Genomic DNA, 57,671 nt, shown 5'->3' with positions numbered 1-57,671 from the left:
ATCTGGAAAACCTCCATATCCGCCCCGCGCGGCATCTGCAGCACGCTGACCACCGCCGACAGCGCTACCGCAGGCACGCGGAAGATGGGCCGGGTGGCCCACGCGGCCAGCGGCACGATCGCCCACAGCAGATACCACGGCTGCACCACCGGGAACAGCAGCACGATCGCACCCATCGAGACCCCGAGCGCGCCGACCGGATGCAGCCGGCCGGTGCCGGTCGCCACCAGCATGCGCACGGTGACGAATCCGGCGGCCACCGCGGCGATCGGGCGGGTGATGCTCAGCAGGGCGGTGGTGTGGTCGCCGAGCCCGAGCAGCACTCCGCCGAACCCGGTGATGATGCCGAGCGCGGTGGGCAGCGACATCCAGCTGCGCACCGCGTTGGCCACGCTCAAGGTCTGCGTCCAGCCGAATCCGAGCCCGCTGGCGAGGCTGACGAACAGTGTGGTCGCCAGGGCTATCACGCCGAGAAGCGCGGCGGCGGTGACCAGCTGCCTGAACCCGCCGCCCCACCGTCTGGCCAGCGCCATCCCGACGAACCCGAGCGCTATCAGGGAGGTGATCTTCACCGACGACGACAGCGAAATGACCACGGCGCCGGCGATGAGCAGGGCATAGGCCCGCCGGTCGAACGGATGGGTGTCCTCGATGGCGCGCAGGGTCAGTTCGACGCCGGCCAGCATCAACCCGAGCATCAGCGCATCGTTGTGCACACCGCCGACCAGATGGAACAGCACCAGCGGGTTCGCGGCGCCCAGCCACAGCGCGCTCACCGGCGCCACACCGCAGCGCACCGACAGCCGCGGCAGCGCCCATACGATCAACGCGACACCGGCCAGCGCGAGCAGGCGATGCACCCAGACTCCGGCGATGATGTTGTCGCCGGTGACGGTGGCGATACCGCGGCCCATCCACAGGAACAGCGGACCGTACGGGGCGGGGGTGTCGCGCCAGATCGTCGGCACATTGTTGGTGAGGACGTTATCGATGCCGAGGCCGGCGACCGGTCCTTCCTTATAGGGATCGATACCGCGGGCGGCGATCTCGCTCTGCGCGAGATAGGAGTAGACGTCGTTGCTGAACAGGGGAGGCGCGACGCTGAGCGGGATGATCCACAGCAGCAGGGTGCGATCCATCTGCGAGCGGGTGAGCCGGTGGATGGGCGCGCCGCCGATGCCGCCGACGGCGAAGCGGCCGAGCAGCAGCCAGGCCAGTACCACGACGACGGTGCCGACCATGCACATGGCCAGCGAGCCGGTATGCGCGCGGGCGAAGATCCCGAGCACCCGAACTCCGGAGGTGGGATTCTGGTGCACCGGCTGGGCGCCGATGCCGAGCGCGCTGATGGCCATGAGGACGGTGCCGGTGGCGCCGAGCAGCCGGATCCGGTTCAGCTGCACCGTTTCCTTGCGGTCGAGACCGGGCACCTCGGATTCGTCACGGTGCAGCACCGCGATGGTGTGATCCGCCGCCGGTGCGTCCAGCCCCAGTGCCCGGCGCACCAGCGTCGATGTCTTGCGCCGCGCGCCTTCCAGTACCGCCACGAGAGGCAAGCGTAATGGGGCGAGCGTGGTTGTCTCCCGGCGACAGCCTGGGCGCATGGGCGAAGTGAACGCCACGGTGGCGGGGTGCTCCGGGACGCCGGTAGTGGCCGGGCCGCGGTGGCAAACCACCAGCATCCGGCGTTGTCCGGTGGGCGACCTCGGTGGCCGCGGTAGGTCCCGGCGATCTGCGCGGGGACCGAGCCACGTGCTCGTTGGCCGCCCAGAGGCAAGTGGCACCGGCCGGACCAGCGTTGCCGGGTGGTGATGATGTGCCGTTCCCCGGAACACGGGGGAGTGATTTGCTTCACCTTTCGGCGTCGGCCAGTGCGGCATGACCTGCGGGTTCGCCGCGAAACCGGAGGTGAGGCGGCTGTGGCCGGCGGTCCTGGCCGAATGCCGACGTCCGAGGTCAGGGGACCCTTATTAGATTTCGGGAACGAATTCCGCCACACTGATGTTGTGAAAACCGTGGGTTTGCCGAACGCCGATGAAAGGGCTGGTCACCGGGCCGGTACCGCATCGAGTGCTGCGCCCGCGACGTCCGGTGAAGGTCATACCCGCGCGGCCATCGTCCAGCTGCTGCTGGAAGAGGGCCCGATCACCGCGACCGCGATCAGCGCCAGGCTCGGGCTCACTCCCGCCGGCGTGCGCCGCCACCTCGACGCGCTCATCGACTCGGGTCAGGCCCGTGCGAGCCGGTCGGCGCCGTGGCAGCAGAAGGGCCGCGGCCGTCCCGCCAAGCAGTACCAGCTCACCGCCGCCGGGCGCGGCCGTCTCGGCCACGCCTACGACGATCTGGCCGGCGCCGCGATCCGCCAGCTCGGCGAGATCGGCGGCGAGAAGGCCATCACCGAGTTCGCCCGCAAACGGGCCAGGACTATCGTGTCGGGGATCGATCCGGTGCGCGAGCACACTCAGGCCGATACCGAGGCCAAGGCCGAGGAGATCGCCGAGGCGTTCACCGACGCGGGCTTCGCCGCGACCACCCGCAAGGTGGGCACGGGCGTGCAGATCTGCCAGCATCACTGCCCGGTCTCGCACGTGGCCGAGGAGTTCCCGCAGCTGTGCCAGGCCGAGCTCGAGGCGTTCCGGGAACTGCTCGGTACGCACGTGCAGCGGTTGGCCACCATCGCCAACGGCGATTGCGCCTGCACGACGCACGTGCCGCTGCTGGTGCTCACCCCCGGCCAGGCGGACCACGAACCGGCCACCGAACCGAATACAGCCTCTCCATCAGCCGTTGCACAGCCCGCAACGGAAGCAACGATCGACTCCGGAAGGAGTGCCGAATGACGACGACCACCGACCAGGTGCAACCGCTCACCCAGGAAGAGACCATCGCTTCGCTGGGCAAATACGGTTACGGCTGGGCCGATTCGGATGTGGCCGGTGCCAGCGCGCAACGAGGCCTGTCCGAGGCTGTCGTCCGCGACATCTCGGCCAAGAAGAACGAGCAGCCCTGGATGCTCGAGCAGCGGCTCAAGGCGCTGCGCATCTTCGATCGCAAGCCCATGCCGAACTGGGGTTCCAACCTCGACGGCATCGACTTCGACAACATCAAGTACTTCGTGCGCTCCTCGGAGAAGCAGGCCGAGACCTGGGAAGACCTGCCCGAGGACATCAAGAACACCTACGACAAGCTCGGCATCCCGGAAGCGGAGAAGCAGCGCCTGGTCGCCGGTGTCGCCGCGCAGTACGAGTCCGAGGTCGTCTACCACTCCATCCGTGAGGATCTGGAGAAGCAGGGCGTCATCTTCCTCGACACCGACACCGGCCTGCGCGAGCACCCGGAGATCTTCGAGCAGTACTTCGGCTCGGTGATCCCCGCCGGTGACAACAAGTTCTCCGCGCTGAACACCGCGGTGTGGTCGGGTGGCTCGTTCATCTACGTGCCGCCGGGCGTGCACGTCGACATTCCGCTGCAGGCCTACTTCCGGATCAACACCGAGAACATGGGCCAGTTCGAGCGGACCCTGATCATCGTCGACGAGGGCGCCTACGTGCACTACGTCGAGGGCTGCACCGCGCCGATCTACAAGTCCGACTCGCTGCACTCGGCGGTCGTGGAGATCATCGTGAAGAAGGGCGGCCGCTGCCGCTACACCACCATCCAGAACTGGTCCAACAACGTCTACAACCTGGTCACCAAGCGGGCCAAGGCCGAGGCGGGCGCGACCATGGAATGGATCGACGGCAATATCGGCTCCAAGGTCACCATGAAGTACCCGGCGGTCTGGATGACCGGCGAGCACGCCAAGGGTGAGGTGCTCTCGGTCGCCTTCGCCGGCGAGGGCCAGCACCAGGACACCGGCGCGAAGATGCTGCACCTGGCGCCGCACACCTCCTCGACCATCGTGTCGAAGTCGGTGGCGCGCGGTGGCGGCCGGGCCTCCTACCGCGGCCTGGTCCAGGTCAACAAGGGCGCGCACGGCTCCAAGTCGACGGTGAAGTGCGATGCGCTGCTGGTCGACACGATCAGCCGTTCCGACACCTACCCCTACGTCGACATCCGCGAGGACGACGTGACCATGGGCCACGAGGCCACGGTCTCCAAGGTCTCCGAGGATCAGCTGTTCTACCTGATGAGCCGCGGTCTGGCCGAGGACGAGGCGATGGCCATGGTGGTGCGTGGGTTCGTCGAGCCCATCGCCAAGGAACTGCCGATGGAATACGCGTTGGAACTGAACCGGCTCATCGAGCTGCAGATGGAAGGAGCCGTCGGCTGATGGCAACTGGTGTGGTGGGTGCGGTCGAGGGCGAGAACCCCAAGACCGTGCCGATTCAGAACCCGGGAGCTACGGCCGCGGTCAACAAGGGCGAGGTCTTCACCTCCTACGACGTCAACGCCTTCGAGATCCCCTCGGGCCGCGACGAGGAGTGGCGATTCACGCCGCTGCGCCGGCTGCGCGGACTGCACGACGGCACCGCGGTGCGTGACGGCGCCGCCACGATCGAGGTCGGCTCGGTCGAGGGCGTGCGCGTGGAAACCGTCGGACGCGACGATGCGCGCCTCGGGCAGGCCGGTGTGCCCGCCGATCGGGTCGCGGCGCAGGCCTACTCGGGGTTCGACGAGGCGACCGTGGTGTCGGTCGGCGCGGAGACCGAGGTCGCCGAACCCGTCGTCGTCACCGTGACCGGCCCGGGGGAGGGCAAGACCGCCTACGGGCATCTGCAGATCCGGCTGGATCCCTTCGCCGTCGCCACGGTGGTCATCGACCAGCGCGGCAGCGGAACCTATGCCGAGAACGTGGAATTCGTGCTCGCCGACAGCGCCAAGCTGACCGTCGTCGCGGTGCAGGACTGGGCCGACGACGCCGTCAACGCGACCGCGCACCACGCCGAGCTGGGTCGCGACGCGACGCTGCGGCACATCGCGGTCACCCTCGGCGGCGATCTCGTCCGGCTCACCGGCACCGTGAAATACGACGGACCCGGCGGTGACGCCGAACTGCTCGGCCTCTACTTCGCCGACGCCGGCCAGCACTTCGAACAGCGGCTGCTGGTGGATCACTCGCAGCCCAACTGCAAATCGAACGTGCTGTACAAGGGCGCGCTGCAGGGCGACCCGGATTCGCCCAAGGGCGATGCCAGGACGGTCTGGGTCGGCGATGTGCTGATCCGCGCGGCCGCCGAAGGCACCGACACCTTCGAAGTCAACCGCAACCTGGTGCTCACCGACGGCGCCCGCGCCGACTCGGTGCCCAACCTGGAGATCGAGACCGGCGAGATCGCCGGCGCCGGCCACGCCAGCGCCACCGGCCGTTTCGACGACGAGCAGCTGTTCTACCTGCGCGCTCGCGGCATCCCCGAGGATGTCGCCCGCCGTCTGGTGGTGCGCGGCTTCTTCCACGAGATCATCCAGAAGATCGCGGTCCCCGAGGTCCGGGAGCGGCTCGAGGCGGCCATCGAGGCCGAACTCGCCGCGATCGGCGCCTGATACCAGCCCCCGAACTTTCGTAAAGGAACTCCATGACCACCCTGGAAATCAAGGACCTGCACGCCGAGGTCGCCAACCCCGACGAGACCGGCGAGCCCATCAAAATCCTCAAGGGCGTGAACCTCACCGTGCGCTCCGGTGAGACCCACGCCATCATGGGGCCCAACGGTTCCGGCAAGTCCACGCTGTCCTACGCGATCGCCGGCCATCCCAAGTACACGGTGACCTCCGGCTCGATCACCCTCGACGGTGAAGACGTGCTGGAGATGTCGGTCGACGAGCGCGCGCGGGCGGGCCTGTTCCTGGCCATGCAGTATCCCGTCGAGGTGCCGGGCGTCTCGATGTCGAACTTCCTGCGCACCGCCGCCACCGCTGTGCGCGGTGAGGCCCCGAAGCTGCGGCACTGGGTCAAGGAGGTGAAGGAGTCGATGAGCGAGCTCGAGATCGACGCCGCCTTCGCCGACCGCAGCGTCAACGAGGGCTTCTCCGGCGGTGAGAAGAAGCGCCACGAGATCTTGCAGCTGGGCCTGCTCAAGCCGAAGATCGCGATCCTGGACGAGACCGACTCCGGCCTCGACGTCGACGCGCTGCGCATCGTGTCCGAGGGCGTGAATCGCTACAAGGAGCGCGAGAACGGCGGCGTGCTGCTGATCACGCACTACACCCGCATCCTGCGCTACATCCAGCCGGAGTTCGTGCACGTGTTCGTCGGCGGTCGCATCGTCGCCGAGGGCGGCGCCGAACTGGCCGAGGAACTCGACGCCAACGGCTACGTCCGCTTCACTCAGTCCGCCACCGCTGGAGCCTGATATGACCGCTACGGTCCGCACCCTCGACGTGGCCCGGGTCCGGGCCGACTTCCCGATCCTGAACCGCACGGTCCGGGACGGGAAACCGTTGGTGTACCTGGACTCCGGCGCCACCTCGCAGCGCCCGCTCGCGGTGCTCGACGCCGAACGCGCCTACATCATGGAGAGCAATTCCGCGGTGCATCGCGGCGCGCATCAGCTCTCCGAAGAGGCCACCGACGCCTATGAGGCCGCGCGGGCCGATATCGCGCGGTTCGTCGGCGTCGACGCGGGCGAGATCGTGTTCACCAAGAACGCGACCGAATCGCTGAACCTGGTGACCAACGCCTTCGGCGACGACCGCTTCCCGTACCACGTGGGCCCTGGCGACGAGATCGTCATCACCGAGCTCGAACACCACGCGAATCTGGTGCCGTGGCAGGAGCTGTCGCGCCGGACCGGGGCGACGCTGAAGTGGTACGGCGTCACCGAGGACGGGCGCATCGATCTCGATTCGCTGGAACTGACCCCGGCGACCAAGGTCGTGGCCTTCACCCATCAGTCCAACGTGACCGGTGCGATCGCGCCCGTCGCCGAACTGGTGCGCCGCGCGCGTGCCGTCGGCGCCCTCGTCGTGCTCGACGCCTGCCAGTCGGTGCCGCATATGCCGGTCGACTTCCGGGAGCTCGACGTCGATTTCGCCGCGTTCTCCGGGCACAAGATGCTCGGCCCGTCCGGCGTCGGTGTGCTGTTCGGCAAGCGGGCCCTGCTCGAGGAGACCCCGCCCTTCCTCACCGGCGGTTCGATGATCGAGACCGTCACCATGGAGCGCAGCACCTACGCGCCGCCGCCGCAGCGGTTCGAGGCCGGTGTGCCGATGACCTCGCAGGTGATCGGCCTGGCCGCGGCCGTGCGGTACCTGGACGCCATCGGCATGGAAGCCGTCGCCGCGCATGAGCACACCCTCGTCGACGCCGCGCTCGCCGGGCTGGGCGAGATCGACGGCGTGCGGATCATCGGCCCCACCGAGAACGTCGACCGCGGTGGCGCGGTGGCGTTCCTGGTCGACGGTGTGCACGCCCACGATGTCGGCCAGATCCTCGACGATCAGGGTGTGGCGATCCGGGTGGGCCACCACTGCGCGTGGCCGCTGCACCGCCGGTTCGGCATCGCGGCCACCGCGCGGGCCTCGTTCGCGGTCTACAACACCGTCGACGAGGTCGAGCAACTGGTCGCCGCCGTGCGGAAGGCGCAGAGCTTCTTCGGGGTTGGATAAGTCATGCGCATGGAGCAGATGTACCAGGAAGTGATCCTGGATCACTACAAACACCCGCACCACCGCGGGCTGCGGGAGCCGTTCGGTGCCGAGGTGCACCACGTCAACCCGACCTGCGGCGACGAGGTGACCCTGCGCGTCCAGCTGGACGACAACGGCGACGTCGCCGATGTGTCCTACGAGGGGCAGGGCTGTTCGATCAGCCAGGCCGCCACCTCGATCCTCACCGATCAGGTGATCGGGCTGCCGGTGCAGCAGGCGCTGAAGGTGGTCGACTCCTACAACGAGATGATCTCCAGCCGCGGCACCGTCGAGGGCGATGAGGACATGATCGGCGACGGCATCGCCTTGGCGGGCGTCGCCAAGTACCCGGCGCGGGTCAAATGCGCGCTGCTCGGCTGGATGGCGTTCAAGGACGCGGTGGTCCGCATCACCTCCGCCGAGGATGCCAAGCGGACAATGGGCAGTGATCCGTCCACGAATGGGGAAACGTCATGAGTGAAACAGAGACCACCGAAGCCGCCGCCCCGGCCGAGCTGTCGGCCGAGGAGATCAAGCACCTCGAGGACATCGAGGAGGCGATGCGTGACGTCGTCGACCCCGAACTCGGCATCAATGTCGTCGACCTCGGGCTGGTCTACGGCATGCAGGTGGATCAGGACAATGTCGCCACCCTCGACATGACCCTCACCTCCGCCGCCTGCCCGCTGACCGACGTCATCGAGGATCAGTCCCGCAATGCGCTGGTGCGCAGCGGCCTGGTCGAGGACCTGAAGATCAACTGGGTCTGGATGCCGCCGTGGGGTCCGGACAAGATCACCGACGACGGCCGCGAGCAGTTGCGCGCGCTCGGGTTCACCGTCTAGCCGCACCCCGATACGTTCTCCCGTGACCACCGTGCTCGAGCACGGTGGTCACGGTCGTCTCAGGACTCGGTGGGCCCCCACGCGGTGGCGGCTTCGCACGGGCGTGGTCGCCGGAGCGGGTGACCCGCTGCCCGGCCCGGCGCGATCGGCCGGTCGACGCCGCCGCGAGTAGCCGGATGGCCGGGACGCCGGCGGCGTGATCAGCCCGTGCGCAACCAGCGCACCAGGGAGTCGTTCAACGCCGGGTGATCGAAGTAGCCGAAATGGTCGACCGCCGCGCTGGCGTCGACGGCGAGATGGTCGGCGACCGGCAGGGGATGGGTGCCGTCGAGGGCGAGCGCGCCTGCCGTCGGCACCACCAGATCGTTGTCGGCGCGGCCGAAGACCAGGTCTACCCCGCCGTCGCCTGCGATGCGCAGCAGTGACGAGCCCGCGGGTGGTTCATAATTCGCGCCCGCGGTGAAATAGCGCGCGGTGGTGGGATGGCGGCCGGTGAGCTGTTCGGTCAGGAACTGTGCGCTCGGATTCATCGCCATGAGTCCGTCGAGACCTTCCGCGACACCCGCCGCGATCTGCTTCACCAGCGCCAGCACGATATCGAGGGCATCGGTGACGCCGTTGTCTGGCGCCAGCTGCAACAGCGAAGTGAACCGGTTGAGCAGCTGTTCGTGCTTGCCGACGTCGGCCAGTGCGGTGCCCGCGTTCGGGGTGCCGACCAGCACCGCCCGGCCCACCGTCAGGGTGTCGGCTACCTCGGCCAGATCCGGCCGCTCGGTCAGCACCCGCCCCACCAGCCCGCCGCGCGAATGGCAGACGATATCGACGTCCAATCGGGTGCCGCGCTGTCGCAGATACTCGGCGAGCCAGCGGATGTTGTCGACCGGCGTGCGCGAGACCGTCGGATGATCGAAGGCGAGGACCCGGCCTTCGTAGGCGGCGTGCAGTTCCCGCATCGTCGCCACCGGTAGTTCGCCGAAGGCGCCGTGCGTCGAACTGAAGGTGCCGTGCAGCAACAACAACGCCCGGCCGGTACCCATCTGCGCCAGCGCCTCGGCGCTCAGCTCGGGGGCGGGCGCGCGGTAATCGTCCGGGCCTGCCGCCCGCAGCCGGTGCGGATGCCGCCTGTTCTCGACGAATTCGGCGAACCGCGCACCCACCCAGCCCGCGCCCTCGCGCACCAACGGGAAGACCAGCACCTTCAAGATCTTGGTGCCGATCGCGCCGGTCAACCCGCGATGCGCACCGGGCGCTGCCGTCGGCCCCACCACCGGGCGTGGGATCCGGTAGGTCAGCACGCCCGGCGCCGCCTGCGGGAAATGCCAGGTGATGGCGCCGTCCTCGGAGGCGTACAGCACCACCTGCCGCCACCCCGGCCCTGGATCGTCGACTTCCATGACGATATCGTCCGGTCCGCCCGCCGCCCGGGTACCCACCGCGTCGGTGCGTTCCCGCGGATCGAGGATCTCGACGGTGAGATCCTCCTCGATCTCGTTGAGCGCCAACGCCGTCACCAGCGCGTCCGTGGTCTGCTCGGCCCCGCGCGTCCCGGAACCGGCCGCCTCGTGCACGGTGGCCCGCCCCGTCAGGCCGGGCGTGCGCAAGGTGACCCGCCGGTGCACCTGGACCGCGCGGCCGTCCTCATCGAGCAGGAACTCTTCGGGCATGCGCCGTTACCTTTCCGGTGATCTGTTCCGCCGCAGTGTAAGTCGTGGATGACCGAAGGCCAGGTAGCCCAGATGAGTCGGGGTGATCCGGTGGGGATCGGCCGCCACCCGGTCGCGGGTGTATTCGGCGCGGGCGCGCCGCAGCAGCTCGGCCACCGGAACGGGCGGATCGGCGAAGGCGCCGTCGTAGAAGCGGGCCGCCAGCTCGGCGGCGACGGTGTCGTCGATGGTCCACAGAGGTGCGACGACACCGATCGCGCCGGTGCGCAACAGTGCGGTCGCGAATCCGGCGTAGCTGCCGAGAATCGACTGGCCCGCGCCGACCGAACAGGCGTTGAGGTAGATGAATGGGGTGGTGCTGGTATTGCGCAGCCCGCGCACGGCGAGGGCGGTGAGGAAGGACGCGGTGAACCCGTCGCCGCGTGGCTCCAGCAGCACCAGACCGTCTTCTTGGACGGCAACGTCGAACGTGCCGTGCAATGCGACATGCAGCAGATCGACGGGCACCCGGCCTTCGAGGCAGTCGATCACCTGCTCACGCATCGGCGGCAGCGCCGTGACCGGCCCGTACTTCTCGCGGAACCGCACGGCCTCGGCGACCGCGGCGGGCAGCGGAGGGAAGTTCCTGACGCCGTCGTAGTCGGCGGTGAGCACGGCTTGGGCGAATACCGGATGCTCCCGGCACGGGCTCGGCGCCGGCCCTTCCGGCGAAAACGGCCAGCGCGACATGGCCAGATGTGCGCCGAGAAACGGGGCGAGCCCCGCGTACGCGGTGTGCAGTGGAGGGTCGAGCACTGCCAGCTCCCAGGGCACGAACGACTCCTCGGTCAGCCACAGCACCGCAGGCGCTCCGGTCCGGTCGCGTACCAGTTCGCGCAGCGCCGAGCGGATACCGCTGGGCAGCGCCGAGGCCACCAGATCGCCGTAACCCTTCAGGTTGTCGAAGATCGCGACTCCGCGAAACGCCTCGGCCTTGACCAGTCGGCGCGTGTAGGTCGCGAAATCCCGTGCGCTGTGGTCGATACGGCTGCGCCGCTGCGCGTCCGGGATGGCCAGATGTCCGCCGAGGGCATAGGCATCCCAGAGGTAGGTGTCCGGTTCGTCGGCCCGGACGACCACGACAACGAGATCGGGCGGCGCCTCGTCCAGTAGCGAACCGAGGTCGAGCAGCTGACGGGCCGGCGGCGGTGGCGGTGGTGTGGTGGCCAGCCGGCTCGCATTCGGCGCGACGACGAGGACGCGCGAAGCGAGCCCGATGATCCGTCCTTGTTTGCGGAGGATCAGCCGCAGGGTGCGTTCGCCGGTCAGCGACGGATCGGTCAGCGCACGCATGGTGAACGTGTGCCGCGGATACGGATCCGCGAGCGTCACCCGCACAGTGGTATGCGGATCACCGGCGACGACCAGCGATTTCGGGTCGACCAGCAGTTCGATCTCGATCTCGAACTCCGGGTCCGAGGAGTACACGTGCATCTGGCCGGACACCATGGTGGCCATATCGAAGGTCTCCGACAGGCCGACGGTCACCTGGAACGGTTCGTGCGCCACGACGACATCGGGAGCTTCCAGTCGTGGATAGCAGGCGTAGGCCCAGATCGCCTCGTCCGGTTCGCGGTCCGCCGGTGCTGCCTCGTCGTCGGTCGACTGCGTCATCCGCCGCAAACGTTCGGCGGTTTCGCGGGTGTCATCGGACTCGGCAGGCCCGAGCTGGACTGCCTCCCCGAGCCGGGGGCGGCCGGGCACTCCCGGTGCCGCACTGTCGTCCCGCGCCTGTTGTCCGTGCGGCCGGACGAGATCGCGGAGCCTGCGCCGGCGCCGCTTCTTATCGGATCCGTAGGGCGGGGGAGCCGGACGCGGCGCCGAACCCTGGTAGCCCCCGCCCTGCGGGGGCTGCGTGTTCGGTGGGGGCGCCGCGTCGTAGTAGCTGCCCGGGTGTCCGGAAATGGCGCGTACCAGTGCGTTCCGGAACGGCCGATGCATCCGCGCCGTTGCTTCGAGGACCTCGCGCGCGGCGATGCGAGTCGCTTCGGAAGGTTCAGCGCCGGACCTGGTTTCCCGCATCAGCTGGTCGATGGCCGCGTTGCTGCCGAGATCGGTCATGACGAGCTCTCCGACCAAGGTCGATGCGGTGTCGAGCGCCCGGCCACTCAATGCGCCCACCTGTAGCTTGCTGCGCGCCCGCCGGCCCACCGCGTACGCGATCAGCAGGTCGACCACGAGATCGAAATCCACGGGGATCCCTCCTGTCGTGTCTCCTGCCTCGCCGCCGCGCACAGCAGATATGTGTCCGTCGAAGTCTTCCAGAAACGCGCGGCCGTCCAAAGAACCCCGGTGACATCCCCGCGAACGTGCGTTGCGGCGGATCCGCACCCGACGAGGGCGGACCGACCGGGCGGTCCGATAACCCTGCCTACGCCGCTGACGTGCGATAACGGGATACCCTCCGCCGCAACGGATCGCGTTCTGTGAGTCCGCCTTGCCAGTTCGGCGGAGAGTTCGCGGCATTGCTGCTAGGGTGGGCGAGTCGTCGGGTTCCGGGCTGTCGGGCCGGTGCGTTCCGTTGGCTCGGCGGTCGATCGAAGTGCTTGTCCGGCGGTTGCTTTCGGGCAGCCGTCGGGGGTGTTCGATGCTCTGCCGGGTGCCCGACGCGAAACCTCATCCGGCCAGGGGTGCAGTCATGGTCGGGCGTCACGAGGAAGGCGAAACGAAGCGCTGTGGCAGCAGGCTGTGGCATCTTGTGGCGCTCCCTCGAGCCCCGTCAACGAGAGAGCTGATGAATCTGAATATCGCCGTGCTGGTTCCGTGGATCTTGGCTCCTGCTCTCGTCCTCGCGGTGGCCTGGTACGCGGTGCGGGCGGTACGGGAGCAGAAGACCCGCGCCGACGCGCTGGAGCGAGACCTCGGCATCCGCGAAGAGATCCTGGAGCGGTTCGCCACCACCACGCTGCCGTCGCTGACGGAATCCGTGCGCAGGCATGAGCAGCCCGCGAGCATCGTCGAAGTCCCCGAGGGTCTGGAGGATTCGCGATTCGCGCAGGTCATGCGCTGGGTATCGGAACGCATCGCCGAGGACATGCGCGGGATCCAGACCGAGACCAGGGAGAACGCGGTTCGTGAGGCCGAGGAGCAGACCCATCGCGCCATCACCGCGGCCGAGGCGAGCGTGCGCGCCGAAGAGGCCGCCAGGCGCGAGAAGGCCGAAACGGCCGCTCGTGAGGCCACCAGCGCCGCGGTGCGCTCGTTCGGCACCTCGGTGGTCAGCCTCGGCGCCGACGTGAGCCAGGTGGTCAGTGCCGCGCTGCGGGAACACCGCGACGACGACGTCTACGAAACCCTCATCCGCATCGACCACACCGTGCAGCAGATGATCCGCCAGGCGCAGTCCTATGTGATCGTCTGTGGCGGTCTGCCCGGCCGCCGCTGGCCCGCCCAGTCGCTGACCGACGTGGTCGGCGGCGCGATCGGCCGCGTGCGCGACTTCCTGCGGGTGCGTTCGGGTCAGCTGGACCGGGTGGTGATCAGCCGTTCGGTGGAGCCGCTGGTGCACACCCTCGCCGCGCTGATCGACAACGCGCTGCGCTACTCCCCGCCCACCTCCTACGTCGATGTGAGCTTCCAGGAAGGCCATCACGGCGTCACCGTGATCGTCGACGACGCGGGCGTGCGGATGAACGCCGAGCAGATGGAGGAGGCCAGGCAGGTGCTCGCGCACGAGCGCTCGGTCGACATCCACCAGCTCGGACCCGCCCCCAAGGTGGGCTTCCCCGGTATCGCGGCACTGGCCCGCCGGTACGGCTTCACCGTCTACATCGATGGGCCCAACGCCTACGGCGGCATGCGCGCGATGGTGTACATCCCGGAATCGTTGCTGGTCAGCCCGCGGGCCCCGCAGGCAGGCGAGGCCGCGCCGGTCGCTGCGGGCCCGTCGTCGGCGCCTGCGGCGCTGCCCTCGGGGCCGGCAGCCGCTGTGCTGCACGGCGAATCGGCACCGGCGGGCGCCCGGGTCAGGGAATCCGCGCCGCTGGCCGCCGTCACCAGCATGCCCGCCGCCACTACCGGGCAGTCGACCGCCGTACGTTCGACCACTCTCGGATCGGCCGCGGGGAGCGGCGCGTCCGAGTCGCCGATGCGTTCCACGTTGACGGGGGGCAATGCGATGACCGGGCTGTCCGACCTTCCGGACACCGACGACCGGCCCACGATGACCGACGTCACCACGGGTGGTCTGCCCAAGCGCCGCCGCCGCGCCGTCGCGGTGGTGCCACCGGTCGCTTCGCACGGTTCGAGCACCGAACCGGGCAAGCCCCGGCCCGAGATCGCCGCCGCTTGGCAGAGCGGCTCCAAGAGCGGCCGCGCCGCCGCAACCGACGACACCGAAGGGATGACATCCTGATGGGCTCACCGAGAACTGTTGTCACCGACAGCACCAACAAGCTCGGCTGGTTACTCGAGGACCTCGAGATTCCTGGCGTCCGCTTCGCGGTCCTGCTGTCCGACGACGGGCTGCGGATCGCGCACTCCAGCGGAGTCGCCAAGGACGACGCCGAGCGTTTCGCCGCGGCGGCGTCGGGTCTGCGTTCGCTCGGCAAGGCGCTCGGTGAGTTCTGCGGCGGCACCGGTAACGGCGTGCGGCAGAACATGACCGAGTACGACCAGGGGATGATCCTCATCACCGCGGCCGGCGAGGGCGCCCTGCTGGGAGTTTCCACCACCACCGACATCGACGTGGGCCTCATCGCGCACCGGATGAACGAGCTGGCCGAGCGCGTCGGCCACGAACTCGGCAGCCAGCCGCGCGGGAGCGTTGACGGCGGCGAAATGTCATGAGCGGGCCGCGGCGTGATCCCGACCTGGTCCGCGCCTACGTGCGGACCAGGGGACGCTCGCGTCCGACGCGTGAATTGGACCTGGTCACCCTCGTCGTCGCCGTGCAGAAGCCGGGGCCGGGAACGAGCCCCGACGCGCGGCGAGTGGCCGACGTCTGTGCCCGTGGTGCGCTGTCGATCGCCGAGATAGCCGCCTACCTGGACCTGCCGCCCTCGGTGGTCAAGATTCTCGCCGCCGACCTCCTCGACACCGAACACCTCGCCATACCCACACCGGCCGAATCACTGCCGGAGATAGCTTTGCTCCAGGAGGTTCTCAATGGGCTCCGTGCTCTCCCGGCCTGACCGCACCGTCGACTATGTGCCGGAGACCGTGACCCGATCGGTGAAACTGCTCGTCGCCGGGAATTTCGGCGTCGGCAAGACCACCTTCGTCAGCAGTGTTTCCGAGATCAAGCCGCTTCGCACGGAGGAAACCATCACCCAGGCCAGCGTCGGCATCGACGATATGGCCGGTCTGCCCGGCAAAGTGCAGACCACGGTGGCGATGGATTTCGGGCGCATCACGCTCAATCCCGAACTGGCGCTGTACCTGTTCGGCACGCCGGGGCAGCAGCGGTTCGTGCCGTTGTGGGAGGAGCTGGCCCGTGGTGCGCTCGGCGCGCTGGTCCTGGTCGACACCCGCCGGATCGAGAAGTCCGACGAGGTGTTGTCCGTCCTCGAGGAACGCGGTGTGCCGTACGCGGTGGGCGTCAACGAGTTCGAAGGCGCGAACCGCTTTCCGCTGTCCGAGATCCGGGACGCGCTCGACCTCACCCCGGACACGCCGTTGACCGCTCTGGACGCACGTGACCGAGGCACATGCCTGCGCTCGTTGATCATGCTCGTCGAATTCCTGTTCCATCGACTGGAGTCTCGTCTTTGACAACCCATAACCCCGTCACCGCAGCGCGCGCACCGTTGAGCGGTTGCCCTGTCGCGCACGGATCCCCGATCGATTCCGACGGCCCCCGGGTGTCGCTGTACACCGAGGAGTTCTCCGACGATCCGCACCGCGCCTACCGGGAAATGCGCAAGCGTTTCGGTTCGCTGGTGCCGATCGATCTGGCTCCCGATGTGCCCGCGACCTTGGTGATCGGCTATCAGGAGGCGGTGCGGATCCTCAACGATCCCGATCACTTCCCGGCCGACCCGCGCACCTGGCAGACGAGTATTCCGCCGGACTCGCCGGTCAAGCCGATGATGGAGTGGTATCCGAACGCGCTGCGCAACAGCGGAACGGCACACGCTCGGTACCGGGAGGCCTACGTCGCGGGGATCGACAAGATCGATCTGAACGCGCTGAACGCGACGGTCGAGAAGATCGCGATCCCGTTGATCAACACCTTCTGCGAAAAGGGCTCGGCCGACCTCGTCACCGATTACGCGTTTCCGCTGGTGTTCGAGGTGCTGAACCGGATGGTCGGCTGCTCACCGGAATTGGGTCAGCGGGTGGCCACCGGTATGGCCGCGCTGTTCGACACCGTCAACGCCGAATGGGGGATGAACTACCTCAGCGAGGCGCTGATGGAACTCATCCAGCTCAAGCGGTCGCAGCCCGGCGACGACGTCACCTCGGTGCTGGTATCGCATCCGGCGAACCTGGACGACGAGGAGCTGCTGTCGAATCTGATCAGCTTCTACGGCGCCGGCCTCGAACCGCAGCAGAACCTGATCCTCAACACCCTGCTGCTGATGCTCACCGACGACCGCTTCGGCGGCGACATGCTCGGCGGCAGTCTGTCGACTCGCGACGCGCTCGACGAGGTGTTGTTCAACGACCCGCCGATGGCGAATTTCTGCACCACCTACCCGCGCCAGCCGATCCTGATCGACAACGCGTGGCTGCCCGCGCATCAGCCGGTGCTGATCAGCCTGGCCGGCTGCAATACCGATCCGGCGATCCGCGGCGGCGAGCTGGCGGGCAATCGTTCGCATCTGGCGTGGAGCATCGGACCGCATGCCTGCCCCGCGCAGTCGGTGGCGCTGGTGGTGGTGCAGGAGGCCATCGACCAGCTGCTCGACGCGCTGCCGGAGATGCGGCTCGCCGAACCGCCGGAGGAATTGTCGTGGCGCCCAGGGCCTTTCCACCGGGCGCTGACGGCACTGCCCGTTGTCTTCCCTGAATCCCCACCGTTGAACATAGGGTAAGGATTGCTGTGATGGAGCGCGAAACGATCGTCCTTGACATGGCGGGCGCTGATACCCACGGGGAGGCCGCGCGGCTTCGTGAGCGTGGACCGGCGGCGCTGGTGGAGCTGCCCAACGGGGTGCCCGCGTGGTCGGTGACCGACGCTGCCGCGCTCAAGAGCCTGCTGGCCGATCCGCGGGTGTCGAAGGACCCCCGGCAACATTGGACGGCGTTCATCAACGGCGAGATCACCCAGGAGTGGCCGCTGTTCCCGTGGATCGCCGTGGACAACATGTTCACCGCCTACGGCACCGAGCATCGGCGGCTGCGCAGGCTGGTGGCGCGCGCGTTCACCGCGCGCCGCACCGCCGCCCTGCGTCCGCGCATCGAACAGATCACCGGCGAACTGCTGGACGCGCTCGCGGCGATGCCCGCCGGCGAGGTGGTCGATCTGCGGGCGCACTACGCCTACCCGGTGCCGATCCGGGTCATCACCGAGATGCTCGGTGTGCCCGAGGCATTGAACGCGGGCCTGCGCACCTGCGTGGACCGGTATTTCGACACCACCATCAGTCAGGAAGCCGCGGGGGCCAACTACGTCGAGATGTACGGGCTGGTCACCGAATTGGTCACCTATCGGCGGGTGAATCCCGGCGACGACCTGACCAGTGCGCTGATCGCCGCACGCGACGAGGAAGACGGCTCGCAGCTGAGCGAGAAGGAACTGGTCGACACGCTGATGCTGGTCATCAATGCCGGGCACGAGACCACGGTCAACCTGCTCGACCAGGCCATCGTCGCGCTGCTGACCCATCCCGAGCAGCGCGCGGCGGTGGAGTCGGGCCGGGTGCCGTGGACCGACGTCGTCGAGGAGACGTTGCGGTTCCAGGCGCCGGTCGCGCATCTGCCGCTGCGCTACGCCGTGGACGACATCGAACTCGACGGGGGAGTGCACATCGCCAAGGGCGAGGCGATCCTGGCCTCCTACGCCGCGGCCAGCCGCGATCCGAAGGTGCACGGCGCCAGCGCCGACGTCTTCGATCTGGAGCGGAAGAACAAGGATCATCTCGCCTTCGGCTACGGCGCCCACCACTGCCTGGGGTCGCCGCTGGCGCGGATGGAGGGTGAGCTGGCGCTGCCCGCGTTGTTCGCCCGGTTCCCCGGCCTGCGACTGGCCGTTGAAGAGTCCGAATTGCAGCCGGTGGTCAGCTTCGTCTCCAACGGTCATCAGCACCTACCGGTTTATCTGAGCGCGGAGCGGTAACAAGTTTCTTGATGAGTCTCAACTGGGCAACGCACCATTCGAACGCGTCCACCGGTTCGTGCCCGGTTCGGCACGTATCTCCGCACGATGCCGATGGGCCGCGGGTTTCGCTGTATTCGGCGGAATTCGCGGCCGATCCGCACGGCGCCTATCGCGAGATGCGCGAGCGCTTCGGACCACTGGTCCCGGTCGAACTGTCACCGGGTATCCACGCGACGCTGGTGATCGGATATCACACGGCCGTGCGGATCCTCAACGATCCCGAGCATTTCCCGGCCGACCCCCGCATGTGGCAGAAGGACATTCCACTCGATTGCCCGGTGCTGCCGATGCTGGAATTCCGCACCACCGCGTTGCGTACCACCGGCGCCGAGCATCTGCGCTATCGCTCGGCGAACACCTGGGCACTGAACCAGGTGGACCTGCACGGCTTGCACGCGACCGTCGCGCGGATCGCGGCGTCGCTGATCAACTCGTTCTGCCAGGACGGCAGCGTCGATCTGATCGGCCAGTACGCCTTCCCATTGACGTTCGCGGTGCTCAACGAGCTGCTGGGCTGCCCGCCCGATATCGGTCAGCGGGTGGCCACCGGGATGGCCGCGATCTTCGAAGGCATCGACGCCGAGCAGGGCAACGCGATGCTGGAGCAGGCACTGGCCGAGCTGACCGAGCGCAAACGCCGCGAGCCCGGCGACGACCTGACCACCCGGCTGTTGCGGCACGAGACCGGGCTGTCGGACGCGGAAATGGTGCAGCAGCTGGTGGTGCTCTACGGGGCAGGCATCGAGCCGCTGCAGAACCTGATCGTCAACACACTGCGGCTGATGCTCACCGACGACCGGTTCGCCGGCAGTGTGCTCGACGGCAGCCTGTCGACCCGCGACGCGCTCGACGAGGTGTTGTTCACCGACCCGCCGATGGCCAATTTCTGTAGCACCTATCCCCGTCAGCCCACCATGGTGGACGGGGTGTGGCTGCCCGCGCACCAGCCGGTGGTGATCAGCATGACCGGCTGCAACAACGATCCGGCGATCAACAACGGGCAGTACGCGGACAACCGTTCGCATCTGGCCTTCAGCGCAGGCCCGCACGCCTGCCCGGCACGATCGGTGGCCTATCTGGTGGCGTGTGACGCCATCGACGAATTGCTGGACGCGCTGCCGGAGCTGGCGTTGGCGATTCCCGCCGAACAGCTCACCTGGCGGCCGGGCCCGTTCCATCGCGCGCTGTCGGCACTGCCCGCGGTCTTCCCGAAATCGCCGCCCCTGCCCACTCACTGACGGGTTCGCGCCCGCGACGTTCGTGCTCGCAACGTGCGTAGCCGCACGCCCAGGTTGCCAGGCGTGAGCCGTCATGTGATGAAGTCTCACAACGAAATACGAGTATTTCTGTTCGCTCGCGGGAGCGCCCGCCGCGACGGTACAGTCGGGCCTGCAGCTGTACACGGGCACCGGGAGTTGCCCGCACGAAGGGGGCGGAGGGTATGTGAGACCGCTGCTGTCGAACGCGGTTCGGGAGCAGGCAGCGGGGCTGTGGACTTCGAGGCTGTGCGCACAGCCGGCCGGAGCCGCCGCCCTCGCCGATCGTTTTTCTCGTGGGCATGGCGTACGGGCGCAGCGGCGCGCCCTGGCCCGCCCCTACGGCGACGACCGACGGTGACCCGGCGCCGTCCGGTCGCTTCTCGCCGAGGTCAGACCTGGAGTTCGTATCGTGACCATGCACCAACTCGCCGACACCGGCCGATCCTGTCCCGTCACCCGGGCCATGCCGATGGATACCGACGGGCCTCGTATCTCGCTCTACGCGGCGGAATTCGCCGCCGACCCGCACCGGGCCTATCGGGAGATGCGGGAACGCTACGGCGCCCTCGTCCCGGTAGAACTGGCGCCCGGCGTCCCCGCCACCCTGGTGATCGGATATCGCACCGCGGTGCGCATCCTCAACGATCCGGACCATTTTCCCGCCGATCCGCGTGTGTGGCAGAAGGATATTCCGCCGGATTGCCCGGTGCTGCCGCTGCTGGAATGGCGTCCGCAAGCCCTGCGCAGCACCGGCGCCGAGCACGCCAGGTACCGGCAGGCCTACACCGAGGCCATCAATGGCGTCGACCTGCACACCCTGCACAGCACGGTCGAAAAGATCGCGATCCCGTTGATCAATACCTTCTGCGAGTCCGGCTCCGCGGAGCTGATCAGCCAGTACGCGTTCCCGCTCACCTTCGCCGTGCTCAACGAAATCCTCGGTTTCCCAGCCGAACTCGGGCAGCGGGTGGCCACCGGCATGCAGGCGATCTTCGACGGTATCGACGCCGAGCGTGGCAATGCGATGATCACCGAAGCGGTGATGGAATTGGTCGCCGATAAACGGGTGAATCCCGCCGACGACATCGCCACCCGGCTGCTGAATCATCCGGCGGCGCTGACCGAGGAAGAGATGATCCATCAGCTGGTCACTCTCTACGGTGCGGGGATCGAGCCGCAGCAGAACCTGATCGTCAACACCGTGCTGTTGATGCTCACCGACGATCGCTTCGCCGGCAGCGTGCTGGGCGGGAGCCTGTCCACCCGCGACGCGCTCGACGAAGTGCTGTTCACCGACCCGCCGATGGCGAACTTCTGCGTGAGCTATCCACGCCAGCCGATCCTCATCGACGGGGTGTGGCTGCCCGCGCATCAGCCCGTGGTGATCAGCATGACCGGCTGCAACAACGATCCCGAGGTCAGCGCCGGCCGCTACGTCGACAACCGTTCGCATCTGTCGTGGAGCGCCGGCCCGCATGCCTGCCCGGCCAAATCGGTGGCCTACCTGGTGGTGCAGGACGCGATCGACCAGTTGCTCGACGTGCTGCCCGAGATGCGGTTGGCGGTGCCGCCGGATCAGCTGAGTTGGCGTCCGGGCCCGTTCCACCGTGCACTGGCCGCCATGCCGGTGGTGTTCCCGCCCTCGCCGCCATTGACGGTGCGCTGAGGTTCGGGCCGCTTCCCGCCGCTCCGGGAAGCGGCCCGCCGCGGCGCCGGATGCGGGGACCGATCAGTTGGTTTCGATGTCCCGGTGCCGGAAACCCAACGCGCCCACCACGCACAGCAGCGCCGCCACGACCGCGGTGATCAGTACCGGCGCCGCCGCGAAATCCACCGCAGGCACCAGCGGGATATTGTCGAAGGGGGAGATGCTCATCAACCAGTCCGGGAATTTCAGGGTCGCCCCGAACATCAGCACCACGAAGCAGAACGCCAGCGCGATCCAGGCGCCGACGGTGGCCAGTGGCAGAAATCCGAACAACACCACCGTGATTCCGCCCAGCACCCACACTGCGGGCAGGTAGGTCAGCGACGCGCCGAGCAGCGGAAGCAGCTGCGACATGTCCCCGGTCATCGCGCCGTACATCAGCCCCATACCGAACCCGCCGAGGGCGAGCACCACCGCCGAGCCGGCCAGCATGATCACCAGATGCCCGGCCAGCCAGCGCAGCCGCGGCAGATCGGTGGACAGCAGCGGCTCCACCCGCCCGGCCGCTTCCTCCGCGCGCGGGCGCAGGCCGGCGGAGATCGTGTAGGCCGAACCGATCAACGCCAGCAATCCCGCAGACATGGCGTAGAAGGCGTCCACCAGGCTGCCGACGTCCTGCCCGAGCATCTCGCCGAGATCGACGTCGCCGAGCAGATCGCCCACATCGTCGCCGATCGACCCGAAAGCCAGCCCGGCCAGCAGCATCCCGACCGACCAGCCGATGAGCGATCCGCGCTGCAATCGCCAGGCCAGTCCGAATGCACTCCGCAAGGATTCTCCCGCGCGCGCCGGCCCGGGGCGTGGTGGCAGCACGCCCGCACCGAAGTCGCGATGATCGAGCACCCGCCGCGCCGCGAGTGTGATCGCGACGGCCACGGCGAGCGAGAGCAGTGCGGGCCACCAGATCTCGCCGTCGTAGGGCCGCATGGCCTGCCCCCAGCCCAGCGGTGACAACCACGACAACACCCCGTTACCCACATCGCCGACCGCGCGCAGCACGTACGACACCGCGATCGCGGCCCCGGTGATGCCGTAGACCGCGCGGGTGCTCTCGGTGAGCTGGGCCGCCAGCAATGCGATGGCCATGAACACCAGACCGGCGCAGGTGGCGCCGACACCGAGTGCGATCGAACCGGCCGCGGGCAATCCGTAGGAGATCAGGCTCAACGCCACGGCCACGCCGTAGACCAGGTTGGCCAGCACCGCGAGGATGGTCGCGCCGGTGAACCCGGCGTGCCTGCCGACCACGCCGGAACGGATGAGCTCGTCGCGGCCGGTCTCCTCGTTGGCGCGGGTATGCCTGCCGATCAGGAACATACTCATCAACCCGGCGACGATCATCCCGAAAGCGCTGGCCTGGAACGCCACTTGGCCGCCGATGGTGTCGAGCACCCGGGGCGGGCCCGCCATGGCCACCATGGCGGCATTGCCCTGCATGCTGGCCGCGACCCGGTCCAGATCGGCCTGGGTCGGATAGGCGACGTCCACGCCGACGGCCTGCGAGTAGTAGACGAAGGTGCCGCCGAGTAGCCAGCAGGCCAGCGCGATGCGTTCCCGGCGCAGGAAGAAGCGGGTGAGGATACCGGTGCCGGTGAGCGTCGTCGTGGTCATGATTCCTGCACTCCCGAGGCCGCGAGCTCGTCACCGTAGTGGCGCAGGAACAGCTCTTCGAGGGTTGGTGGCTGGCTGGTGAGGGTACGGATACCGAAGCCGGTGAGGTGGCTGATGGCCGCGTCCAGATCGACGGTGTCGACCTGGAACCGGGCGCGATTGCCCTCGACCACCAGATCGTGCACGCCTGCGAGCTCGTCCAGCCCGCTGGGCGGGCGGGTGGTCTCGCAGGCGATCGAGGTGCGGGTGAGGTGGCGCAGGTCGGCGAGGCTGCCGGATTCGATGGCCTTGCCGTGGCGGATGATCGTTACCCGATCGCACAGTGCCTCGACCTGGGCCAGGATATGGCTGGACAGCAGGACGGTACGGCCGTGTTGTTTCACCACCTCGGCGATGCATTCCTGGAAGACCGCTTCCATGAGCGGGTCGAGTCCCGAGGTCGGTTCGTCGAGCATGAGCAACTCCACGTCCGAGGCCAGCGCCGCCACCAGCGCCACCTTCTGCCGGTTGCCCTTGGAGTAGGTGCGGCCCTTCTTCGTCGGGTCCAGATCGAATCGCTCCAGCAGTTGCGCGCGGCGCTTTTCGTCCAGTCCGCCGCGCAGTGTGCCCATGAGATCGATGACCTCGCCGCCGGTGAGGTTGGGCCACAGGTTCACATCGCCGGGTACGTAGGCCAGCCGCCGATGCAGTTCGGCGCCGTGCTGCCACGGGTCACCGCCCAGCAGCGTGGCGGTGCCGCTGTCGGCGCGCAAGAGACCGAGCAGAACTCGGATGGTGGTCGATTTGCCGGCGCCGTTGGGGCCGAGGAAGCCGTGCACCTCACCGGTGGTGACGTGGAGGTCGAGCCCGTCCAGCGCGCGGGTGCGGCCGAAAGTCTTGACCAGGTTGGTGATATCGATTGCCGCAGACATGTTTCAACGGTAGCGACGCGTGCACGTCGATGCGGGTCAACGGGAATCACCGGTGTGGCGGCGTACCGGGCTGCCTGCGTGCGTGGCTGCTCGATCGGTGCCGCCGCCATCGTCGTCCTTCGCCGCGGCGGCGCGGGCCAGGATGACCGGTCGTTCACACACCGCGCTCCGACCGGCCGTGGGGCCGAGTGATCGACGCCACAAGTTGAGAGCCACGGTTAACTTACCCTATAGTAAGTTATCGCGTTGCCGAGGTTGAAAGGCGTAGAGGGGCTCACATGGTGTCGCTAGTGGGGGATCTACCGCGCGCTGCGCGCAATATCTGGTCGCTGTCGTTCGGTGACGGTATCGAGCCGTACGCGCCCACGCCGTCGACGGTCGTCTACGACGAGCCGCACCGCTGCTTGCGCCGGTTCGATCGCGACGAACCGTCCACCCAGCGCCCGGTGCTGCTGGTGCCGCCGCTGGCGGTCACCCCCGCCTGCTTCGATCTGCGCGACGGGCAGAGCTTCGTGCAGTTCCTGCTGGAAACCGGCAGGCAGCCCTACGTCATCGACTACGGCCAGATGACCTACGCCGACCGTGACCTCGGGCTGGAGGAATGGACCCACGACATCGTCCCGACCGCGATCCGGCGGGTCAGCCAGGAGCACAACGGCGCGGACGTCGAGGTCATCGGCTGGTCGCTGGGCGGCATCCTCGCCGTACTGGCCGGTGCCGGGCACGCGGATCTGCCGATCGCCTCCATCACCGCCATCGCTCCGCCGTTCGATCAGCGTAAAACCGTGACGGTGGCGCCGCTGCGAATGCTCGGTGCGGTCACCGGTGGACGCGAAGTCGATCTGGCCACCCGGGTATTCGGCGGGATCCCCAGCTACATCGTGCGCACCGGGTTCCGGGTGCAGGCCTTCCAGCGTGAGCTCACCCGCCCGCTGTTCGTGGCGCGCAACATCCTGGACGAAGACGCGCTGGCCCGGATGGAGGCCATCGACCGGTTCATGGCGATGATGCCCGGCTATCCCGGCCGGCTCTACCGGCAGATCCACCGATCGTTCATCCTGCGCAATGAGCTGGTCACCGGCACCATCCGGTTGCGGTCGGATCTGGTGGTCGAAACCGCGAAACTCACCTGCCCGGTGCTGATTCTGGGCAGCCGGACCGACTTGGTCGTGCCCGCGGCCGCGGCCCGGGCCGGGCTCGACGTGCTCACCGGTGCGGAGGTGCGGTTCGAGGAGGTGCCCGGCGGTCATCTGGGCATCCTGGCCGGGCCGGCGGCGCGCGAGACGACCTGGCGCGTGATCGACGAGTTCCTGGCTCGCTGAGCGGCTCGGCGAACGGCTCAGGTCGCGGCGCGCAGGAGCCGCTCGCCCAGCTCACGGCAGCGGTCGCGGAATTCGACGGGCTCCTCGATGGTGAAATCGGCCCCGGTCAGGGCGAGTTGGAGTACGAGCCATTCGAACGAATCCACCCGGGTGACCACCCGCGACTGGTCCGCGCCGAGCGCTTCGATATCGCAGTCCTGGAATTTCAGCGCGTCGCGAATCGTCGCGGCGGGAGCGTCGACGACGGCGACCGCGCGATACCTGCGGGCGGTGAGCCCGGCCCGTAGGTACGCGATACCGGATTCGGCCGGTAGTGGGCGCGGGGTAAACCGGGCACCGGTGGCCACGGCGTCGGTGATGCGGTCCAGCCGGAAGGTGCGCCAGTCGGCGCGATCGAGATCCCAGGCCAGCAGATACCAGCGCAGATGCAGGTTGACCTGGCGATACGGTTCCACCCGCCGGGTCGAGCGCGCGCCCGACTTATCGATGTAGTCGAACCGGACCCGCTCGTGTGCGCCTGCGGCGGCCCCGAGCAGGGCCAGCAGTTCGGCGTCGACCGCGGGCGCGATGAGCGGAGCCGCCTCGAGCGACGCGCGTACGGCTTCGGCACGCAATCGCAGCCGGGTGGGCAGGAACTGGTCGATCTTGCCGAAGGCCCGGTCGGCGGCGGCGCCGATATCGGTGTGCGCGTTGGCCGGCGGTTCGTCGGTGCCGGTGGCGCCGAGCAGGGCCAGCGCGATGAGGGTGGCGACCGCCTCGTCGTCGTCGAGGACCAGCGGGGGCAGTGTGCGCCCGGCCGCCAGCTGGTAGTAGCCCGTCGGCCCCGGCTGGGTGGTGACCGGGTACCCGTAGCTGCGCAGCCGATCGATATCGCGGCGCAGCGTGCGGGCGCTCACGCCCAATCTGGCCGACAGATCCCGGCCGCTGTAGCGGCGCCCGGTCTGCAAGGTGGCCAGCAGTTCCAGCATCCGGCCGGTGGTATCGGACATACCTCCATTGTCCGCCGATTGCGGTCAAGATCCGTCCGCATCTGGGCCTACCGTCGACAGTGTGACTCGATCAGCTACCGCACCGACCCGACCGGCGACCGCACCGGAGCGCGCGATCCGCATCCGGGCAGCACGGACCAACAATCTGCGTGAGGTCGATATCGACATCCCGCGCGGGCAGCTCGTGGTCTTCGCCGGGGTGTCCGGTTCGGGTAAATCGTCGCTGGTGTTCGACACCATCGCCGCCGAGGCCGGATATCAGCTCAACGAGACCTATCCGCCGTTCGTCCGCAATCGCCTGCCGCGCTGGAGCAGGCCGGACGTCGACGCGATCGACGGACTCTCACCGGTGGTGGTGATCGACCAGAAGCGCCTCGGCGGCAACGCCCGCTCCACCGTCGGCACCATCACCGACGCCTACACCTACCTGAGGTTGCTGTACTCCCGGGCCAGTGAGCCGTATGTGGGCGAGTCCAACCACTTCTCGTTCAACGATCCGGCGGGCATGTGCCCGGCCTGCGCGGGACTGGGCGAGACCCTGGCCACCGACGTGGAGCGGGTGCTCGACCTGGACAAGTCCCTGGAGCAGGGCGCGATCCTGCTGCCCGGCTTCGGCAACGGCCAGTACTGGTACAAGCAGTACGCCGATATCGGATCCTTCGATCCGGCGACGCCGCTGCGCGAGTGGACACCCGACGAACGTGCCGCCCTGCTCTACGGCGGCGCGGCGGCCGCGCGGCTCGGCACCCGTCCACCCAAGGACTACGAGGGGGTCGTGGAACGGTTCGAGCGGATCTACCTGCACACCGCCGATGAGATGTCGGAACGCAAACAGGCGGTGGTGCAACGCTTCACGCGCACCGAGCGGTGCCGCGAGTGCGACGGCGAACGGCTCACAGCCGCGGCCCGCACCGCGACCGTGCTCGGCCACACCATCGTCGAACTCGGGCGAATGGAGATCGACGAGCTGGTCGAGGTCGTCGGGGGAGTGCGCGAACCGGCCGTGCGGCCCGTGGTGGACGCCTTGCGCGAGCGACTCGGCGCCCTGGTCGCCATCGGACTCGGCTATCTGACGTTGTCGCGCCCGACGCTGACGCTGTCCGGCGGCGAATCCCAGCGCATCAAGACCATCCGGCATCTGGGCAGCAGCCTCACCGAAATGCTGTACATCTTCGACGAACCCACCATCGGGCTGCACCCGCATGACGTGCGCGCGATGACCGAACTGCTGAAACGCTTGCGTGACAAGGGCAATGCGGTGCTCGTGGTCGAACACGATCCGGACGTGCTGCGGATCGCCGATCAGATCGTCGAGATCGGGCCGGGCGCTGGCACCGACGGCGGGCGGGTGGTGTTCCAGGGCGGATTCGACGACCTGCTGCGCGCCGACACCCCGACCGGGCGCGGCCTGCGTCAGCAGCGCACCCCCCGAACGCCACGAACCGCCGCGGGAAAGATCCGCATCGAGAACGCCACCCGCAACAACCTCGCCGGGCTCGACGTCGACATCCCGACCGGCGTACTCACCGTGTTCACCGGCGTGGCCGGCTCCGGCAAATCCAGCCTCGCCGCCGAACTCGCCGCACAGCATCCGGCCACCGTCGTCGACCAGCGCCCGGTGAGTACGAACCGGCGCTCGACGCCGATCACCTACACCGGGATCGCGCCCGCCATCCGCCAGCTGTTCGCCCGTCGTCATGCGGTGCCGGCCGCGCTGTTCAGCGCCAACTCCACCGGCGCCTGCCCGGCCTGCAAGGGTCTCGGGGTGATCTACACCGATCTGGCGTTCATGGACGGTCAGGAGGTGGTCTGCGAAACCTGCGGTGGACGGCGGTTCATCGAGGAAGTGCTCGGCTACCGCGTCGACGGTCTCTCGATCGCCGATATCGACGAGCTGACCGTCGATGAGGCATTGCGACGGCTGAGCACCCCCGCGATCACCAAGGCGCTCGGCCATATCGCCGACGTCGGCCTCGGCTATCTGCGGCTGGGCCAATCACTGACCACACTGTCCGGCGGGGAATGCCAGCGCCTGAAGATCGCCAAGGAGCTGGCCGCCCGCGCCGAGCACACCCTCTACATTCTCGACGAGCCGACCACCGGTCTGCACCTGTCCGATATCGACACCCTGCTCGCGGTGCTGGACGCCTTGGTCGGCAAGGGCGACACGGTGGTCGTCATCGAGCACAACCTGGAGGTCATCCGGCGCGCCGACCGGATCGTCGACCTCGGGCCGGGGCCCGGTCGTCGCGGCGGCCGGATCATCGTCGAGGGCACCCCCGAGCAGCTGGCCGCCTGCACCGCGTCGGCCACCGGGCGGGCACTGCGCGAAGCGATCGGGTGATTCCCGGCGACGACCCCGCCCGACGCCATCGAGCCGGCGGACGGCTGGGTCAGGAGGCCGAGCGGGCGATGATCACCGGGCACTCGGCGGCGTGCAGCACCGCCTGGCTGACCGAGCCGAGCGTCATGCCGACGAACCCGCCGCGGCCATGGCTACCGACCACCAGCAGCCGAGCCTCCGCGGCGGTATCGATCAGCAGCCGCGCGGGCCGCTCCTCGGCGACCACCTGGCGCACCGTGACCTCGGGGTAGCGGGTGCGCCACGGTGCCAGGGCATCGGCCAGTCTCGACTCGGCCTCGGCCGCGAGCTCGGCCCGGGACAAGTAGCGATAGAACTCCGACCACGCCGTCACCGCCACCAGTTCCGCACCGCGGCGGGTGGCCTGGTCGAAGGCGACGGCGATGGCGTGCACGCTGCTCGGCGAACAATCGGTACCGACCACCACCGGACCCTGCGCGCGCTCGGCGAACTCCGGGATCACCGCGACCGGGCAGTGCGCGTGCCGGGCCAGCGAGGTGCTCACCGAACCGAGCAGTCCGCGCCGCAGTGCGCCGAGACCACGGGTGCCGACGACCAGAATCCTGGCCGTGGTGGAGCGTTCACGCAGCAGCGGGACGGGCGCGGCTTCCCGCACGAGGGTCTCGATCTCGATCGGGCCGATGGGCGCGGCCGCGGCGGTGGCGATCTCACGGGCTTCGGCCAGCGCCTCCTGCCCGGCCTTGCGGTAGCTCTCGGCGTCGATCGGCGCATAGCCGAGGGTGGGGCCCACGTCGATCGGCACACCGATCGCGTACACGATGTGCAGCGGGCTGCCGTGGCGGGCGGCATCGGCAGCGGCCCAGCGCACCGCCCCGATGGCGGATCGGGAGCCGTCGGCGCCGACGACGACCGGTGCGCTGTCGGTGGACATGGCCTGCTCCTCAGTGCGCGGTGCGCTCGACGGTGAAGAACTCGGTGACCGGGCGCCGGGGTGTGGGCGGCTGCTCCTGCTCCTCGGGCGCGGCGCCGATGCGCACCACCACCTGCGGCACGGCCGGTCGTGGAATCAGTCCGGCGATGATGCGCCGGCTCGACGGCAATTCGGTGATGTGGGTGAGCGGACAGGTCGCCAGCCCGGCCGCGGTGCATTCCAGCAGCACGGCCGACAGGGCCTCGCCGGTGCGCAGCCACGGCAGCGGAGCGTCCTCGGGGGAACTGAGTACCGCCAGCCGGGCGTGATCGTCGAGCTCGCCGCGCCGCAGCGAGCGAGGCCCGGCCGGGAAATCGCGCCCGACGCCGACCTGCGCGAGTTCCGCGTTCGAGGCCAGCGCAGTCGCCGGGATCCCGTCCAGGTTGGCGCTGTTGCCCGCCCACCAGTGCAATTCGTGTTGGTAATGCGGATCGTGGCGGCGCAGGGCCGAGGACTGTTCCGAGGCCGCGGCCAGGCGCGGCCGCGCCGCATCGTCGAGCTCGTCGAAGGCGATATCGTAGGCCGAGACCAGGGTGCGCACCCCGGGGCCGACCTCGTCCCAGCGCGGTGGTGCGAGCATCGGCAGCCGGTCGGTGTGGCGCCGATCGATCGCACGGGCGAGGGCGAGCAGCCGCTGCGGCGGGTCCGGCCAGGGCCGGAACTCGACCGTCGCCAGATGGTCGCGGTGCGCCGGGTCGGGCAGCCGGGTGATATCGGTGTGCCAGCCGCGCGCGGCGAACGCGGTGCTCACGTGGTGCAGCATCGCGCCGCAGCTGATCACCAGTTGCCTGGCCTGGGGATCGGCCGAATGCAGCCTGCGTTCGCCGTCGCCGTAGAGGTGGAGCCGGGTTCCGTCGAAGACCCAGCGCCAGGGCTGGGTGTTGTGCACCGACGGCGCCCGGCAGGCCAGCCGCAACGCGGCCAGCACTGTCGGATGCTCGGGGATCCGAACTTCGTCGATGTTGGTCATATCTGCGAGTGTGCTCCTCCCGCAGGTGCCTGACCAGGGTCGTCGGTCCGCATGTCGGACACCGCGACGCCGGGCCCCGTCGAGCGGTACGGCTGCCGCGCAGCTGACCGCGCGGAGTCGAACGAGTGCCGCAGGCTCAGGCGATGGGACTGATCCCGGTGATGAGCGTGCGCCCGCCGACCGTGGCGGTGGTGACGAGCTGGGGGTTGTAGGTGATCGGCTGGGTCTGCGGCCGGTACTCGGTGACGACGACGGTGTACTGACCGACGAAGGCGCCGGGACTGATCGCGAGGCAATGGGTGGTACCCGCAGGCACCGAATCGATGCCGCGCTGGATATCGGCCGCCGAGGGCACGGCCGCACCGGGAGCGACGACGGTACGGGCCTGCTCCCCGGAGCGCGCGACGTAGAACGCGTGCTGGAAGGCGAAGATGGCCGCCGTCCCGGAATCGTCCCCACCGGCGGCATTGCCCTGGATCCGGTTCCCCACCCGTTCCGGCGCACACGCGGCCGGATCGCCGGACGGCGCCGGAATCACCAGATCCGGCCGAGCCCGCGCGGGCGCGGCATCGGTGTCCGGTCCACCGAACCGCACATACGCCGCGGCCAGCAGGGCGCCGGCGCCGAGCAGGCCGAGCATCAGTGTGGCCACCCGGCGTAGTCCGTGACGGCGTTCGATCGGCTCGGGGCGGCCGATCCGCCGCGGCGGGCCCTGGCCGGGCGGTGCGGGCCGGCCGGGCGCGATCTTCTTCGGCGCGGGCAGCGGCGACATCCAATCGGCCCATTCGCCCACATAGTCGGCGTTCGCGCCGCTCGTTTCGGACGGCGCTTCGTCCCCGCGCGCACTGTCCCGTCGATCCATAACGCCCCCACCTTCGTCAGGTTCTTCCGTCAGGTCCACCTATTTGTACTGGACCGACGGTGCGATGGGGGCTCACGACACCCGCCCGGGCGGTCGTCCGACCTGCCCGGCGCGTGGTGCGGTGGTCACCAGTGCGTGGTGACCGGGTCGCCGATGCCGACGTTCTCGTAGTACCAGGCCGCGTCGCCGGGGGCGAGGTTGATGCAGCCGTGGCTGACGTTGGCATTGCCCTGCGAGTCGACCGACCAGGGTGCCGAATGGACGAACACACCGCTCCAGGTCAGGCGCACCCCGTACTCACCATCGATCAGATAGCCTTCGGGTGAATCCAATGGGATGCCGATGGTGCGCGAGTCGAAGACGATGTGCCGGAACTTCTCCAGCACCGGGAAGGTACCGGTCGGGGTCTCCCAGCCGGGCTTACCCATCGAGGCGGGCATCACCCGCACCACCTGACCGCCGATGCTGACGGTGAAGGTGTGCGCCGACATGTCCGCATCGGCGACGACACCGGCGTTGGTGGCGAACTCGGTGCGGACCTGATCGCCGAAGCGCACACCGATGGTGGCGTTCGCGGGCAGGTACCCGGTGGGTGTCCAGGTCAGTTGCCTGGCGCCGGCCCAGGAGAAGGTGCCGGTCAGTGGCCGGTCGGCGGTGATCGCCAGCGCGCGCTCGGCGGCTGCCCGATCGGCGACATCGCTGTCGAATCGAACCGTCACCGGATGGGCGATGCCGACCGTGCGTCCGCCGGAGGGCGTGACGGAGGCGACCGTACCGATATCCGCGCCGGGCGGAGATCGGTCGATCATCATGGTGTTCGCCGCGCCCGAACCGACCATGGCCAATGCCATGATCGCGGCGGCCAGAAACAGGTGCCGAACTACGCTTCGCATGGCTCCACCCCCTTCGAGACGGTGTGGTGGGCAGAAGTCCAGTCTAGGCGCGCATGATCAACTACGACACCGGCCGTTGCCTGCTCGTTACGCGAGGCGCGGTGCGGCTACTCGGTCACCAGCTGCCAGTCGTCGGGTAGTCCGTGCACGTGGATTTCCGAACCCTCCGCGTGCAGGGTGACCGTGGCGGGCCCGAGCCGCATATCGGTGAGCGCGAGCTTGCCCCAGCGCCGCGGTAGTCGCGGGGTGACGATGAGCCGCCGGTTCGGTACGCACGGGGTGAGTCCGAGGAACGAGCGCACCAGCAGCAGTGGCGCCGCACTGGCCCATGCCTGCGGCGAGCAGGAGGTCGGGTACGGGATCGGGGAGCGGAATTCGGCGCGGCCGAAGCCGCAGAACAACTCCGGGAGCCGGCCACCGAACTCGGCGGCGGCGTCGAGCAGACCGGTGGTGAGCCGTTCGGCCAGCTCGCTGGCGCCGGGGATGTGGCGGTAGCGCTGCAACCCGGCCACCGCGATGGCGGTGTCGTGCGGCCACACCGAGCCGTTGTGGTAGCTCATCGGGTTGTAGGCGCCCATGGTGGCGGCCAGGGTGCGTAACCCGAAACCGGAGTCCATCGAGGCGTCGGCGAGCTTGTCGATCAGCTCGGCCGCGCGTTCGTCGGCGACGATGCCGGTCCACAGACATTGGGCGGCGTTGCTGGTCAGCGCGTCGACCTGATGTTTGTGGCCGTCAAGGGCGATCGCGTACCAGCCGTTCTTGGCCACCCAGAACGCGTCGTCGAACCGGGACTTGAGGTCCTCGGCCTGGCCGCGTAGCCGCACCGCGGTCTCGTGGTCGCCGAAATGTTCGGCCAGTTCGGCGCGGGCCAGCCGGGCGGCGTAGGCGTAGCCCTGGACTTCGCTGAGCGCGATGGACGGCTCGGCCAGATGCCCGCTCGCGTCGTTGATCGCGTCGTAGCTGTCCTTCCAGCCCTGATTGGTCAGACCTCGGTCGGTTTTGCGGCGGTACTCGATGAAGCCGTCGCCATCGGCGTCGCCGTATTCATCGATCCAGGCCAGGGCGGCGTCCGCGGCCGGCAGCAGCTCCCGGATCACCGATTCGTCGGCGCCCCAGCGCCAGCATTCGGCCAACAGCATCACGAACAGCGGGGTGGCGTCGATCGAGCCGTAGTACACCTCGCCGCCGAGCACCTGACCGCCTGCCGGGCCGTGCCGCATCTCGTGCATGATCCGGCCCGGCTCCTCCTCGGTGATCGGTTCCACCTTGGTGCCCTGGAGTTTGGCCAGCTGGCGCAAGGTGCCCAGCGCAAGCGCCGAATCCAAGGGCAGCGCCATCCAGGAGGTGAGCAGGCTGTCGCGGCCGAACAGCGTCATGAACCAGGGCGCGCCCGCGGCCACATAGGCCGGGGACCCGTCGCCGCGGCCATCGATGCGCAGGGCGCCCAGATCGCTTTCGGTGCGTTGCAGCACCTGGGTGAGCCGGGAATCGGTGGCGGTCAGATCGGTGGCGGTGGCCCGCCAGGCCTTGAGCCTGCTGATCGGGCTGTCCTCATCGTCACCGAAGGCCATCTGCACCCGTCGGTGCGCCACCACCGGCTGGGCCAGGATCTCGGTCTTCCACTGCCCGTGCGCGGGCACGACCACCTGCCAGGTGACGGTGCCGGGCAGCATCACCGGATCGCCGGTGGCGCTGATGGTGACGCCGCGGCCGGGATCGGTGTGATCGATCAGGTGCAGTTCGCCGTCGACGGACTGGGCTTCGGCGCTGCCGAGATGCTTGCGGCCCTCCTTCACGGCGAACAGATCGGCGAAATCGGCGTCGGCGAACAGTGTCACGGTGATCGCGGTGTCCTCGTGACCGAGGTTCTGCACGATGACCGCTTCCTTGAGCCCCTGGCCGATCATGCGTTTACGCACCACGAGAACGGTGCTGTCGGCGACGCCCTGGCGCGGCTGCTTGCGCATGATGAACCGCGCCTTGAACGCCTCGGGAGTGAGCACCGTGAGCTGTTCGGGCGCTTGGCCGTCCAGCCGCAGCTCCCACCGCGAGATCACCCGAGCGTCGCGATAGAACAGGCCCTGCGAGGTCCCCGCATGGATATCGCCGAGCTGATCGGACAGGCAGAAGGTGCTCGCTTCGACGAGGGTGATGGTCCCCCCGCCGCCGTTGACGGCGGCGGGTTGACCGGAATTGAGGACCCTGAGGGGCTCGCTCATGCTCGACTCCAAGCCGGTGTCGTGCCGTTGTCCGCACGCAGACCGAGCAGGCCGCTGCGCCGGAGCTCGACGGTGGTCAATTCATCTGCCGGGCGATGGGATTCGTCCCACGCTTCGAGTATGCGGTAATAGGCCGCCTCGTATCCGGCACCGAGCTGATCGACACCGAAAAGTTCTTCCACGCGCTTGCGGCAGGCATACGGATCCAGATCGCCCGCCTTGGCGATGGCGGCGGGCAGTTCGGCCGGGTCGTCGCAGATGATGCCGGTGACCCCGTCCACGATCACCTCCTCGACCGCGCCGCCGCGCAACGCCACCACCGGGGTGCCGCAGGCCATCGCCTCGATCATCACGATGCCGAAGGGCTCCTCCCAGCGGATCGGGAACAGCAGGCAGCGCGCCGAGGCGAGCAGTTTGCGCTTGGCCACGGCATCGGCCTCACCGAAGACGTGATCGCGCTCGGTGAGCAGCGGTTCGATTTCCTTGGCGAAGAACGCCTTTTCCGGCGGCTCATTGCATTTACCGGCCAGGATCAACGGAATACCGGCCTCGTGCGCGGCGTGCAGGGCCAGGTGCGGACCCTTGTACGTGGCATAGCGGCCCAGGAACAGCGCGTAGTCCTTCTTCTCCACCTGGAACGGCCATTCGCTCGGCCGCAAGGCATTGTGCACGCGGGCGATCCAGTTGAACGACGGGGCCAGCGCGCGCTGGCGATCGCTGATGGCGACCAGCCGGGTGTGTTCGTCGAGTGCGCCGTAGTAGTCGCACATATCGCCGTCGACCGGGCCGTGCACGGTGACGGCGGTCGGAATACCCAGCGCCTCATAGGCGGGTGCGTTGAGCGGGCCCGCGAAGGTGTGGTCGTGGATGATGTCGATGGGCATGCGGCGCGCCAGATCCTCGATGATGCGCCGGACCTTGAGCGCGTTGACCACCTCGGGGAACGGATCGCCGAGCCGGTCGGCCTGGATGCGATCCCACACCGGGATGAATTCCGCTGCGGTGCCCGGCTTTCCGGCACCGAGCAGGGTGACCTGGTGACCGCGCGCGACGAGGGTGTCGGCGAGTTCGGCGACCACCGCCTCCACTCCGCCGTAGCCGGCGGGCGGGACATCGAAATAGGGGGGAGCGACGAGAACGATGCTCAGTTGCCGGTTGCGGGCGGCGCCGTTCAACGCGTCGCTGCCGGGTTTTCGGCCCAGGATGTCGGAGTCGGAATCGGTGTCCTCGTGGGTGAAAATGGTGCTCAACGTAACCCTCCTCAACAGTGGCCGCAGCGCGCGCAGAACGTGGCCGTCGGCCGATGGGTGGAGCTGGTAGCAACTGAAAATCACTGGCGCCGAAGATGTGCGGCGCAAGCAGGCGGCAGCGCACTGCCGCACGGACAACTGACGAATGTCCGACGCCCTCGCGGATTGATCTACACGGCGCCGGCTCCCGCCCGATCCGGGGCCAGCGTGAACGCCGCGCGGCCGGTGGCCGTCGCGTTCAGGGTGTACCTGGCTCGGCGTAGAACCAGGCACTCGGGTGAGCAGTAGCGGTGGATGTCATGGGCGCGGCGTGCCTGACCCACGGTCAGCTCGCCGGGATCGGCCGAGCAGTCCGCGATGTTGGAAACGACCTGGCGCACCGTGATGACGTCGATCCTGGATTCCTGTTCCGCCTCGCGGTCCAGTTCCGGTTCGAGCGCCGGGGGCGCCGTGATGTACCCGATCCTCACCGTTACCTCCTGCATGTCGAGCTCGAGCTATCAGTTACGGCAGCCGTTGCGGCTGCCGATCGCGCTGGTGACTCGTGGTGACGCACAAAGCAGGTGAAGCCTGAAAATCGGTACGTGGAGTGATGCGTATCACGTAACCGCGGCCCAGTGTACGCGCACTCAGTTACCTACTCGGCAGTTCGCAGGTCGAACGAGGATTCTGGGGCGGAATATTCGCCGAATCGGGCATCTACAGTGCAGTTGTGGTGGGAGCCGGTGGCTTTCGGGCGGGGCGGACCGTGACGTCGGAGGGTTCGTTTAGCGGTTTTAGGCCGCGCTGGCTATGTGTGAGCTATCTATTTCTGGGTACTCCGGACGCGCATCGGCCCGGCCGCCGGAGCAGCCGGGCCGATGGTGGGAGAGCCGGGTGCGGAAGTGTCAGCCGCGCACAGCACGCAGGACGTCGGCGTGCAGAGCGTCCGCGCGGGCGGTGATGGTCTCGATCCGGCCGAGCGCGGCGGTGAAGGCGGCGCCGTCCTCGGCCGACAGCGAGCCGACATTGATCTCGATATTGAGTCGCGAACTCGTCGCGGCCGCGCGCGCGGCATCGGCGGCGGCGCCGATATCGGTGACCACATTGGGGTTGCCGATCGGCAGCAGTTCGGCCGCCAGCGACAGCACCTCGTCGGCCTCGTCGACCACCGCCGCGGGCACCCGGGCCGCCTCGATCAGCGCCGCGGTGATCGCCGCGCCGCGGGCCTCGGTCTCCTCGGGCGTGGTCTTGGGCAGCTTGTAGGCCGCGCCCACCGCGGTGAACGCGGCGGCGTCGGCATCGGCGAGCGCCAGCGCCCGCAAGCGAGCCGCATCGGCCGCCTCGATGATCCGGTCCACGACCGGACGATGCTCGGCGTCCTTGGCCCTGGTGGTGTAGCGGGCGACCATCGCGATCAGCGCCGCGCCCTGAGCGGCGTGCAGGGCGGCGACGGCGCCACCACCGGGTGCGGGCACCTTGGCCGCCAGATCGGCCAGATATCCGGCGACGGTGGCGTCGGCGAAGCTCGGCGCGAGATCCGGATGCGAGGTGGACGGCTGCGACACGGCGGTGTGGCCTTTCGTTGTGCTACGACGGGGCGCACTCACGCTACCGCGACGCCGGTGTGGCCGGTGGCAGGCGGTGAGATAGCCGTGGCTATGTTGAGTGCTATGCGGATCGGATTGGGTATCAATTATTCGGGGGGTTTCAAGGAGGTCGCGGCCGAGGTCGCCGATCTCGAGCGGGCGGGCCTGGACGTCGTGTTCGTCCCGGAGGCCTACTCCTTCGACGCGGTGAGCGCCCTCGGCTATCTGGCCGCCAAGACCGAGCGCATCCAGCTGGCCTCGGGCATCTTGCAGCTCTACACCCGCACCCCGAGCCTGACCGCCATGACGGCCGCGGGCCTGGACTTCGTCTCCGACGGCCGGTTCCTGCTCGGTCTCGGCGCCTCCGGCCCCCAGGTGATCGAGGGCTTCCACGGCGTGCCCTACGACGCGCCGATCGGCCGCACCAGGGAACTGGTGGAGATCTGCCGCAAGGTGTGGCGGCGCGAGCGGCTCGAATACGACGGCAAGTACTACCAGATCCCGCTGCCCGCCGACCGCGGCACCGGCCTGGGCAAGCCACTGAAGCTGATCAATCATCCGGTGCGCGAACGCATTCCGGTGTTGCTGGCCGCGCTCGGACCGAAGAACGTCCAGCTGGCGGCGGAAATCGCGGAGGGCTGGCAGCCGATCTTCTTCCTGCCCGAGCAGGCAGAGAAGGTGTGGGGCGATGCGCTCTCGGCCGGTCTGGCCCAGCGTGATCCGGCCCTCGGCCCGCTCGATGTGTACGCGGGCCCGGCGCTGGCCATCGGCGAGAACGTCACGCCGCTACTGGAATTCGTGAAACCGCATCTGGCCCTCTACATCGGCGGCATGGGCGCCAAGGGCAAGAACTTCTATCACACCCTTGCCACCAAATACGGCTACGGCGCCGAAGCCGACCGTATCCAGGAGCTGTACCTGGCGGGCAAGAAAGAAGAGGCGGCCAAGGTGGTGCCCGACGAGTTGGTGCGCGACATCTCGCTGGTCGGCCCGGCGAGCTTTGTCAAGGAGCGCGTCGCCGCCTTCGCCGAGGCCGGTGTGACCGTGCTCAACGTGGTGCCGATGGCGGCCACGCCGGCCGAGCGCGTCGCACTGATCGAGCAGCTGCGCGCACTCTGCGACTGATCGCGCCGGGCCCGTCATCGGGATGGGCCCGCCGCGCGTGCACACGGGCCCCGTGCCGACTCATCGTCGGTGCGGGGCCCGTGCTGTGGGTGACGTCAGTTGCCGCCGCGAAGATCGGCCAGGGCCGCGTCCAGGGTGGTGTGCAGGGCGAACACCTGGTCGAGGCTGGTCATCTTGAGCTGTCGGCTGGTGGCCGGGCCATCGGCGACCACCGCGATCGCGGTGGTGTCACCGGCGCGCTGATGCGCGGCGACCAGGGCCGCCATGCCCGCCGAGGCCAGGAAGGTGACCGCGGTCAGGTCGATGATCAGGCCCGCGGGCTCGCTGCCGAGGGCCGCGTCGATCGCGTTCTCCAGGGCGGGTGCCGTGGCCAGGTCGACCTCCCCGGTCACCGTGAGCACGGTCGCCCCGTCGCGGGTGGCGACGGTGGTGGTCATCGTGTCGGTGAGGGGATACGCGTCTCCGGAAGTGTTTGTCACATCATCACAATCTGCCATGATCCGGGCGATCCTGCCGAATCGTCACCCGGATACCTGTCGGTTCGTTCCACGTAGCGGGTTGGCCACCGGGAACGCGATCGCCGGCAACGTCACCGACATCCGCACCCTGGTACCTGACCCGCTGTGGTCGATGTCGAGCTCTTCGGTGAGCGCACGCATCATATCCAGTCCCCGGCCACGGTACCCGCGATCGGCCGACTGTGGCTTCCAGATACCGGTGTCGGTGACCCGGATCTCCACCTTCTCGGTATCGCAGCGCGCGCTCAGCTCGACCACGCCCGACTCGGTGTCCCGGTAGGCGTGCTCGATGCTGTTGCTGCACGCCTCGTTGGCGGCCGCGACGAGGTCGGAGGCCAGATCGTGCGGCACGGCGGCGGCGGTGAGCCAGGCCTTGAGGGTGCGCCGCAATACCGACAGCTGTTCCGCCCTCGCCGGCACCTCGACGTGCAGCGGCGCCGGCGGCTGCCGGTAGACCACCATGGCCACGTCGTCGTCGTAGCCGCCCGCCGGACGCAGCCGGGACAGCACCGCGTCGGCCACTTCGCGCGGGAGCCGCTGATGGGTCTCGGCCAGCACATCGGCGATCTGGTCGAACCCGTCGTAGATGTCGACCCCGCGCTGTTCGACGAGCCCGTCGGTGAACAGCACCAGCGTCGCACCGGGGGGCAACGGGGTGGTGGCCTCCGGGCGTCGCGGCATATCGAAGGTCGCCAGCGGTACCGCGCGTCCGCCCTCGAGCATCCGCCCGGTGACGCCGACGTCGGCGAGGATGGGCGGCATATGGCCGGCGTTGCTGTAGCGCACCAGCCCGCGGACCGGGTCGAGGACGGCCGCGCACACCGTGGTGCACATGGCACCCGGGATTCGGGCGGCGACGGTGTCGAGTTCGGCCAGCAATTGCGCGGGGCCCGCCCCGCGCAGCAGCAGGGCGCGTGCGGCGGTGCGCAGCTGGCCCATCACCACCGCCGCCGACAGGCCACGGCCGACGCAGTCACCGACCACCACGCCGATCGTCCCGTCCTTCAACGGCACCACGTCGTACCAGTCGCCGCCGATCTCCAGCGGCGGCAGCGCCGGTTCGTAGTGCACCGAGAACCGCGGCGGCAGCTCGATCGGGCCGAGCATGGCGCGCTGCAACGTCAGCGAGGTGGACCGGGCCTGGTCGAAGTTGCGCGCCCGCTGCACCGCGAGGCTGAGATGGCCGATGAGCAGGGAGAACAGCGTCCAGTCGGCGGCGCCGACGACGCGTGGGGCGGCGAAACGCAGCCACAGCGCGGCATCGGCGGTCTCACCGAGCGGCGCGACGATGCCCTCGGCCCGGTCGGCGCCCTCGGGTACCGCGATCAGGGTGCGGCCCGGCCGCAGCCTGGCCCGCTCCAGCAGCTCGCGGGTTCCGGGGGCGAGGACCTGCGCCGGCTGTGGTTCGCCGACGGCATCGGGTTCGGCGTCCACCGCCGCCCCGGACACATACACTTCGGGTTCGCCCTGCCGGGTCTGCCAGACCGCGACCACCGCGGTCTCCGCGCCGACGGTGCGCCGCAGCTCGTCCAGGCCCACCTCGAGCACCTCGGCGACGCTGATGGCCGAGGCCACCGCCGTCGCCAGCCGCGAGGCCGCCTGATCGCGGGCCTGGGCGTCGTGCTCGGCGGTGACGTCGCGAATGGTGCCGACGAAGATCCGTTCGTTGCCCTCGGGCTTGACCAGCGTGCTGGTGCTGACCGCGAGCCAGCGGTCGCGGCCATCGCGATGCCGGATCTGGGTGACGAAGCGCAGCGCGGCGGTGCCGAGATCGGGATAGCGCTGCCCCTCCGGCAGCGACCACGGATGCGGCAGCGCGTACGGCACCTCGTTGGCGCCGTATCCGGTCAGCTCACCGAAGGCCGAGTTGACCTCGATGATGGTGCCGCGGGCATCGGCGACGAAGAACCCGTCCTGCAACGATTCCACCAGCGCGGTGCGGAATTCGTCGCGGCCGGCCAGATCGTCGGCGCGCGAGCGTTGCTGCTCGTAGCGGCGGGTGCCGTCGAGATAACCACGGGTGGCGACGTCGAGGGTGATCAGGGTCTGCAACAGGAATTCCAGCGCCGATTCCTCGAGCGCGCTGGTGCCCGGCCCGCCCGATTCGGCCTGCACCTGTTTGACCACGCGGTAGTGGTTTTCGGTGAGGTCGAGCAGGCTGATGCCCTCGACCAGCGCCCGCCGTCCGAGCTCATGGCCCTCGGCGAGGCTGTCGTGTGCGGGGGAGCGCAGATGGCGCCGCAGCGCGTCGGCGTAGTCGTCGAGAAAGGCGGCCAGGACCGTGCTCATCGTCGGCACCCACCGCTCATGAGGTTCCGTTCACGCCACGCACCCTGGCCGCGAGGACCAGGGCGTCGTCGCTGTCTTTGGCGTTGTTGTCCAGCAGCGCGGCGGTGATGTCGACCGCCGAGGTCGACAGGTCGACGGTGGTGCCGGAATCGATGACGACGCCGTCGGTGGACATCAACAGCAGATCTCCTGGCCGCACCGCGACGGTCTGCGGCTGCAGATGCGGCGGCAGCCGATAGCCGACGATGCCGCCGGTCTGCAATACGGTCGCGCTGATCGCGGGCCCGGTGGGCCCCGCGGTGAACAGATGGGTGTCGACATTGCCCACGCCGAGCCACTGCACCGAATCCGCGCCGAACAGCGCCAGCGATACCGCGGCACCGCGGGTGTCGGCCATCGCCCGATGACACAGCACCATCAGCTCGTCCAGTGGTTCGCCGCGATGGTCGGCGAGCACTCGGGCGGCGCGATCGACCGCCGACGCGGCCGCCTCGCCGTGGCCGAGCCCGTCCAGGACGGCGAACAGCGCGGTCCCGGCGCCGGTATCGAGCACGACGCACCGATCGCCGGAGATCTGCTGTCCGGGTAAGGCGCGACCGGCAACGGCCCATTCGATCCGGCCGATGAACCCGTCATCATGCACCGTTGGGTACCCACTTCCACATCTCCACCAACGTGCCGCGACCGGGACCCGAGTCGACCGTGAGCCGGTCCATGAGTCGTTTGGCACCCGGCAGGCCGAGACCGAGCCCGAGCCCGGTGGAGTAACCGTCCTCCATGGCGCGGGCGATATCGCGGATGCCCGGCCCGTTGTCGCTGGCCTGCACCACCAGGGCCTGGCGGCCCTCGCGTTCGTCGACGAGTAATCGGATCTCGCCGCTGCCCGCGTAGCTGGTGATGTTGCGCGCGACCTCGGAGATGGCGGTGGAGATCATGGTGCGGTCGGTGAGGGAGAAGCCGAGTTGTTCGGCCAGTTCACGTCCGGCCTGACGAGCGGTGACGATGTCGTTGGACATTTTCACCGCGATGACTCTGTCCTCAGCGGCCACTGTCACGACCGTCTCGCCGCCGGGCAGGGACATTGCTGTTCAGCCAGGCCAGGCCCTCTTCCAGGTCGAGGGCCGTGTGCATGTCCTCGAAGGTGAGGCCGAGCTGGACCATGGCGAACGCGACTTCGGGTTGCAGCCCGACGATGACGGTCTGAGCGCCGCGCAACTGCGTCATATGCGCGATGGTGCGCAAGGATCTGGCCGCGAACGAGTCCATCACGTCGATCGCGGTCACATCGACGATGATGCCGTGCGCCCGGTACTTGCTGACCTGGGTCATCAGGTCGTCCTGGAGGCGCTCGGTATCGGCATCGGTCAGTGCCGATTGCACCGACGCGATGAGATATGTGCCCTGTTTGAGAATCGGAACCGGCATGGGCGGCTGATCAACGCCCGCCGCGCTCGGAAACGCGCGAGATCTCGTAGCCGAGCAACCGTTCGGCCTCCTCGATACCGCCCTGGAGGTCGCCGACGGCGTTCATCTTCGACAGATCCAGGCCGATGGTGACCAGGGTCAGCGCGATATCGGAGGACAGGCCGGTGATGATGACGTTGGCGCCCATCAGGCCGGAGGCGTCCACGGTCTGCACCAGGTGGTTGGCCACGGTCTGGTCGATCTCGGGAACACCGGTGATGTCGATGACGACCACCTTGGCGCGGTTGGCCCGGATCGCGCGTAGCAGCTGCTCGGTGAGCTGGCGGGCGCGCTGGCTGTCCAGCACGCCGATGATCGGCAGGATGAGCAGCTGCTCACGGACCTGCAGCACCGGGGTGGACAGCTCGCGGATGGCTTCCTGCTGCTGGCGGATGACGCGTTCGCGTTCCTGCACGAACGACACGCCCACGGTGTTGGCGATGCGGTTGGCGGCCGGTTCGTAGGCGTCGAGGACGTCGTTGAGCAGTTCGAAGTTCGACTGGTACTTCTCGAACAGCGAGCGGGCCAGCACGTCGCGCAGCAGCAGCACGATGCCGAGGATCTCGTCGGTCTCGACGCCTCGGGGAATGATGCGCTCGGACAGATCGCGCGCGTAGGCCTGCAGCGCTTCGACGCTACCGGTCTCGAGCACCTCGACGTAGTTGTCGAAGATCGAGGTGGCCTCGGAGAAGATCTCCTCCGGCGTCATGGCGGTCAGCAGGCGGGCATCGGTGATGCGGCGCGCCCACTCTTCCCGCAGCACGGTGCGGTTCTGGCGCAGGTGCTCGACCAGCTGCGGAAGCAGATTGTCGACCGGTCCTGCGGCCAGTGAGTCCGCCGAAAGGCTCATGGACACCTCGGACATGGAAACTCGTGCCCCTTTCGACGGGTCTGTCGGGCCGCGCTGGTCGGCCTGGGTTGCGCTCGGCTGCGTGCCGATTTCGAGCCTAGTCATACCCCAGCCGTCGTGCCGTCGAAACCACCAGGTCGTGCTGTCGCCTCGTGGTGTCGGTCACCGTCGGCCCCTGCTGGTGACGCGAAGCCGTGTTCCAGGGCCGCGAGCACCTCGTCTAGGTAGACGGTGAGATCGGTATCGGCGCGGGTCAGCCAGGCATCGAAGGCCGCGCGGGCGGCGGCGAGCGTGGCCCGGCCGACGGCCATCGGGATCAGCGCGTCCTCGGGCTGGCCCAGGCGCGTGGCGGCGAAGGCGCTGACGGTGCGCTCCCAGGCGTCGTAGTGGGCGCCCGCGGTGGCGGCGAGCGCGGGCACGGTCGCGACCAGTTGCATGCGGGTGCGCAATTCGGGCACGTCCTCGGCGCGGTAGCGGTTGGCGTTGACCACCACCCGGCGCACCGCGGTCATCATCGGAATGTCGGGGTCGACGGTGGTGAACGCCTCGCGCAGCGCCTCTACCTCGGCGTCGAACTGGTACCAGAGCACCTCGGCCTTGCTGGGGAAATAGCGGAAGAAGGTGCGGCCGCTGACGCCGGCGGCCGCGGCGATCTGCTCGACGGTGGTCTCGTCGAAGCCCTGCTCGCTGAACAGCCGCATGGCGATGAGTTCGAGCTCGCGCTTGCTGGTGCCGCGCGGGCGCCCTCGGGTGCTGTGTGCCGTCACGGCTATTGATTATGCGGCCCGGCGGCCTATTGATTATGTCAGTGAGTGACGTTAATGTCGGCGCCATGATGGCGGATCTCACATGGACCGAGGCGGGCGAATATGTCGCCGCCGGTGTGATCCTCGCCGTGCCCATCGGCTCGACCGAACAGCACGGCCCGCATCTGCCGTTGTCCACCGACACCGACATCGCGCTCGCGCTGTGTGCCGGCCTGGCCGCGCGGCGCTCGGACGTGCTCGTCGCCCCCGCCGTGCCGTACGGCTCGAGCGGCGAGCACGCCGGCTTTCCCGGGACGTTGTCGATCGGTGCTGCCGCGCTGGAACTGCTGATCGTGGAGCTGTGCCGCTCGGCCACCGACTCCTTCGACCGGATCGTGCTCGTCAACGGGCACGGCGGCAATGTCGAGCCGCTGCGGCGGGCGGTGGCGCTGCTGCGCACCGAATCTCGCGATGTGCGCCTGTTCCTGCCGCGCTACGACGGCGACCCGCACGCCGGACGCACCGAAACCGCACTGCAACTGGCGCTTTCGCCCGAACGAGTCCGGACCGGACGGGCCGAGGCGGGCGACACCCGGCCGCTGCCGCAGATCCTGCCGCTGCTGCGCAGCGGGGGAGTGCGCGCGGTGAGTGCGAACGGCGTGCTCGGCGATCCGGCGGGCGCCACCGCGCCCGAGGGCGCCGCCCTGCTCACCGAACTGATCACCCAACTGACCGACCAGACCCGGCTGTGGTGGCCGGTGACCTCCCCTGAAAGGACCCAGCCATGAACCCCTGGTTCGAGACCGTCGCCGAAGCGCAGCGGCGCGCGAAGAAGCGGTTGCCGAAGTCGGTGTACGGCGCGTTGATCGCCGGCTCCGAACGCGGCCAGACCATCGAGGACAATCAGGCCGCCTTCGCCGAACTGGGTTTCGCGCCGCACGTCGCCGGGCCGATCGGGGAACGCGATCAATCGACCACCGTTCTCGGCCAGCAGATTTCGATGCCGGTGCTGATCTCGCCGACCGGCGTGCAAGCGGTGCACCCCGACGGTGAGGTGGCCGTCGCTCGTGCCGCCGCCGCGCGTGGCACCGCGATGGGCCTGTCCTCGTTCGCCAGCAAGCCGATCGAAGAGGTGATCGCGGCCAATCCGTCGACCTTCTTCCAGTTGTACTGGTGTGGCAGCAAGGACGAGATCTCCGCGCGCATGGCAAGGGCCAAGGCCGCGGGCGCGGTCGGGCTGATCCTGACCCTCGATTGGTCGTTCTCGCACGGCCGCGACTGGGGCAGCCCGGTGATCCCGGAATCGCTGAACCTGCGCACCATGATGAAGTTTGCGCCGCAGACGCTGGTCAAGCCGCGCTGGCTGAGCACGTATGTGCGTTCGGGCACGCTGCCCGACCTCACCGCACCCAATATGGCTGTCGGTGACGCGCCCGCGCCCGGCTTCTTCGGCGCCTACGGCGAGTGGATGGGCACACCGGCTCCCGACTGGGACGATGTGCGCTGGATCTGCCAGCAGTGGGACGGTCCGGTCATGCTCAAGGGCGTCATGCGCGTCGACGACGCCCACCGCGCCGTCGACGCGGGCGTGGCCGCCATCTCGGTGTCCAACCACGGCGGCAACAACCTCGACGGCACCCCCGCCGCCATTCGGGCTCTTCCGGTGCTGGCGGACGCGGTGGGTTCGGAGATCGAGATCTTGCTCGACGGCGGTATCCGCCGGGGTAGCGATGTCGTCAAGGCCGTCGCGCTCGGCGCCCGCGCGGTCATGATCGGGCGCGCCTACCTGTGGGGTCTGGCCGCCAACGGGCAGGCCGGGGTGGAGAACGTGCTCGACATCCTGCGCGGCGGCATCGACTCGGCGCTGCTCGGGCTGCGCAAGACCAGCATCACCGAGCTGGACCGCAGCGACATCGTGGTGCCCGCCGGATTCGAACGCGCCCTCGGTGTTCCGGCCGCGAAGGAGCTCGACGCCGCGGTCTCGAACCCCGCCTGAACCGGATCCCGCCGGAGAGACGAAAGGCCGGCTCACCCGTGGTGAGCCGGCCTACCGGTGCCCGTTCGAGGCGCGATGGTGTTCGAGCAGGACGTCGTAGATATCGGCCAGTGCCGTCAACTGCTCGCGATCGAGGACGTCGATCATGTGTCTGCGCACGCTCTCCACATGGGCGGGCGCCGCGGTTGTCAGCACCTCGAACCCGCGCGGGGTCAGTCGGGCGGCGGTGCGCCGGGCATCGTCGGGAATCGGGGCTCGCGTCACGAGCCCGCGCCGCTCCATCCGGGTGATCTGATGGGAAAGCCTGCTCTGCGACCACTCCAGCTTCGCCGCCAGATCGGCGAAGGTCAGACAGTGCTCGGGATCCTCGGCGAGGTAGGCGAGGACCGAATACTCGACGTAGGTGAGGTCGGATTCCCGCGTCGAATCGCGTCCGACAGCGGCCGCGATGAGGTCGCGGGTCCGGACGAATCCCAGCCAGGCCCGCATCTCGACGTCATCGAGCCAGTGGGGGTCGGTCACGTTGGTGCTCCAATTCCGGCGGTTCGGGTCAGGTCCGCGCACCGGCGCACCGCGCGATACCTGCTGAAACGAGAGTTAGCACCCCTGGGGTTGAACGTGCAACCTTTTGTGGCCGATCCCAGTGTGGTGCGCCTTGGATAGGGTTGCCTAACCGCAGGCCGGGTGCCGATCGGTCGTTAGGCTCGCTGTGCTTCAGTCCAGCCGTGGCTGTTGCCGAGCCCGACACTTTGCCCGAAGGAGTGCGCTTCAGTGACCGCCGCGCCGGACTTCCGCTACTCAGACCTGCTGCCGATCGGTGCCGATGACACCCCGTACCGGTTGCTCACCACCGAAGGCGTCAGCACCTTCGAGCAGAACGGCCGCACCTTCCTCCAGGTCGAGCCGGAGACCCTGCGGATGCTCACCGCCGAGGCGATGCACGACATCAGCCACTATCTGCGGCCCGCGCACCTGTCCCAGCTGCGCAAGATCATCGACGATCCGGAGTCCAGCGGTAACGACCGGTTCGTCGCGCTCGATCTGCTCAAGAACGTCAACATCTCCGCCGGCGGCATCCTGCCGATGTGCCAGGACACCGGCACCGCGATCGTGATGGGTAAGAAGTCCGAGGGCGTGCTCACCGGCGTCGACGACGCCGAATGGATCAGCCGCGGCGTCTACGACGCCTACACCAAGCTGAACCTGCGCTACTCCCAGCTGGCCCCGCTCACCATGTGGGACGAGAAGAACACCGGCTCCAACCTGCCCGCGCAGATCGAGCTGTACTCCAACCCCGGCGATCCGGCCGACCCGTCCTACAAGTTCCTGTTCATGGCCAAGGGCGGCGGCTCGGCCAACAAGTCGTTCCTGTACCAGGAAACCAAGGCCATCCTGAATCCCACCCGGATGCTGGAGTTCCTGGACGAGAAGATCCGCTCGCTCGGCACCGCGGCCTGCCCGCCCTACCACCTGGCGGTCGTCATCGGCGGCACCAGCGCCGAATTCGCCTTGAAGACGGCCAAATATGCCTCCGCGCACTACCTGGACAATCTGCCCACCGAGGGCTCGATGACCGGCCACGCCTTCCGCGACCTCGAACTCGAGGAAGAGGTCTTCCAGCTCACCCGCGAGTTCGGCATCGGCGCGCAATTCGGCGGCAAATACTTCTGCCACGACGTGCGCGTGGTGCGCCTGCCCCGCCACGGCGCGTCCTGCCCGGTCGCCATCGCGGTGTCGTGTTCGGCCGACCGGCAGGCACTGGCCAAGATCACCAAGGATGGGGTGTTCCTGGAGCAGCTGGAAACCGAACCGGCCCAGTACCTTCCCGAACAGACCGAGGACATCCTCGGCGGCGACGTGGTGAAGATCGACCTGAACCGGCCGATGTCGGAGATCCGCGCCGAGCTGTCGAAATACCCCGTGAAGACCCGGCTTTCGCTCACCGGGCCGCTGGTGGTCGCCCGCGATATCGCGCACGCCAAGATCAAGGAGCGCCTCGACGCGGGCGAGCCGATGCCGGACTACCTGCGCGATATGGCCGTCTACTACGCCGGCCCGGCCAAGACCCCCGAGGGTTACGCCTCCGGATCCTTCGGACCGACCACCGCGGGCCGCATGGATTCCTACGTCGACCAGTTCCAGGCCGCGGGCGGCTCTTTCGTCATGCTGGCCAAGGGCAACCGCTCGGCCCAGGTGACCAAGGCCTGCAAGGAGCACGGTGGCTTCTACCTCGGCTCGATCGGCGGCCCCGCCGCGCGGCTGGCGCTGGACTGCATCAAGAACGTCGAGGTGCTCGAATACCCCGAACTCGGTATGGAAGCAGTCTGGAAGATCGAGGTCGAGGACTTCCCGGCGTTCATCGTCGTCGACGACAAGGGCAACGACTTCTTCGCCGAGACCCAGAAGCCGATCGCGCTGCGCGTACGCACCCGCTCCAAGGAACGGGTCTGAGCTCCCACATCCTGGACTCGGGCGAGTCATAGGTTATGCACATGATGGGGATCGGCTGTGGACAAGCACGATCCTGAGCGGATCCGCTTGCGCCGCAGCCCCTTCCTGTCCGGTTGAATTCGGCATTCCTGGAGGTCAACGCCCTTGAGGCGGGCGAAGGTGAAAACCATTGCCGCGTGGGCATTGTGATCCACAACACGTGGATAACCTTGTGGACAGTTGCCGTTTCAAGTTGTTCTGCCTGGTCGCGTCGGCGCGGGCGTGAGCTGGGACTCTCGGCGTGTCGCGCTACCATCGACGGCTATGTGGCCAACCAGGGAAACACGGATCAGGCGCCGGTCGGCGCGGCGGGCGATCGCGGCCGCGGTGGCGCCGTTCGCCGTCGCGGTCAGCGTTGCCGCGCCCTCGGTGCAGGCCGCGCCCGCGGCGCAGCCCGCGTCCCCGCCCGCCGGTGCCGTCCTCGTCTGGCCGATCGCCGCCGCGGGGACCGAGGGCCTGAACCCCCTGCTGGCCCTGGCCTACACGATGGCCGCCGATGAAGCCCACGCCGCCGGCGTGCCACTGTCCATCACCTCCGGCCATCGCACGCTCGCCGAACAACAGGCGCTATGGGAGGAAGGTGTACGCACCCACGGCAGCCCCGAGGAAGCCCGGCGCTGGGTGCTGCCGCCCGAGGAATCCACCCACGTCACCGGCAACGCCATCGACGTGGGCCCCATCGAAGGCGCGCGCTGGCTGGAAGCCAACGGCAACCGGTGGGGACTGTGCCGGACCTTCGATAACGAATGGTGGCATTTCGAGCTCGCCACCTTCCCCGGAACCCCCTGCCCACCCCGAGTACCCGACGCCAGCATGCGCTGAGCGGCATGCAGAGCCCAAGCCGCTAGCTGCCTGGTGGCCGACGACTGAGTCCACCACGGCGGGGGTCGACCCTCCGCCCCCGCGACGGCAGCCGAGGTGAGCTCACGAGGGTGGGAAACCGCCGATGCGGGTGTTCTGGAAGCTGCTGAACAGCCATTGCCCCTCGCGGCGCACAGCCACCCGGGTCTGGATCGATTTCTCCTCCGGATCCGGTGCCGTGTCCGGTGGCGCGGGCCGCCCGGCCGTGGTGATCAGGATCGCCGTATCCGGCGCCGGGAAGCGCAGGTTCAGCACCTCGGGTTCGGGCATCCGGGTGCCCTTCATGAACCCGTTCAACCCTTCCTGCATGGCTGCCGCGATCGCCGCGCGACCAGGGATGTATTCGCCGATGACGGAGACGAAGACGGCGTCGTCGGTGAAGGTGTCGGCGAAGGCGGCGCCGTCCGCGGCCGCCCATGCCTGGATCTGAGCGTGCAGCAGCGTCCACAGCTCTTTCTCGGTGGTCACATCGTCGGTCATGGTTGTTCCTCTCGCTGATCGGCCCGGTGGGCTCGGCGACGAGGCTGCCAGGGCGGTGACCGCGTGCTCAATGACCCGACAGGTCATGGACCGATTGGGTCGGCGCGGGCAGGATCGCTAGTCTGCGGTGGTGCGACAGGGTAACCAGGGTTCTCCGGTCGGGGCGTTGTTGCGGCAGTGGCGGCTCCGGCGACGGTTGAGCCAACTCGAGCTCGCCCTGGCCGCCGAGAGTTCGTCGCGGCACATTTCCTATCTCGAGACCGGCCGGTCGCAGCCGAGCCGGGCGATGGTGCTGAAGCTCTGCGCGGCGCTGGACGTGCCGCTGCGAGAGCGGAATACGGTCCTGCTCGCCGCGGGATTCCCGCCGGAATACCGGGAGAGCCCGCTCGACGATGCGGAGCTGGCATCGGCGCGAACCGCCTGGGAGACCATGCTCGCGGCACATGAGCCGTACCCGGCGGTGTTGGTGGACCGGTACTGGAACGTGATCACCGCGAATCGCGGTATGCAACTGTTCGGCACCGCGATCGCCGACGAAGTGGCCGCCGAGCCGCCCAATGTGTACCGCATCGCCCTGTACCCGGAAGGGCCGGCGTCGCCCGCTCGGATGGTCAACTACCGGCAGGTCCGAAAGTATCTGCTGGAGCGCCTGATCGGGCAGGTGCGCGCGACCGGAGATCCGGCCCTGCGGGATCTCTACGACGAGGTATCCCGTTATCCGCTGCCCGCCGAGCCCGACGAGACGATCGACGAGGTGACCCCGAGCCCGTTCTCGATACCGGTCCGGATCCGCACCGCTGCCGGCGAGCTGTGCATGTTCAGCACCACCATGACCTTCGGCGCCCCCTCCGACGTCACCTTCGCCGAACTCGCCATCGAGCTGTTCTACCCGCTGGACGAGGCCACCGCAGCGGTCCTGCACGACCTGGCCGGCGCCGGAGGACTCCCGGTCGGTGACAGTGCACAACTCCCACTATCTGATGCGGTCCCCCGCCAACGCGGCACGCCTTGCTCAGGGTATCGCTCAACTCGAAGCCGGTGAGGTGGTCGAGGTCGACATGGAGCGGCTTGCGGAAGAGCCGGGGTGAAAGTCACCTTCGCGAAGGTCAGATTCGAAGACCTCGGCCATTGGATCAATACCGATCGCAAATCGCCTTGCGGGTCGTGCGCTCGATCAGTGACATCGAACGTGACCCGTTCACCGCCCGGTACCGCTACTGACGGCACGATCCTTGTACTTGCGGCAGGTGTGTGCCGGCTCGATGGCTGGGTAGATTCGTGTTCGTGCCTGCTGAGTATCCGACCATCCTGGCGACATCCATGGGCTTCAACCGGGCGCGCGAGCCGTGGCAACCTTCGCCGGTATTCCGCTACACCTTCCAGTTGGCGGGGAATCCGTCGCGGCCGAAGTTGTGTTTCATATCGACAGGTACCGGAGATGATCGGGCCAGTATCTATGCCTTCTATGCGGCCTTTGCCGGCAAGGAGGTCGAGGCAAGTCACCTTGCCTTATTCGATAAGCCCAACGTGCCTGACGTCTCGGAACACCTGTTTCGGCAGGATGTGATCTGGGTCGACCGGGGAAGCCTGGTCAACCTGCTGGCAGTCTGGCGTGCTCATGGTTTGGATGCGGTACTTCGAGAATGCTGGCAGAGAGGGATTGTTCTCGGCGGTGAGTCGGCCGGGTCGGCCTGCTGGTTCGACGGTGGCACCACTGACTCGTTCGGCGATCTGCGGCCGTTCGTGGATGGTTTGGGGTTCCTTCCCTTTTCGAACGCTGTGCACTATGGCGACCGGCGGGAACATTTTCGAGAATGCGTCGCGTCGGGGGTCCTGGCAGATGGGTTTGCTACGGACGCGGGCGTGGGACTGCATTTTTCCGGCCGGGAATTCTTGACCGCGATTAGTGACAGAAACAATGCGAAGGCGTACAAGATCTCGCGTCGATCGGATGGGACGGTCGCGGAGGAGCCACTCGAAGTCAACCGGCTCAAACGGTAGGTATCAGCCGCCGAATAACAGTCTGCACGTCCTCGCGGCCACGCCATCGGCTCAAATTTGGTAACGCTCGTCGAAGTTCGCTGCGCGCCGACAATGACCCGATCCTGTCGATGTCATCCAATGCCGCAAGGGCAAAATGTGCGGCCTCATCGGGTTGGCCTGCGTTGGCGTATGCGCGTGCGAGTTTGGCGCGTGTGATGGTTGCGGTGCGGACGGATGAGGTCGACAGTGATGCCAAACGCGGTTGAAGAAGGGGCACAACACTCTGGCCTAGACCGAGGTAGATATCGCAGGTGGTGCTGAAGATTGCGAAAAGGTCGTCGTCAACCACGCTACGTTGACCGAGCAGCGCGTCGTCCTCGCGTGTCGGTTTTGCCAGCAGGTGCATGGCACGGTCGAGAGCTCGGTTGCTGGCGCTCTCGTCGCCGGTCAGTGCATGGCCAAATGCGATCTGTTTCTCGGCTAAACCCTGGATGCGGGGCGATACCCCGTTCATGTTCAACGCGGCGCTGGCATTGTCCACCGCCCGGTGACCGTCGCTGGTGAAGCTGATGGCCATCATCGAGCGGCGAACGAAACAGTACGCCGACATCTCTCGCCAATTTGCCGCAAGGCCCCATTGGCTGGTGCGATCGATCCAGTACATCGCGGCGGTGAGATCTCCAGCTTCCTCGCTGAGCCAGCTCAGCGATTCAGCGTATCGGGCCTGCATGCGGAGAAGTTCGTTACGCCGGTGCCCCATAGTGCGACGGCGTAATCCATCCAGAATTGCGACGCTCCCGGTCAAACCGTCTATAAGCGCGGAAGGTCGCAGGCTGCGTGCGGCGGTCTGATAGCCGGCGTAAGCATCATCGAAAGCTTGCAGGGTACTGTCGCCGATCGAAACCTTCTCGATGGCGCTCTCGAACATGCGCAGCAGCGGCCCGGTACCGATTCCCGCACCTAGAGACGCCAGCAGCTCCCGTCGCGAAAGCGGCATCAGCCCACCTCCTTCGGGTAGCTCCACAACGAGGGTGTCTTTCTGAGATACCTCGTCCCTGGGTCCGCTAACACTCGGCCTCTCATCACGCATCAGGGCGGTGATGACGCCCCCGGTGCGGTAGATCTCGTCCAACTTGGTGGCGAGCCAGGGGTGTAGCTGGCGGCGCCCGGACTCGATGTAGGAGACCAGCGATTCCGCGCATCCCGCGTGCCGTGCGACCACGGCCAACGTCAGATGCCGCGACTTTCGCAGATCACGCAGTACCGCACCGATCTCGGCGTTGTCGGGCATGGCCGTCACCTCTTGACAGTTCTTCACACACACGCGGATCCGATCGACTCCAACCAGTCAAGCACACAAACTTGCGGGTGAGATACGCAGTGCCGAAGGCATTTACGAGGCGGATGGCAGTGCATTCAGTCAGCAGCGACGAACTCTCAGTGAGGTGCGAAGGCGACATGTTCGAGCAGCTCCAGATCGAGAATGGGGCCACGGGTAGTGGCGATTGGGCTTTGAGGGCCTCCGTGAACGTCGGCGTTAATCGCCAGGTGGGGACGGTCACATCAGAAGTCGGTGATGCGTCGACGGTCCGGTGCGAGTTTTATCGCGGCACGTGCGGCTTACCGTGCACGGTCGACTCCGGTACCGGGCGGATCATTCTGTCCGTGGGCAGCGTGGCAGGCGTGACCATGCCCGCACACCTTGGCGAGGCGCTGTGGGTGCGTCCGCCTTCGCGCGGGGACTTGCCGCTGGCAACGGTGGTCATCGACGCCCTCGTTCTCGCGCATCGGGGCGCAACGGGGCGATCGAAGTGATGACCTCGCGCGGGTTGCACGGTTTGGCTTCGGTACCGACCGACACGACAGGGGGATACGGGTGACAAATCCGGTTGCGTTCGGCTGGATCAATTACGACGTGAGCACTTCACCCGAATGGGATGCCGCGCAGGTTCAGCGGCTGGCTCGGCGGCTCGGGTATCCGATTGTGTGGCCTGGTTTTTCGGTGCTTCCGGTGGTGGATCAGGTGCGTAATTCTGGGGCCGAGGTAGTGATCATGCCTGCGCCGGAGCACCTGGGGCCGCTGGAATTGAATCGGGTGATGGAGATTGCCGATGTGGAGGTGGTGTTGCCGCGGCTTTCGTTTGCGAGGTGGTCGATAGTGGGGTCGGGACGGTGAGCGGGTGGGATGTTGCGGGGTTTGCGGTGGCGGTCGGAGTGCCCTTGCTGGTGCTGGTGCTGGCCATCTGGCGGCCGGGTGGGGAATGAGAGCGCGCGCGGTCGCTGGGATGAGCGTGGCTCCGTCGTTGCCGGATCTGCGAGCAGCTCGTCTCCTCCCGAAGTACCTGTTCGCCCGCATATGAGCGACAAACGAGCGACAACGCGATCAGTTGTCGCTCATATGCGGGCGAACAGTACTTTGTCGGTGGCCGCCCGCCGAACGTTGTCGTACCCCGCGTGCATACTGCACGGCATGGACGGGGAGGAATTGCGCATGGTTTTCGGGGACCGAACTGCGATACGCGCTGACAGCAACGGTATTCGAGGCCGAAGGCCCGCTCAGCGTCCCGAACACCTGGATGCGCTCGAATGCGCCGGCCTGCGAGACATCGCGCGAGAGCGAGGGACGGATGAGCAACACCCCTATTCAGCCGCGAGCATTGACCGATCGGGAGGTCGAAGTCGTCAGGAAGTTGCTGTCGTCCGGCACACCGGGGGCGGCTGAGTATCTGAAGCAAGTGCCGAATGCGCGGGTGGTTGCGACCTGGGGCGTCGGATCGCCCAGCGTCGACTTGGAGGTGGAGCCCGGTGTGGCGCCGGCATCGGTGTGTCCGGATGGAATCTTCGCCGACGGCGCGGTGAGCGATGGGCACGGTACGCCGGTCGGTGAGGTCATTCTGTGGGTCGAAGGTGGCTGGTTGAGTGGGATCGAGTACGCCTGGTACACCGACCAGCGACCGACCGTGCTGCCCGATCCGAGCTGGATACGCCTCCACTAGCCCGACCGCGGCCCCGGACACCGATCAGGCGCGACACCACACCGGCACCGCGATGAGGTGCTGCCGGTCTCGGCAGGGGCGCGCGATTCACCCCACCGTTTCCAACGGCAACCCCCCGTGAATCGAATGCGCCAACCGCCGCCGGTTGGGGGAGTGGAGGGCGGTGGTGAGGTCGGTGCCGTCGTGTTCGGCGAGGAGGTCGCCGGCGTCCCAGACCAGGAGGGTGGCGCTGACGGTGTTCTCGGCGGTGGAGTGGGCGAGGTCGTAGTGGGCGCAGGCGGGGACGTGGGGGTAGGTGATCCACAGGTCGTAGCCGGTCATGAACAGGTCGAGGTCGAATTGGACGCTGAGGCCGAGCAGTTCGCTGCGGCCGTTGTCGTCGACGCCGGCGAAGGCTTCGTCCAGGGCGAGCAGGCGCGGCGCCTGCGGGTCGGCGGAATCGAGCATGACGTGGGCGGCGGCGAACAGCGGCAGATGCAGCGAGACCGACTGCTCGCCGCCGGACAGCGCGCTGTGCCGGGCGACGGTGAGGCGGTCCTCGGTGCCGTCGGCGGAGATCAGGGTGAACGAGAACACCCGCCAGGTGCGGTAATCCAAGGTGGCGGCGAGGATCTCGGGGTAGGAGCGTTCCGGGTGGGCGGCGCGGGCGGCCCGGATCTCGGACGCGAAATGGGCCCGGATCGCGGCCAGATCATCGGCGCTGAGCGCCGAGGTATCGCGGTCGAGCAGTTTGCACATCGCGCGTGCCGCGTCGGATAAACCGTCCGCGAGTAGCCAATGCACGCCGATGGTATTGCCCGAGGACATCCGCCGCTGCTTCATCTCCGCGCTCATCCGGCTGATCAGCTCGCGCGCATCGCTGGTGCGTTCGTGGATCTGCTGGGCCAACCCGGTGAGCAGGGCGTCTTCGAGGATACGGCGTTCGGCATCGGTGAGCAGTAGCTCTTGATCGCGGCGGGCGGCGTCGACGCGGGTCGCGAAGTCCGCCAGCGGGGCGACACCGTGTTCGTCGTGCACGCGCACCACGGTCACACCATCGGCGGCGTCCCAGTGCACCCGATAGTCGCGGCCGGAGGCGGCCAGGGCGGCGTCGAACTCTTGCAGCGCGGTGGTGACCGCGCTGCGGGTGGATTTGCGGCCCGCCTCGGTGGCGCGCATCGATTCGGTGGCGGTGCGCAGTTCGGCGAAGAGTTCGGTCACCTCCGTCGGCAACACCGCAGGCTCCGATTCCGGTCCCGCCGAGGCGATCCGGTACAGCAGCTGATCCGGCGTGGACCAGGCGGCTTCACTACTGGGCCAACGGCATTCGGTGTTCGCGCCGAGCAGTGCCAGCAGATCGGGCTGGGCATAGGGTGCGAGCGCGCGCACATCGGCGAGCACCTCGGTCAGCGCGGTGCCCAGCGCTTCGTGGGCGGTGCGGTAGGCGGCCTCCGCGTCGCCGACGGCTTCGATCGCCGCGTTGGCGGCTTTGCGCGCGGCCTTCTGCTCGGCCCTGGCCGCGTCGATGCGTTCGCGGGCCTGCTCCAGCTCGCGGTCGATATCCGCGGCGCTCGCGCCGAGCGATTCGCGCAGGGTCTCCAGTTTGCGGGACTGTTCCTCGAACCCGGCCCGCGCGGCCTCGGCTTCCTCGGCGAACGCCTCGGCCAGGTCACGCGCCTCGCCGTGACGGTCGCTCGCCTCCCGTGCGCGTTCCCGATCGCGCTCGTGTTCGGCGCGCAGCCGCAGCAGCCCGCTGCCGGTGTTCTCGAAATGCCGGATCGCGGCGGCCAGGGCGTCGATCTCGCGGGGATCGCGGGGGGTGCGGTGCGTGGCGGCGGCCGTGCGCAGCGCCTTCTCCGCCGCCGATACCTGCGCTACCGCATGGTCGAGATCCGCCTCGGCTCGGGTGGCGGATTCGGTGGTGGACCGCAGCATGCCGGCGCATTCGGATACCGCGCGCAGCGCGGCGGTCACGCCGGTGGGGCGGGGCAACGCTTTGGCGGCAGCGGTGATCCGCGTCAACTGTGCGTTGACCTCGGCCTCGTCGTCGGCGGCGGCGCGCTGCGCGGCGGTGGCCGCTGCGATGGCCTGGTCGAGTTCGGCGATGCGCGCCGCACGTCTGCGCGCGCGTGCGGTGGTGCCGATGAATTCGGCGTGCGGTTTGCGGTGGCGGCCCAGCTGAACGCCGAGTCGGAAGTGCCCGGAGACGGCGACGGCGCACGAACCGACCGTGTCCGGTCCGGCGTCCGCGGACCCGGAGTGCGCAGGCGCACCCGGGTCGGAGCCGGTATCCGCGGAGGAGCCGAGCGCTGTGACGGAGAGCGCTCCGGCCGGGCCCGCACCCAGCGCGATGGAGGCCAAGACGGCGGCGACCTCGGCACGCGGCACGGTGAGCGATTCGGAATCGTCCTCGACGACCAGTACGTCGGCGAGGGTGGGGCCGGTCGGACGCGCGGCGTCGGGCAGCGGCTCGAGGAACAGCTCCGATTCGAACACCGCCGGCCGGTCGGCGGCGGCGCAGACCCAGGCGTCGAGCAGGCCGGCGGCGGCCAACGCCGATTCGATCCCCGCCGCGTCGTCGGCGGAGACGTCGTCGGCGAAACGGACGAGCTGCCACAGCGGGGCGCCGGGGCGGCCGTCGCGGGGGTCGGTGCGGGTG

52 protein-coding genes (1 of these 52 running past the window's edge) are annotated in these 57,671 nt (G+C 68.3%); 27 read left to right on the top strand and 25 right to left on the bottom strand.

Translation table 11 applies throughout. The annotated features are described in order from the left end of the window. Positions 1–1,604: the 5' portion of a polyprenol phosphomannose-dependent alpha 1,6 mannosyltransferase MptB gene (gene mptB / locus GV790_RS21920; protein WP_178128209.1), read on the bottom strand. 136 nt of this gene lie to the left of the window's left edge; 1,604 of the gene's 1,740 nt are visible here — the first part of the coding sequence; it begins with the start codon at positions 1,602–1,604; its stop codon lies off the left edge, out of view. A 336-nt stretch (positions 1,605–1,940) separates the two neighbouring features. Here mptB and GV790_RS21915 point away from each other — a divergent pair, with 336 nt between their 5' ends. From GV790_RS21915 to GV790_RS21885, 7 genes are read left to right on the top strand one after another with little or no spacing between them, the layout of a single operon-like run. Then, positions 1,941–2,840: a helix-turn-helix transcriptional regulator gene (locus GV790_RS21915; RefSeq protein ID WP_175585971.1), complete on the top strand. Its 900-nt coding sequence runs from the start codon at positions 1,941–1,943 to the stop codon at positions 2,838–2,840. Further along, positions 2,837–4,273 (top strand): Fe-S cluster assembly protein SufB, encoded by a 1,437-nt coding sequence (gene sufB, locus GV790_RS21910; protein WP_163815524.1) that lies wholly within the window; start codon positions 2,837–2,839, stop codon positions 4,271–4,273. The genes GV790_RS21915 and sufB overlap by 4 nt, the downstream gene beginning before the upstream one ends. Beyond that, positions 4,273–5,484, top strand: a complete 1,212-nt coding sequence (gene sufD / locus GV790_RS21905) for a Fe-S cluster assembly protein SufD (protein WP_163815522.1) — start codon at positions 4,273–4,275, stop codon at positions 5,482–5,484. The genes sufB and sufD overlap by 1 nt, the downstream gene beginning before the upstream one ends. Before the next feature lie 32 nt (positions 5,485–5,516). Beyond that, positions 5,517–6,293, top strand: a complete 777-nt coding sequence (gene sufC / locus GV790_RS21900) for a Fe-S cluster assembly ATPase SufC (RefSeq protein WP_036537750.1) — start codon at positions 5,517–5,519, stop codon at positions 6,291–6,293. 1 nt (position 6,294) lies between these two features. Continuing rightward, positions 6,295–7,548, top strand: coding sequence for a cysteine desulfurase (locus GV790_RS21895; protein WP_163815520.1), 1,254 nt, complete (start codon positions 6,295–6,297; stop codon positions 7,546–7,548). Between the two features lie 3 nt (positions 7,549–7,551). Further along, a complete protein-coding gene (gene sufU / locus GV790_RS21890) occupies positions 7,552–8,046 on the top strand; it encodes a Fe-S cluster assembly sulfur transfer protein SufU (protein WP_163815518.1) in 495 nt (164 codons plus the stop codon). Next, positions 8,043–8,414 carry a metal-sulfur cluster assembly factor gene (locus GV790_RS21885; protein WP_014351642.1) on the top strand — a complete coding sequence of 124 codons (372 nt, stop codon included), beginning with the start codon at positions 8,043–8,045 and terminating at the stop codon, positions 8,412–8,414. The genes sufU and GV790_RS21885 overlap by 4 nt, the downstream gene beginning before the upstream one ends. Positions 8,415–8,614: 200 nt before the next feature. On the opposite strand, the gene GV790_RS21880 is transcribed toward GV790_RS21885, so the two are convergent. Together GV790_RS21880 and GV790_RS31795 are read right to left on the bottom strand one after the other, a co-directional pair. Beyond that, positions 8,615–10,078, bottom strand: a complete 1,464-nt coding sequence (locus tag GV790_RS21880) for an esterase/lipase family protein (protein ID WP_163815516.1) — start codon at positions 10,076–10,078, stop codon at positions 8,615–8,617. A 6-nt stretch (positions 10,079–10,084) separates the two neighbouring features. Further along, complete coding sequence (locus GV790_RS31795) at positions 10,085–12,310, bottom strand: CHAT domain-containing protein (protein ID WP_163815514.1); 2,226 nt, start codon at positions 12,308–12,310, stop codon at positions 10,085–10,087. A gap of 541 nt (positions 12,311–12,851) precedes the next feature. On the opposite strand from GV790_RS31795, the gene GV790_RS21870 reads away from it, so the two are divergent. From GV790_RS21870 to GV790_RS21835, 8 genes are all read left to right on the top strand, one after another. Continuing rightward, a complete protein-coding gene (locus GV790_RS21870) occupies positions 12,852–14,471 on the top strand; it encodes an ATP-binding protein (protein WP_163815512.1) in 1,620 nt (539 codons plus the stop codon). Then, positions 14,471–14,905 carry a roadblock/LC7 domain-containing protein gene (locus GV790_RS21865; RefSeq protein ID WP_163815510.1) on the top strand — a complete coding sequence of 145 codons (435 nt, stop codon included), beginning with the start codon at positions 14,471–14,473 and terminating at the stop codon, positions 14,903–14,905. The genes GV790_RS21870 and GV790_RS21865 overlap by 1 nt, the downstream gene beginning before the upstream one ends. Beyond that, a complete protein-coding gene (locus GV790_RS21860; RefSeq protein WP_163815508.1) occupies positions 14,902–15,249 on the top strand; it encodes a DUF742 domain-containing protein in 348 nt (115 codons plus the stop codon). Before GV790_RS21865 ends, GV790_RS21860 begins: the two co-directional genes overlap by 4 nt. After that, positions 15,224–15,829, top strand: coding sequence for a GTP-binding protein (locus GV790_RS21855; RefSeq protein ID WP_163815506.1), 606 nt, complete (start codon positions 15,224–15,226; stop codon positions 15,827–15,829). The genes GV790_RS21860 and GV790_RS21855 overlap by 26 nt, the downstream gene beginning before the upstream one ends. Further along, positions 15,826–17,094, top strand: coding sequence for a cytochrome P450 (locus GV790_RS21850; RefSeq protein WP_163815504.1), 1,269 nt, complete (start codon positions 15,826–15,828; stop codon positions 17,092–17,094). Before GV790_RS21855 ends, GV790_RS21850 begins: the two co-directional genes overlap by 4 nt. Positions 17,095–17,105: 11 nt before the next feature. Continuing rightward, entirely contained in the window at positions 17,106–18,338 is a 1,233-nt protein-coding gene (locus tag GV790_RS21845) for a cytochrome P450 family protein (RefSeq protein ID WP_163815502.1), read from the top strand. A 158-nt stretch (positions 18,339–18,496) separates the two neighbouring features. After that, positions 18,497–19,618, top strand: a complete 1,122-nt coding sequence (locus GV790_RS21840) for a cytochrome P450 (RefSeq protein ID WP_163815500.1) — start codon at positions 18,497–18,499, stop codon at positions 19,616–19,618. A 436-nt stretch (positions 19,619–20,054) separates the two neighbouring features. Further along, positions 20,055–21,305 (top strand): cytochrome P450, encoded by a 1,251-nt coding sequence (locus GV790_RS21835; RefSeq protein ID WP_175585974.1) that lies wholly within the window; start codon positions 20,055–20,057, stop codon positions 21,303–21,305. Between the two features lie 63 nt (positions 21,306–21,368). On the opposite strand, the gene GV790_RS21830 is transcribed toward GV790_RS21835, so the two are convergent. Next, positions 21,369–22,958, bottom strand: coding sequence for an ABC transporter permease (locus GV790_RS21830; protein ID WP_163815496.1), 1,590 nt, complete (start codon positions 22,956–22,958; stop codon positions 21,369–21,371). After that, complete coding sequence (locus GV790_RS21825; RefSeq protein ID WP_163815493.1) at positions 22,955–23,869, bottom strand: ABC transporter ATP-binding protein; 915 nt, start codon at positions 23,867–23,869, stop codon at positions 22,955–22,957. The genes GV790_RS21830 and GV790_RS21825 overlap by 4 nt, the downstream gene beginning before the upstream one ends. Positions 23,870–24,147: 278 nt before the next feature. On the opposite strand from GV790_RS21825, the gene GV790_RS21820 reads away from it, so the two are divergent. Then, positions 24,148–25,191: an alpha/beta fold hydrolase gene (locus GV790_RS21820; protein ID WP_163815492.1), complete on the top strand. Its 1,044-nt coding sequence runs from the start codon at positions 24,148–24,150 to the stop codon at positions 25,189–25,191. A 17-nt stretch (positions 25,192–25,208) separates the two neighbouring features. Here GV790_RS21820 and GV790_RS21815 read toward each other — a convergent pair whose 3' ends face one another. Beyond that, on the bottom strand, positions 25,209–26,180 hold the full coding sequence (locus tag GV790_RS21815) for a helix-turn-helix transcriptional regulator (protein ID WP_256673450.1): 972 nt from the start codon (positions 26,178–26,180) through the stop codon (positions 25,209–25,211). 61 nt (positions 26,181–26,241) lie between these two features. Between GV790_RS21815 and GV790_RS21810 the strand changes: the two genes are divergently transcribed. Further along, positions 26,242–28,524 carry an excinuclease ABC subunit UvrA gene (locus GV790_RS21810; RefSeq protein WP_309139024.1) on the top strand — a complete coding sequence of 761 codons (2,283 nt, stop codon included), beginning with the start codon at positions 26,242–26,244 and terminating at the stop codon, positions 28,522–28,524. A gap of 49 nt (positions 28,525–28,573) precedes the next feature. On the opposite strand, the gene GV790_RS21805 is transcribed toward GV790_RS21810, so the two are convergent. The 8 genes from GV790_RS21805 to GV790_RS21770 form a co-directional block, all read right to left on the bottom strand. Next, positions 28,574–29,434, bottom strand: coding sequence for a universal stress protein (locus GV790_RS21805; RefSeq protein WP_163815490.1), 861 nt, complete (start codon positions 29,432–29,434; stop codon positions 28,574–28,576). Positions 29,435–29,444: 10 nt separating this feature from the next. Continuing rightward, complete coding sequence (locus GV790_RS21800; protein ID WP_163815487.1) at positions 29,445–30,443, bottom strand: Acg family FMN-binding oxidoreductase; 999 nt, start codon at positions 30,441–30,443, stop codon at positions 29,445–29,447. 136 nt (positions 30,444–30,579) lie between these two features. After that, complete coding sequence (locus tag GV790_RS21795) at positions 30,580–31,305, bottom strand: hypothetical protein (protein ID WP_163815485.1); 726 nt, start codon at positions 31,303–31,305, stop codon at positions 30,580–30,582. 125 nt (positions 31,306–31,430) lie between these two features. Continuing rightward, positions 31,431–32,198 carry a L,D-transpeptidase gene (locus tag GV790_RS21790; protein ID WP_163815482.1) on the bottom strand — a complete coding sequence of 256 codons (768 nt, stop codon included), beginning with the start codon at positions 32,196–32,198 and terminating at the stop codon, positions 31,431–31,433. A 107-nt stretch (positions 32,199–32,305) separates the two neighbouring features. Beyond that, positions 32,306–34,417 (bottom strand): amylo-alpha-1,6-glucosidase, encoded by a 2,112-nt coding sequence (locus GV790_RS21785; protein WP_163815480.1) that lies wholly within the window; start codon positions 34,415–34,417, stop codon positions 32,306–32,308. After that, on the bottom strand, positions 34,414–35,619 hold the full coding sequence (locus GV790_RS21780) for a glycosyltransferase family 4 protein (protein WP_163815566.1): 1,206 nt from the start codon (positions 35,617–35,619) through the stop codon (positions 34,414–34,416). Before GV790_RS21780 ends, GV790_RS21785 begins: the two co-directional genes overlap by 4 nt. A 218-nt stretch (positions 35,620–35,837) precedes the next feature. After that, complete coding sequence (locus GV790_RS21775) at positions 35,838–36,137, bottom strand: hypothetical protein (protein ID WP_163815452.1); 300 nt, start codon at positions 36,135–36,137, stop codon at positions 35,838–35,840. Between the two features lie 417 nt (positions 36,138–36,554). Further along, positions 36,555–37,214: a cyclodeaminase/cyclohydrolase family protein gene (locus GV790_RS21770; RefSeq protein ID WP_163815478.1), complete on the bottom strand. Its 660-nt coding sequence runs from the start codon at positions 37,212–37,214 to the stop codon at positions 36,555–36,557. Between the two features lie 105 nt (positions 37,215–37,319). Between GV790_RS21770 and GV790_RS21765 the strand changes: the two genes are divergently transcribed. Beyond that, entirely contained in the window at positions 37,320–38,360 is a 1,041-nt protein-coding gene (locus GV790_RS21765) for an LLM class F420-dependent oxidoreductase (protein WP_163815476.1), read from the top strand. A gap of 95 nt (positions 38,361–38,455) precedes the next feature. Here GV790_RS21765 and GV790_RS21760 read toward each other — a convergent pair whose 3' ends face one another. The 7 genes from GV790_RS21760 to mftR all read right to left on the bottom strand — a co-directional run bounded on the left by GV790_RS21760 (position 38,456) and on the right by mftR (position 44,248). Then, complete coding sequence (locus tag GV790_RS21760) at positions 38,456–38,797, bottom strand: STAS domain-containing protein (protein WP_163815564.1); 342 nt, start codon at positions 38,795–38,797, stop codon at positions 38,456–38,458. An 84-nt stretch (positions 38,798–38,881) separates the two neighbouring features. After that, the gene (locus GV790_RS21755) at positions 38,882–41,167 is read right to left on the bottom strand and encodes a SpoIIE family protein phosphatase (protein WP_163815474.1); all 2,286 of its coding nucleotides are present in this window, start codon (positions 41,165–41,167) and stop codon (positions 38,882–38,884) included. A 16-nt stretch (positions 41,168–41,183) separates the two neighbouring features. Continuing rightward, a complete protein-coding gene (locus tag GV790_RS21750) occupies positions 41,184–41,810 on the bottom strand; it encodes a SpoIIE family protein phosphatase (RefSeq protein ID WP_280213405.1) in 627 nt (208 codons plus the stop codon). Continuing rightward, positions 41,803–42,183, bottom strand: a complete 381-nt coding sequence (locus GV790_RS21745; protein WP_036537652.1) for an anti-sigma regulatory factor — start codon at positions 42,181–42,183, stop codon at positions 41,803–41,805. The genes GV790_RS21750 and GV790_RS21745 overlap by 8 nt, the downstream gene beginning before the upstream one ends. 22 nt (positions 42,184–42,205) lie before the next feature. Continuing rightward, on the bottom strand, positions 42,206–42,592 hold the full coding sequence (locus GV790_RS21740; RefSeq protein ID WP_014351609.1) for an STAS domain-containing protein: 387 nt from the start codon (positions 42,590–42,592) through the stop codon (positions 42,206–42,208). 10 nt (positions 42,593–42,602) lie between these two features. After that, the gene (locus GV790_RS21735; RefSeq protein WP_014351608.1) at positions 42,603–43,496 is read right to left on the bottom strand and encodes an STAS domain-containing protein; all 894 of its coding nucleotides are present in this window, start codon (positions 43,494–43,496) and stop codon (positions 42,603–42,605) included. Between the two features lie 86 nt (positions 43,497–43,582). Beyond that, positions 43,583–44,248, bottom strand: coding sequence for a mycofactocin system transcriptional regulator (mftR, locus tag GV790_RS21730; RefSeq protein ID WP_163815472.1), 666 nt, complete (start codon positions 44,246–44,248; stop codon positions 43,583–43,585). A 65-nt stretch (positions 44,249–44,313) separates the two neighbouring features. On the opposite strand from mftR, the gene mftE reads away from it, so the two are divergent. Then, complete coding sequence (mftE, locus tag GV790_RS21725; protein ID WP_163815560.1) at positions 44,314–45,015, top strand: mycofactocin biosynthesis peptidyl-dipeptidase MftE; 702 nt, start codon at positions 44,314–44,316, stop codon at positions 45,013–45,015. Beyond that, positions 45,012–46,223 (top strand): pre-mycofactocin synthase MftD, encoded by a 1,212-nt coding sequence (mftD, locus tag GV790_RS21720; protein WP_163815470.1) that lies wholly within the window; start codon positions 45,012–45,014, stop codon positions 46,221–46,223. The genes mftE and mftD overlap by 4 nt, the downstream gene beginning before the upstream one ends. Before the next feature lie 51 nt (positions 46,224–46,274). On the opposite strand, the gene GV790_RS21715 is transcribed toward mftD, so the two are convergent. After that, the gene (locus GV790_RS21715; RefSeq protein WP_163815468.1) at positions 46,275–46,745 is read right to left on the bottom strand and encodes a MarR family winged helix-turn-helix transcriptional regulator; all 471 of its coding nucleotides are present in this window, start codon (positions 46,743–46,745) and stop codon (positions 46,275–46,277) included. Between the two features lie 249 nt (positions 46,746–46,994). On the opposite strand from GV790_RS21715, the gene GV790_RS21710 reads away from it, so the two are divergent. Continuing rightward, on the top strand, positions 46,995–48,674 hold the full coding sequence (locus GV790_RS21710; protein WP_163815466.1) for a fumarate hydratase: 1,680 nt from the start codon (positions 46,995–46,997) through the stop codon (positions 48,672–48,674). Positions 48,675–48,977: 303 nt separating this feature from the next. Then, entirely contained in the window at positions 48,978–49,535 is a 558-nt protein-coding gene (locus GV790_RS21705) for a M15 family metallopeptidase (RefSeq protein WP_163815464.1), read from the top strand. Between the two features lie 102 nt (positions 49,536–49,637). On the opposite strand, the gene GV790_RS21700 is transcribed toward GV790_RS21705, so the two are convergent. Next, positions 49,638–50,054, bottom strand: a complete 417-nt coding sequence (locus GV790_RS21700) for an SgcJ/EcaC family oxidoreductase (RefSeq protein ID WP_163815462.1) — start codon at positions 50,052–50,054, stop codon at positions 49,638–49,640. Between the two features lie 130 nt (positions 50,055–50,184). Here GV790_RS21700 and GV790_RS21695 point away from each other — a divergent pair, with 130 nt between their 5' ends. Together GV790_RS21695 and GV790_RS21690 are read left to right on the top strand one after the other, a co-directional pair. Continuing rightward, positions 50,185–51,096, top strand: coding sequence for an MmyB family transcriptional regulator (locus GV790_RS21695; protein WP_309139023.1), 912 nt, complete (start codon positions 50,185–50,187; stop codon positions 51,094–51,096). A 242-nt stretch (positions 51,097–51,338) separates the two neighbouring features. Next, positions 51,339–52,055 carry a Type 1 glutamine amidotransferase-like domain-containing protein gene (locus GV790_RS21690; protein ID WP_163815460.1) on the top strand — a complete coding sequence of 239 codons (717 nt, stop codon included), beginning with the start codon at positions 51,339–51,341 and terminating at the stop codon, positions 52,053–52,055. Here GV790_RS21690 and GV790_RS21685 read toward each other — a convergent pair. Further along, entirely contained in the window at positions 52,045–53,328 is a 1,284-nt protein-coding gene (locus tag GV790_RS21685; protein ID WP_163815458.1) for a helix-turn-helix domain-containing protein, read from the bottom strand. The genes GV790_RS21690 and GV790_RS21685 overlap by 11 nt on opposite strands. Positions 53,329–53,495: 167 nt before the next feature. On the opposite strand from GV790_RS21685, the gene GV790_RS21680 reads away from it, so the two are divergent. From GV790_RS21680 to GV790_RS21670, 3 genes are all read left to right on the top strand, one after another. After that, positions 53,496–53,852 carry a hypothetical protein gene (locus tag GV790_RS21680; RefSeq protein ID WP_163815456.1) on the top strand — a complete coding sequence of 119 codons (357 nt, stop codon included), beginning with the start codon at positions 53,496–53,498 and terminating at the stop codon, positions 53,850–53,852. A gap of 61 nt (positions 53,853–53,913) precedes the next feature. Then, positions 53,914–54,213: a hypothetical protein gene (locus tag GV790_RS21675; RefSeq protein WP_163815454.1), complete on the top strand. Its 300-nt coding sequence runs from the start codon at positions 53,914–53,916 to the stop codon at positions 54,211–54,213. Between the two features lie 451 nt (positions 54,214–54,664). Further along, positions 54,665–55,033, top strand: a complete 369-nt coding sequence (locus GV790_RS21670; protein ID WP_256673449.1) for a hypothetical protein — start codon at positions 54,665–54,667, stop codon at positions 55,031–55,033. Between the two features lie 87 nt (positions 55,034–55,120). On the opposite strand, the gene GV790_RS21665 is transcribed toward GV790_RS21670, so the two are convergent. Continuing rightward, the coding region (locus tag GV790_RS21665; protein ID WP_306043337.1) for an SbcC/MukB-like Walker B domain-containing protein at positions 55,121–57,671 on the bottom strand (2,551 nt) is incomplete at its 5' end.

The organism is Nocardia cyriacigeorgica (assembly GCF_010858045.1).
Classification (GTDB): domain Bacteria; phylum Actinomycetota; class Actinomycetes; order Mycobacteriales; family Mycobacteriaceae; genus Nocardia; species Nocardia cyriacigeorgica_E.
The sequence above is the reverse complement of the archived record's forward strand: the minus strand, read 5'-3'. Positions and strand labels throughout refer to the sequence as shown.

Excerpts from the sequence above, each read along its gene's own strand:
- GV790_RS21755 (WP_163815474.1), bottom strand. The coding sequence starts at position 41,167 with ATGAGCACGGTCCTGGCCGCCTTTCTCGACGACTACGCCGACGCGCTG.
- mftE (WP_163815560.1), top strand. The coding sequence starts at position 44,314 with ATGATGGCGGATCTCACATGGACCGAGGCGGGCGAATATGTCGCCGCC.
- GV790_RS21860 (WP_163815508.1), top strand. The coding sequence starts at position 14,902 with ATGAGCGGGCCGCGGCGTGATCCCGACCTGGTCCGCGCCTACGTGCGG.
- GV790_RS21820 (WP_163815492.1), top strand. The coding sequence starts at position 24,148 with ATGGTGTCGCTAGTGGGGGATCTACCGCGCGCTGCGCGCAATATCTGG.
- GV790_RS21680 (WP_163815456.1), top strand. The coding sequence starts at position 53,496 with ATGTTCGAGCAGCTCCAGATCGAGAATGGGGCCACGGGTAGTGGCGAT.
- GV790_RS21895 (WP_163815520.1), top strand. The coding sequence starts at position 6,295 with ATGACCGCTACGGTCCGCACCCTCGACGTGGCCCGGGTCCGGGCCGAC.
- GV790_RS21830 (WP_163815496.1), bottom strand. The coding sequence starts at position 22,958 with ATGACCACGACGACGCTCACCGGCACCGGTATCCTCACCCGCTTCTTC.
- GV790_RS21825 (WP_163815493.1), bottom strand. The coding sequence starts at position 23,869 with ATGTCTGCGGCAATCGATATCACCAACCTGGTCAAGACTTTCGGCCGC.
- GV790_RS21705 (WP_163815464.1), top strand. The coding sequence starts at position 48,978 with ATGTGGCCAACCAGGGAAACACGGATCAGGCGCCGGTCGGCGCGGCGG.
- GV790_RS21795 (WP_163815485.1), bottom strand. The coding sequence starts at position 31,305 with ATGGATCGACGGGACAGTGCGCGCGGGGACGAAGCGCCGTCCGAAACG.
- GV790_RS21815 (WP_256673450.1), bottom strand. The coding sequence starts at position 26,180 with ATGTCCGATACCACCGGCCGGATGCTGGAACTGCTGGCCACCTTGCAG.
- GV790_RS21685 (WP_163815458.1), bottom strand. The coding sequence starts at position 53,328 with ATGCCCGACAACGCCGAGATCGGTGCGGTACTGCGTGATCTGCGAAAG.
- GV790_RS21765 (WP_163815476.1), top strand. The coding sequence starts at position 37,320 with ATGCGGATCGGATTGGGTATCAATTATTCGGGGGGTTTCAAGGAGGTC.
- sufD (WP_163815522.1), top strand. The coding sequence starts at position 4,273 with ATGGCAACTGGTGTGGTGGGTGCGGTCGAGGGCGAGAACCCCAAGACC.
- GV790_RS21915 (WP_175585971.1), top strand. The coding sequence starts at position 1,941 with ATGCCGACGTCCGAGGTCAGGGGACCCTTATTAGATTTCGGGAACGAA.
- GV790_RS21700 (WP_163815462.1), bottom strand. The coding sequence starts at position 50,054 with ATGACCGACGATGTGACCACCGAGAAAGAGCTGTGGACGCTGCTGCAC.
- GV790_RS21845 (WP_163815502.1), top strand. The coding sequence starts at position 17,106 with ATGGAGCGCGAAACGATCGTCCTTGACATGGCGGGCGCTGATACCCAC.
- GV790_RS21740 (WP_014351609.1), bottom strand. The coding sequence starts at position 42,592 with ATGCCGGTTCCGATTCTCAAACAGGGCACATATCTCATCGCGTCGGTG.
- sufB (WP_163815524.1), top strand. The coding sequence starts at position 2,837 with ATGACGACGACCACCGACCAGGTGCAACCGCTCACCCAGGAAGAGACC.
- GV790_RS21785 (WP_163815480.1), bottom strand. The coding sequence starts at position 34,417 with ATGAGCGAGCCCCTCAGGGTCCTCAATTCCGGTCAACCCGCCGCCGTC.
- GV790_RS21805 (WP_163815490.1), bottom strand. The coding sequence starts at position 29,434 with ATGTCCACCGACAGCGCACCGGTCGTCGTCGGCGCCGACGGCTCCCGA.
- GV790_RS21855 (WP_163815506.1), top strand. The coding sequence starts at position 15,224 with ATGGGCTCCGTGCTCTCCCGGCCTGACCGCACCGTCGACTATGTGCCG.
- mftD (WP_163815470.1), top strand. The coding sequence starts at position 45,012 with ATGAACCCCTGGTTCGAGACCGTCGCCGAAGCGCAGCGGCGCGCGAAG.
- GV790_RS21735 (WP_014351608.1), bottom strand. The coding sequence starts at position 43,496 with ATGTCCGAGGTGTCCATGAGCCTTTCGGCGGACTCACTGGCCGCAGGA.
- sufC (WP_036537750.1), top strand. The coding sequence starts at position 5,517 with ATGACCACCCTGGAAATCAAGGACCTGCACGCCGAGGTCGCCAACCCC.
- GV790_RS21865 (WP_163815510.1), top strand. The coding sequence starts at position 14,471 with ATGGGCTCACCGAGAACTGTTGTCACCGACAGCACCAACAAGCTCGGC.
- GV790_RS21840 (WP_163815500.1), top strand. The coding sequence starts at position 18,497 with ATGCGCGAGCGCTTCGGACCACTGGTCCCGGTCGAACTGTCACCGGGT.
- GV790_RS21670 (WP_256673449.1), top strand. The coding sequence starts at position 54,665 with ATGAGCAACACCCCTATTCAGCCGCGAGCATTGACCGATCGGGAGGTC.
- GV790_RS21790 (WP_163815482.1), bottom strand. The coding sequence starts at position 32,198 with ATGCGAAGCGTAGTTCGGCACCTGTTTCTGGCCGCCGCGATCATGGCA.
- GV790_RS21745 (WP_036537652.1), bottom strand. The coding sequence starts at position 42,183 with ATGTCCAACGACATCGTCACCGCTCGTCAGGCCGGACGTGAACTGGCC.
- GV790_RS21885 (WP_014351642.1), top strand. The coding sequence starts at position 8,043 with ATGAGTGAAACAGAGACCACCGAAGCCGCCGCCCCGGCCGAGCTGTCG.
- GV790_RS21870 (WP_163815512.1), top strand. The coding sequence starts at position 12,852 with ATGAATCTGAATATCGCCGTGCTGGTTCCGTGGATCTTGGCTCCTGCT.
- GV790_RS21880 (WP_163815516.1), bottom strand. The coding sequence starts at position 10,078 with ATGCCCGAAGAGTTCCTGCTCGATGAGGACGGCCGCGCGGTCCAGGTG.
- GV790_RS21800 (WP_163815487.1), bottom strand. The coding sequence starts at position 30,443 with ATGACCAACATCGACGAAGTTCGGATCCCCGAGCATCCGACAGTGCTG.
- sufU (WP_163815518.1), top strand. The coding sequence starts at position 7,552 with ATGCGCATGGAGCAGATGTACCAGGAAGTGATCCTGGATCACTACAAA.
- GV790_RS21835 (WP_175585974.1), top strand. The coding sequence starts at position 20,055 with ATGCACCAACTCGCCGACACCGGCCGATCCTGTCCCGTCACCCGGGCC.
- GV790_RS21760 (WP_163815564.1), bottom strand. The coding sequence starts at position 38,797 with ATGACCACCACCGTCGCCACCCGCGACGGGGCGACCGTGCTCACGGTG.